47 protein-coding genes and 2 pseudogenes (1 of these 49 running past the window's edge) are annotated in these 57,671 nt (G+C 41.0%); 31 read left to right on the top strand and 18 right to left on the bottom strand.

Annotated elements, in window-relative coordinates:
• The 4 genes from ACKTT2_RS32590 to ACKTT2_RS32575 all read left to right on the top strand — a co-directional run.
• On the top strand, positions 1-1,437 hold the 3' portion of the coding sequence (locus ACKTT2_RS32590; RefSeq protein ID WP_407894565.1) for a hypothetical protein. 318 nt of this gene lie to the left of the window's left edge; only the last 1,437 of its 1,755 coding nucleotides appear in the window; the start codon falls outside the window, past its left edge; it ends in the stop codon at positions 1,435-1,437.
• 318 nt (positions 1,438-1,755) lie between these two features.
• On the top strand, positions 1,756-2,454 hold the full coding sequence (locus tag ACKTT2_RS32585) for a hypothetical protein (protein ID WP_407894640.1): 699 nt from the start codon (positions 1,756-1,758) through the stop codon (positions 2,452-2,454).
• Between the two features lie 54 nt (positions 2,455-2,508).
• A complete protein-coding gene (locus ACKTT2_RS32580; RefSeq protein WP_407894563.1) occupies positions 2,509-2,718 on the top strand; it encodes a hypothetical protein in 210 nt (69 codons plus the stop codon).
• Positions 2,719-2,843: 125 nt separating this feature from the next.
• A complete protein-coding gene (locus tag ACKTT2_RS32575) occupies positions 2,844-9,107 on the top strand; it encodes a hybrid sensor histidine kinase/response regulator (protein WP_407894561.1) in 6,264 nt (2,087 codons plus the stop codon).
• Positions 9,108-9,239: 132 nt separating this feature from the next.
• Here the strand turns inward: ACKTT2_RS32575 and ACKTT2_RS32570 are convergent, their stop codons facing one another.
• Positions 9,240-11,888: an AAA-like domain-containing protein gene (locus ACKTT2_RS32570; RefSeq protein ID WP_407894559.1), complete on the bottom strand. Its 2,649-nt coding sequence runs from the start codon at positions 11,886-11,888 to the stop codon at positions 9,240-9,242.
• A 7-nt stretch (positions 11,889-11,895) separates the two neighbouring features.
• On the bottom strand, positions 11,896-13,500 hold the full coding sequence (locus ACKTT2_RS32565; RefSeq protein ID WP_407894557.1) for an AAA-like domain-containing protein: 1,605 nt from the start codon (positions 13,498-13,500) through the stop codon (positions 11,896-11,898).
• Between the two features lie 175 nt (positions 13,501-13,675).
• Here ACKTT2_RS32565 and ACKTT2_RS32560 point away from each other — a divergent pair, with 175 nt between their 5' ends.
• Positions 13,676-14,002, top strand: a complete 327-nt coding sequence (locus ACKTT2_RS32560; protein WP_407894555.1) for a helix-turn-helix domain-containing protein — start codon at positions 13,676-13,678, stop codon at positions 14,000-14,002.
• A gap of 182 nt (positions 14,003-14,184) precedes the next feature.
• Positions 14,185-14,655, top strand: coding sequence for a GNAT family N-acetyltransferase (locus tag ACKTT2_RS32555; protein WP_407894553.1), 471 nt, complete (start codon positions 14,185-14,187; stop codon positions 14,653-14,655).
• Between the two features lie 34 nt (positions 14,656-14,689).
• Here ACKTT2_RS32555 and ACKTT2_RS32550 read toward each other — a convergent pair whose 3' ends face one another.
• Positions 14,690-15,181 (bottom strand): hypothetical protein, encoded by a 492-nt coding sequence (locus ACKTT2_RS32550; RefSeq protein WP_407894551.1) that lies wholly within the window; start codon positions 15,179-15,181, stop codon positions 14,690-14,692.
• A 126-nt stretch (positions 15,182-15,307) separates the two neighbouring features.
• On the opposite strand from ACKTT2_RS32550, the gene ACKTT2_RS32545 reads away from it, so the two are divergent.
• Together ACKTT2_RS32545 and ACKTT2_RS32540 are read left to right on the top strand one after the other, a co-directional pair.
• On the top strand, positions 15,308-15,880 hold the full coding sequence (locus ACKTT2_RS32545) for a hypothetical protein (RefSeq protein WP_407894549.1): 573 nt from the start codon (positions 15,308-15,310) through the stop codon (positions 15,878-15,880).
• 23 nt (positions 15,881-15,903) lie between these two features.
• A complete protein-coding gene (locus tag ACKTT2_RS32540; RefSeq protein WP_407894547.1) occupies positions 15,904-17,139 on the top strand; it encodes an ABC transporter substrate-binding protein in 1,236 nt (411 codons plus the stop codon).
• Positions 17,140-17,404: 265 nt separating this feature from the next.
• On the opposite strand, the gene ACKTT2_RS32535 is transcribed toward ACKTT2_RS32540, so the two are convergent.
• Positions 17,405-18,229 carry an alpha/beta fold hydrolase gene (locus ACKTT2_RS32535; protein ID WP_407894545.1) on the bottom strand — a complete coding sequence of 275 codons (825 nt, stop codon included), beginning with the start codon at positions 18,227-18,229 and terminating at the stop codon, positions 17,405-17,407.
• A 328-nt stretch (positions 18,230-18,557) separates the two neighbouring features.
• On the opposite strand from ACKTT2_RS32535, the gene ACKTT2_RS32530 reads away from it, so the two are divergent.
• From ACKTT2_RS32530 to ACKTT2_RS32520, 3 genes are all read left to right on the top strand, one after another.
• Positions 18,558-19,130 carry an MOSC domain-containing protein gene (locus tag ACKTT2_RS32530; RefSeq protein ID WP_407894543.1) on the top strand — a complete coding sequence of 191 codons (573 nt, stop codon included), beginning with the start codon at positions 18,558-18,560 and terminating at the stop codon, positions 19,128-19,130.
• Positions 19,131-19,428: 298 nt separating this feature from the next.
• Complete coding sequence (locus ACKTT2_RS32525) at positions 19,429-19,740, top strand: type II toxin-antitoxin system HicB family antitoxin (RefSeq protein ID WP_407894541.1); 312 nt, start codon at positions 19,429-19,431, stop codon at positions 19,738-19,740.
• Positions 19,737-20,174 (top strand): type II toxin-antitoxin system VapC family toxin, encoded by a 438-nt coding sequence (locus tag ACKTT2_RS32520; RefSeq protein ID WP_407894539.1) that lies wholly within the window; start codon positions 19,737-19,739, stop codon positions 20,172-20,174. Before ACKTT2_RS32525 ends, ACKTT2_RS32520 begins: the two co-directional genes overlap by 4 nt.
• A 152-nt stretch (positions 20,175-20,326) precedes the next feature.
• On the opposite strand, the pseudogene ACKTT2_RS32515 reads toward ACKTT2_RS32520, so the two are convergent.
• The 5 genes and pseudogenes from ACKTT2_RS32515 to ACKTT2_RS32495 all read right to left on the bottom strand — a co-directional run.
• Positions 20,327-20,621, bottom strand: a pseudogene (locus ACKTT2_RS32515) (IS4 family transposase); the annotation flags it as partial.
• 21 nt (positions 20,622-20,642) lie between these two features.
• Positions 20,643-21,581, bottom strand: coding sequence for a hypothetical protein (locus ACKTT2_RS32510; RefSeq protein ID WP_407894537.1), 939 nt, complete (start codon positions 21,579-21,581; stop codon positions 20,643-20,645).
• A gap of 123 nt (positions 21,582-21,704) precedes the next feature.
• Positions 21,705-23,039, bottom strand: coding sequence for a cytochrome P450 (locus ACKTT2_RS32505; RefSeq protein WP_407894535.1), 1,335 nt, complete (start codon positions 23,037-23,039; stop codon positions 21,705-21,707).
• A gap of 229 nt (positions 23,040-23,268) precedes the next feature.
• Positions 23,269-26,082 (bottom strand): DEAD/DEAH box helicase, encoded by a 2,814-nt coding sequence (locus ACKTT2_RS32500; RefSeq protein WP_407894533.1) that lies wholly within the window; start codon positions 26,080-26,082, stop codon positions 23,269-23,271.
• An 8-nt stretch (positions 26,083-26,090) separates the two neighbouring features.
• Positions 26,091-27,689, bottom strand: coding sequence for a hypothetical protein (locus ACKTT2_RS32495; RefSeq protein ID WP_407894531.1), 1,599 nt, complete (start codon positions 27,687-27,689; stop codon positions 26,091-26,093).
• A 989-nt stretch (positions 27,690-28,678) separates the two neighbouring features.
• On the opposite strand from ACKTT2_RS32495, the gene ACKTT2_RS32490 reads away from it, so the two are divergent.
• The 4 genes from ACKTT2_RS32490 to ACKTT2_RS32475 all read left to right on the top strand — a co-directional run bounded on the left by ACKTT2_RS32490 (position 28,679) and on the right by ACKTT2_RS32475 (position 31,860).
• A complete protein-coding gene (locus ACKTT2_RS32490) occupies positions 28,679-29,284 on the top strand; it encodes a hypothetical protein (protein ID WP_407894529.1) in 606 nt (201 codons plus the stop codon).
• A gap of 13 nt (positions 29,285-29,297) precedes the next feature.
• Positions 29,298-29,693, top strand: coding sequence for a hypothetical protein (locus ACKTT2_RS32485; RefSeq protein ID WP_407894527.1), 396 nt, complete (start codon positions 29,298-29,300; stop codon positions 29,691-29,693).
• A 31-nt stretch (positions 29,694-29,724) separates the two neighbouring features.
• Positions 29,725-30,261 (top strand): opioid growth factor receptor-related protein, encoded by a 537-nt coding sequence (locus ACKTT2_RS32480; protein WP_407894525.1) that lies wholly within the window; start codon positions 29,725-29,727, stop codon positions 30,259-30,261.
• Between the two features lie 444 nt (positions 30,262-30,705).
• On the top strand, positions 30,706-31,860 hold the full coding sequence (locus tag ACKTT2_RS32475) for a site-2 protease family protein (RefSeq protein WP_407894523.1): 1,155 nt from the start codon (positions 30,706-30,708) through the stop codon (positions 31,858-31,860).
• Positions 31,861-32,022: 162 nt separating this feature from the next.
• Here ACKTT2_RS32475 and ACKTT2_RS32470 read toward each other — a convergent pair whose 3' ends face one another.
• The gene (locus ACKTT2_RS32470; RefSeq protein ID WP_407894521.1) at positions 32,023-32,388 is read right to left on the bottom strand and encodes an aspartyl protease; all 366 of its coding nucleotides are present in this window, start codon (positions 32,386-32,388) and stop codon (positions 32,023-32,025) included.
• Positions 32,385-32,702 carry a hypothetical protein gene (locus tag ACKTT2_RS32465; RefSeq protein ID WP_407894519.1) on the bottom strand — a complete coding sequence of 106 codons (318 nt, stop codon included), beginning with the start codon at positions 32,700-32,702 and terminating at the stop codon, positions 32,385-32,387. Before ACKTT2_RS32465 ends, ACKTT2_RS32470 begins: the two co-directional genes overlap by 4 nt.
• Positions 32,703-33,311: 609 nt before the next feature.
• Here ACKTT2_RS32465 and ACKTT2_RS32460 point away from each other — a divergent pair.
• The 7 genes and pseudogenes from ACKTT2_RS32460 to ACKTT2_RS32430 all read left to right on the top strand — a co-directional run bounded on the left by ACKTT2_RS32460 (position 33,312) and on the right by ACKTT2_RS32430 (position 38,271).
• Entirely contained in the window at positions 33,312-34,466 is a 1,155-nt protein-coding gene (locus ACKTT2_RS32460; RefSeq protein WP_407894517.1) for a site-2 protease family protein, read from the top strand.
• A gap of 172 nt (positions 34,467-34,638) precedes the next feature.
• Positions 34,639-35,109, top strand: coding sequence for a GUN4 domain-containing protein (locus ACKTT2_RS32455; protein ID WP_407894515.1), 471 nt, complete (start codon positions 34,639-34,641; stop codon positions 35,107-35,109).
• Positions 35,110-35,478: 369 nt separating this feature from the next.
• Positions 35,479-35,856, top strand: a complete 378-nt coding sequence (locus ACKTT2_RS32450) for a hypothetical protein (RefSeq protein ID WP_407894513.1) — start codon at positions 35,479-35,481, stop codon at positions 35,854-35,856.
• A gap of 466 nt (positions 35,857-36,322) precedes the next feature.
• On the top strand, positions 36,323-36,574 hold the full coding sequence (locus ACKTT2_RS32445) for a hypothetical protein (RefSeq protein WP_407894511.1): 252 nt from the start codon (positions 36,323-36,325) through the stop codon (positions 36,572-36,574).
• A gap of 252 nt (positions 36,575-36,826) precedes the next feature.
• Positions 36,827-37,396 (top strand): manganese efflux pump MntP, encoded by a 570-nt coding sequence (locus ACKTT2_RS32440; RefSeq protein ID WP_407894510.1) that lies wholly within the window; start codon positions 36,827-36,829, stop codon positions 37,394-37,396.
• Positions 37,397-37,541: 145 nt separating this feature from the next.
• Positions 37,542-37,770, top strand: a pseudogene (locus ACKTT2_RS32435) (IS1634 family transposase); the annotation flags it as partial.
• A gap of 63 nt (positions 37,771-37,833) precedes the next feature.
• Complete coding sequence (locus tag ACKTT2_RS32430; RefSeq protein ID WP_407894506.1) at positions 37,834-38,271, top strand: carotenoid biosynthesis protein; 438 nt, start codon at positions 37,834-37,836, stop codon at positions 38,269-38,271.
• A gap of 54 nt (positions 38,272-38,325) precedes the next feature.
• Here the strand turns inward: ACKTT2_RS32430 and ACKTT2_RS32425 are convergent, their stop codons facing one another.
• Positions 38,326-39,921 (bottom strand): B12-binding domain-containing radical SAM protein, encoded by a 1,596-nt coding sequence (locus ACKTT2_RS32425; protein WP_407894504.1) that lies wholly within the window; start codon positions 39,919-39,921, stop codon positions 38,326-38,328.
• A gap of 595 nt (positions 39,922-40,516) precedes the next feature.
• Between ACKTT2_RS32425 and ACKTT2_RS32420 the strand changes: the two genes are divergently transcribed.
• Both ACKTT2_RS32420 and ACKTT2_RS32415 read left to right on the top strand, forming a co-directional pair.
• On the top strand, positions 40,517-40,759 hold the full coding sequence (locus ACKTT2_RS32420) for a hypothetical protein (protein WP_407894502.1): 243 nt from the start codon (positions 40,517-40,519) through the stop codon (positions 40,757-40,759).
• Between the two features lie 408 nt (positions 40,760-41,167).
• On the top strand, positions 41,168-41,995 hold the full coding sequence (locus ACKTT2_RS32415; RefSeq protein ID WP_407894500.1) for an acyl-CoA desaturase: 828 nt from the start codon (positions 41,168-41,170) through the stop codon (positions 41,993-41,995).
• 82 nt (positions 41,996-42,077) lie between these two features.
• Here ACKTT2_RS32415 and ACKTT2_RS32410 read toward each other — a convergent pair whose 3' ends face one another.
• The 3 genes from ACKTT2_RS32410 to ACKTT2_RS32400 all read right to left on the bottom strand — a co-directional run bounded on the left by ACKTT2_RS32410 (position 42,078) and on the right by ACKTT2_RS32400 (position 43,067).
• The gene (locus tag ACKTT2_RS32410; RefSeq protein ID WP_407894498.1) at positions 42,078-42,428 is read right to left on the bottom strand and encodes a hypothetical protein; all 351 of its coding nucleotides are present in this window, start codon (positions 42,426-42,428) and stop codon (positions 42,078-42,080) included.
• Positions 42,429-42,584: 156 nt separating this feature from the next.
• The gene (locus ACKTT2_RS32405; RefSeq protein ID WP_407894496.1) at positions 42,585-42,731 is read right to left on the bottom strand and encodes a hypothetical protein; all 147 of its coding nucleotides are present in this window, start codon (positions 42,729-42,731) and stop codon (positions 42,585-42,587) included.
• An 81-nt stretch (positions 42,732-42,812) separates the two neighbouring features.
• The gene (locus tag ACKTT2_RS32400) at positions 42,813-43,067 is read right to left on the bottom strand and encodes an RNA recognition motif domain-containing protein (protein ID WP_407894494.1); all 255 of its coding nucleotides are present in this window, start codon (positions 43,065-43,067) and stop codon (positions 42,813-42,815) included.
• Between the two features lie 424 nt (positions 43,068-43,491).
• On the opposite strand from ACKTT2_RS32400, the gene ACKTT2_RS32395 reads away from it, so the two are divergent.
• Complete coding sequence (locus tag ACKTT2_RS32395) at positions 43,492-43,713, top strand: DUF4070 domain-containing protein (RefSeq protein WP_407894492.1); 222 nt, start codon at positions 43,492-43,494, stop codon at positions 43,711-43,713.
• Positions 43,714-43,890: 177 nt separating this feature from the next.
• Here the strand turns inward: ACKTT2_RS32395 and ACKTT2_RS32390 are convergent, their stop codons facing one another.
• The 3 genes from ACKTT2_RS32390 to ACKTT2_RS32380 form a co-directional block, all read right to left on the bottom strand.
• On the bottom strand, positions 43,891-44,196 hold the full coding sequence (locus tag ACKTT2_RS32390) for a P-II family nitrogen regulator (protein ID WP_407894490.1): 306 nt from the start codon (positions 44,194-44,196) through the stop codon (positions 43,891-43,893).
• 600 nt (positions 44,197-44,796) lie between these two features.
• The gene (locus ACKTT2_RS32385) at positions 44,797-45,006 is read right to left on the bottom strand and encodes a hypothetical protein (protein ID WP_407894489.1); all 210 of its coding nucleotides are present in this window, start codon (positions 45,004-45,006) and stop codon (positions 44,797-44,799) included.
• A 113-nt stretch (positions 45,007-45,119) separates the two neighbouring features.
• Positions 45,120-49,703: an nSTAND1 domain-containing NTPase gene (locus tag ACKTT2_RS32380; protein WP_407894488.1), complete on the bottom strand. Its 4,584-nt coding sequence runs from the start codon at positions 49,701-49,703 to the stop codon at positions 45,120-45,122.
• A gap of 549 nt (positions 49,704-50,252) precedes the next feature.
• Between ACKTT2_RS32380 and ACKTT2_RS32375 the strand changes: the two genes are divergently transcribed.
• The 6 genes from ACKTT2_RS32375 to ACKTT2_RS32350 all read left to right on the top strand — a co-directional run bounded on the left by ACKTT2_RS32375 (position 50,253) and on the right by ACKTT2_RS32350 (position 57,590).
• The gene (locus ACKTT2_RS32375) at positions 50,253-51,326 is read left to right on the top strand and encodes a gluconate 2-dehydrogenase subunit 3 family protein (RefSeq protein WP_407894487.1); all 1,074 of its coding nucleotides are present in this window, start codon (positions 50,253-50,255) and stop codon (positions 51,324-51,326) included.
• 14 nt (positions 51,327-51,340) lie between these two features.
• Positions 51,341-53,173 carry a GMC family oxidoreductase gene (locus ACKTT2_RS32370; RefSeq protein ID WP_407894485.1) on the top strand — a complete coding sequence of 611 codons (1,833 nt, stop codon included), beginning with the start codon at positions 51,341-51,343 and terminating at the stop codon, positions 53,171-53,173.
• A 4-nt stretch (positions 53,174-53,177) separates the two neighbouring features.
• Positions 53,178-54,311 carry a cupin domain-containing protein gene (locus ACKTT2_RS32365; protein ID WP_407894483.1) on the top strand — a complete coding sequence of 378 codons (1,134 nt, stop codon included), beginning with the start codon at positions 53,178-53,180 and terminating at the stop codon, positions 54,309-54,311.
• An 18-nt stretch (positions 54,312-54,329) separates the two neighbouring features.
• Positions 54,330-55,643 carry a cupin domain-containing protein gene (locus ACKTT2_RS32360; RefSeq protein ID WP_407894481.1) on the top strand — a complete coding sequence of 438 codons (1,314 nt, stop codon included), beginning with the start codon at positions 54,330-54,332 and terminating at the stop codon, positions 55,641-55,643.
• 281 nt (positions 55,644-55,924) lie between these two features.
• Positions 55,925-56,530, top strand: coding sequence for a vWA domain-containing protein (locus ACKTT2_RS32355; protein WP_407894638.1), 606 nt, complete (start codon positions 55,925-55,927; stop codon positions 56,528-56,530).
• Positions 56,531-56,984: 454 nt separating this feature from the next.
• Positions 56,985-57,590 carry a vWA domain-containing protein gene (locus tag ACKTT2_RS32350; RefSeq protein WP_038077531.1) on the top strand — a complete coding sequence of 202 codons (606 nt, stop codon included), beginning with the start codon at positions 56,985-56,987 and terminating at the stop codon, positions 57,588-57,590.
• Positions 57,591-57,671: the final 81 nt, after the last annotated feature.

The raw sequence follows: 57,671 nt of genomic DNA, 5'->3' as shown, positions 1-57,671 counted from the left end.
ATAGTTGACTCAGTTATTGTTAAGCTGAGCAACAGACTTTCTGAGAGTGGCATTACGACTTCTTCAACTGGTGGAAACCCCTTTGCTGGTGGAAATAACCCCTTTGGTAGTACTAATGCCCCAGCTCTCGATTTCTTGAAGCAGGTATATGGTGTAAACTTTCCCATACCTGACTCAGCCTCAAATTTCTTGACATCAGTATACGGGCAAACCTTACCTGGTGGTTCTAGCAACCCATTTCCCACTACTGGTACTGGAACTTCCGGTACTGGTGGTAGCAATCCGATTGCTGGTACTGGAACTTCCGGTACTAGTACTAGCAATCCGATTGCTGGTGCTGGAACTTCCGGTACTAGTACTAGCAATCCATTTGCTGGTGCTGGAACTTCCGGTACTGGTGGTAGCATACCTCAACAGCCCTCTTTTGATATCACACAAGTTATTTTTGGTGAAAGCTTATCATCTGGAAGTAGTGGCAGATCCTCCTCTGAAACTCTCAGAATTGTCCAAGATGGTTTGTTAAACTTCACGAAAACAGTCAATTCTGCTGTAGGTAAAAAACTTTTTAGTGGTAACAACACGCCTCTAAAATCCCCTTCAGATTTATTGACGCTTTACAAGAATGACATCATCAGTGCCAATACCGGTATCAATACTGTCAATGACCTTGCTGGTGGTGGAGAAGATCCTTACCAAAACTTGGCTGGTGGTAGTGGTTCTCAGGCTGTTCAGCCACCTTCTGATATTTTGTACACCGTTCTTGGTGGTTTGTTACCCTTCAGTGGTACTGACAACATTTTCAATACTCCTGATGGCAGCATACCTATTGGTTACGGCAATAAGGACTTTGGAAGTGACAGCGCAGTTATCGGTAATGCCAACTGGAATTATGGGAAATCCAATGCAAGCATCGGTAATGCCAACTGGAATTGGGATTTTACCAAAGACAACGCGACTATTGGTAATGGTAACTGGTATTTAGACTCTAGCCAGAACAACAGAACTTTGGGTAATGGTAACTGGTACTGGGAGTCAACGGCTAACAACAATACCTTGGGTAACGGTAACTGGAACTTTGGAAATAACAATACCACCCTTGGAAACGGTAACTGGGACTTCGGTAGTAATAACACAATCATTGGTAATGGTAATAGGGTCTTCACCAGCAACAGCATTGTGATTGGTAATGGTAACTGGTCTGTTATTATTGACAAATCCTCTACTGATGGGGGCGATTTCCTTGGCAAGTTGGATAATCTAGTATTGTCATTGGGAATTAAGGACGGCGCTGATAATCTGGTAAATTCCTTAATTGGCAGATTCGGTGGTGCGTTTGAACCACTGACAGGTGAGTTAACTGAAGGCGGTCGCAAGACTTACGATAAGCTTTTCTACTCTGATAATAGTAGTGCGATCGCGGCTGCACCTAGCCCATAATTTATCATTCACCTTTTTAACAAATTCCTTTCGTAGTTTGTAGCAGTCACTTGGCATTCGTCCTGTGACTGCTTTTTGTGTTACCTCATCAACTTAGAAGCAGGCATTGTTATAGGTGATGCAGTATCAAGCAACAGTGTTTTCACGTCTTGATTGCCAAAGCCATAAGTTTTTTACTATACTTTAAGCTATTAAGTATTACTTTTGTCAATCCCTTACCAGAAAATAGCTCTAACTAGCTAAATTTTAACTGGTTAAGTTTTGAAAAAGTATTTTCAGCGCCTCTCAGGGCAAGGTATAAAGTTAAAAGGAGTTTGTTTGCAGGCAAAAGAGGTTAAGGAAAAACTAAAATTTCTCATAAGTGAGGCATCTTTAATAGACCCTAACTTAGCAAAAAGGTTAGATGAAATAAGGCGTTGGATTAAGGACACAAAAGATGGTTCTTTGAATACTAAAAAGTTAGTAATGGCTTTTTTGTTGGAGGCGATCGAAGATTCTGAAGTTTGGCTTCAACTTAAAGTACAAACTCCTGAAGTTTGTCAATTAGATTTAGCTAGAATGACTGCGCCAGTCAGATATTGGTACAGCTATTTATTTCCCAAATGGTTAAATGAAGCGGACTCAAAATTGTATATTTGGAAACAAAAAATGATGGCTGGTGAGTTTAACCAGGAAGATGTCGAATTATTAGCTAAGATAGTTAATGAAATTAAAAGTCGTCAAGGAACTGTTTTGCAGCGTTACGTAGCCGATCTTTCAATGGCTACAGATTTAATTGTTAGTAGTAGTCAGGAGAAACCCCTTTGTGTTCAACTTACTAGCCTTTCTGAAGAATTCACTGAGATTAAATATCAGGATTGGAAAAATACTTTACGTGAATGGGGTATAGAACGAGGATTATTTTTAAGTTTTCATCCTGGTGAACCGGAATTTATTAAACAGTTAGTGAATATTACCTTATACAACAGTAATAATCTTAAAATAGGGAGCTATCTAAAATTCAGTGTACCCTCGTAAGTTCCTTCTGTTTAAGTATATTTTTTTAACTCAACAGTTTTTTCATAAATTATTATGGTTACTGAAAGACAAAATTACAATCGAGATAAATTATCAAAAGTACTTCAGGCTGTGGAAAAAGCCCAAAAATTACAAGATGACCGAATTGAGTTCGGCTTAGATCATGTCAACCTCTATGTGGATGACGTGGAGGGCGATTGGTTGGAGACATGGGATGAGGATGAAGAAGCTGAAGTCACACCTACAGAAAGTTCAGACCACTAATTTTGGCACTATATCTTATACAGTTGCTCAAATGCTCGGATTGACGCCATAGTAAAATTTAGAGGTCAACGACTTCTCTTGGTGCGTAGACGACGGCAGTATAGTCTGAGCAATAGGAGCGTTTTATGTTTTCCCTAACGAATTTTGCCATTACAAGCAAAATTTACGAAAGTGCCAATTCTCTTGTATATAGAGGGGTCAGAAAACAAACGGAAGCAGCCGTCGTCCTTAAACTTCTCAAGCAAGACTATCCTACCCCGGCAGAACTTACTCGCTACAAACAGGAATATAAAATTATTCGTTCTCTCAATGCAGAAGGTATTATTCGGGCTTATGAATTACAGGAGTATCAAAGAACCTTCTTCATTGTGTTTGAAGACTTTGGTGGAGAATCCTTACAAAAACTCATGCAGGAGTCACCGCAAAAGTATTGCCCAATGTCTTTGAATGAATTCTTACGCCTTGCCATACAAATTACAGAAATTCTCGGCAAGATTCATACTGCTAATATTATTCACAAAGATATTAACCCTAGCAATATTGTTCTCAATCCAGATTCAGGGATTGTTAAAATTATAGACTTTGGCATTTCTACTCAGTTTAGTCGTACAGATCCAAGTTTTCAACATCCAAATGTTATAGAAGGCACTTTAGCATATATGTCGCCGGAACAAACGGGAAGGATGAACAGAATGTTGGATTATCGCACCGATTTTTACTCTCTCGGTGTGACTTTCTATGAATTGCTAACAGGACAATTGCCATTTGTCACTACTGATGTGCTGGAATTAGTACACTGTCATATTGCTAAACAGCCCATTCAGCCGCATGAGGTGAATAAAGATATTCCCTCAATGGTTTCAAGTATAGTTATGAAGTTGATGGCGAAGAATGCTGAAGAACGCTATCAAAGTACCTGGGGAATTAAAGCTGACTTAGAAGAATGTTTGGCACAATTACAAGCATCGGGAAATATTGTACAATTTGCCCCTGGTTGTCGAGATGTTTCTGACAAATTTTACATTCCGCAAAAACTGTATGGTAGGGAACAAGAAGTAGAAACTTTGCTGACAGCGTTTATGCGCGTAGCGTCTGGGGAGGAGCAACCCTCTCCATTACAAAATAAAATCGAAATGATGTTAGTCACGGGGAGTTCCGGTATTGGGAAATCAGCACTGGTACAAGAAATTTATAAACCGATTACCCAAAAGCGAGGTTACTTTATTTCTGGTAAATTTGACCAATTTCGGCGCAACATTCCCTACAGTGCGATAGTAGACGCCTTAGTTGGATTAGTGCGACAGCTACTGACTGAAGATGAAGCTTCTTTGCAACAATGGCGTTCAAAACTCTTAGCAGCTTTGGGTATGAATGCCCAAATTGTTATTGATGTTATCCCAGAAGTAGAATTGATTATTGGTAAACAACCAAAAGTGCCAGAATTAGGAGCAACGGAATCTCAAAATCGTTTTAATTTAGTCTTTCAAAACTTCATTAGAGTGTTTTGCTCTCAAGAGCATCCTTTAGTTATCTTTCTAGACGATCTACAATGGGTAGACTCGGCAACTCTGAAATTAATTGAGTTGATGGTAGCAGATAGAAATACACAGTATTTGTTTTTAATAGGAGCTTATCGAGACAAGGAAGTAGAGATAAGAGGGGGTACTTCTTTACATCCGTTAGCGATCGCTCTGGAAAATTGGCAAAGAGCAGGGGTTGGAATTCATTCTATAAATTTACAGCCTTTGCAAATCGATGCGATCGCACAACTTATAAGCGAAACTTTACATAGTGATGGAGAAGCCAGTTTATCTTTAGCAAAATTGGTCTTGCGAAAAACGGATGGAAATCCTTTCTTTGTCAACGAGTTTCTCAAGACATTATATACAGAAAACCTGATTACTCTCACCCTGCAGTTGTCACAAATTGCATCATCTCAGACTACTATTCAAAATCAAAAGCTTAAATGGAATTGGGATTTGACTCAAATTGAAGCTCAAGACATCACCGATAACGTGGTAGATTTGATGATTGGCAAAGTCAAAAAACTACCTCAATCTACACAACAAATTATAAGTTTAGCTGCTTGTATAGGTGCTGAATTTGATTTAAATACCCTCTCCATAATTTGTGAAAAATCTCCCGAAGACTTATCTTTCGCTCTAATAGCAGCATTGGAATCGGGTTTAATATTACATACATCAGAATTAGACGAACAATTAATAGTTCAAAATTATAAATTTTTACACGATCGCGTACAACAAGCTGCATACGCCTTAATAGATGAATCGCAAAAGCAAGCAGTTCATTTACAAATAGGTCGCAATTTATTAAAAAACTCACAACACAAACTTTCAGAAAAGCTATTTGAGATTGTAGATCATCTCAATCTTGGCTGTGTAAATACCCCACCCGCGCTACCGCGCACCCTCCCCTTGGTAAGGGGAGGGTTGGTAAATACCCCACCCGCGCTACCGCGCACCCTCCCCTTGGTAAGGGGAGGGTTAGGGAGGGGTGTATTATATGAGGAAAAAAATGAAATTGCGAAATTAAACTTAATGGCAGGTCAAAAAGCAAAAACAGCAACTGCTTATGTTGCTGCTGCTAAGTACTTAAGTAAAGGAATGGAATTGTTGGCAGAGGATAGTTGGCAAATAGACTATGACCTTACACTAGCTTTGTATGTCGAAGCCACAGAAGTTGCATTTCTTTGCGGAGATTTTAAACAGATGGAACAATTAGCCTCTGTTGTGTTGCAGCAAGCGAAGTTACTATTGGAGAAAGTAAAAGTTTATCAAATTAAGATCCAAGCTTGTGTTACCCAAGTCAAACTACAAGAAGCAGTTAAAATTGCCCTACCAGTTCTCAAGTTATTAGGGATAAGCTTTCTAAAGTTACCAAGCAAGTGGAATATTTGTTTGGGTTTGCTAAGGATTAAATTAGCTTTGGCTGGAAAACGTATTGAGCAATTAAGCGATTTGCCACCCATGACCGATCCTTACAAGCTAGCAGCTTTACGTATGCTATCGAGCATATTTTCTGCTATCTATTTTGCTGTTCCAGAAATGTTACCACTGGTTGTGTTTCAACAAGTCAGTTTATCAGTTAAATATGGCAATGCACCGGGTTCTGCTCATGCTTATGCCAATTACGGTTTAGTTTTATGTGGAATAGTTGGTGATGTTGAGTCGGGATATCAATTTGGTCAACTTGCTGTAAATCTCATGGAGAGATTTCATCTTAAAGAATTTAAAGCAAAAATATGGGGAGTCTTTAATACTTTTATCAGACATTGGAAGGAACATATGCGAGAATCTATTGTTCCCTTCTTAGAATGCTATCAAAGTGGGGTAGATACAGGAGATCTATTATATGCTTCTTTTGGCATACGTAATTATTTCGTGCATTCCTACTTTACAGGTAAAGAACTCAGCGTACTCAAACAGGAGACGATCGCTTATCGAGAAGCTGTCATACAACTCAAACAAAAAAATGCTTTAAAAATTTATGATTCTTATTTCCAAGTCATTTTGAAATTAATGGATTCACCAGAAAACCATTCTAACTTAACTGGCGAGACAAGCAGTCTAGACGAAATGTTGCATTTTTTTATTCAATCTAATGAAAGGTATGCAACATTGACTTTGTATATACATAAATTAGTTTTAGCTTATTTATTTGCTAATTATAAAGAAGCTGTTGAAATTGCAACAAATGCAGAAAATTATTTAAATGGTGCGACAGGAGCAATACTAGTTCCCATATTTCATTTCTATGATTCTTTAGCTAAACTTGCTGTCTATCCTTCCCTCCCTAAGTCAGAACAAAAGTGCTTTTTGAAAAATTTATGTAACAATCAGAAAAAAATGAAAAAATGGGCAGATTTCGCCCCCATGAACTACCTACATAAATTTTATCTAGTAGAAGCTGAGAAAGCGAGAGTTTTGGGTCAATTTCTCAAAGCAGAAATCTTTTACGAACGAGCCATTCAAGGTGCTAGGAACAACGAGTACATTCAAGAAGAAGCATTAGCTTATGAATTAGCAGCAAAATTTTATCTTGGGTGTGATAAAGAGAAATTTGCCCAAACTTATATGAAAGAGGCGCATTATTGCTATATGCGTTGGGGAGCGATCGCAAAATCTATAGATTTGGAAACGAGATATCCTCAATTGTTTACAAGTTCTCCCATAGCTCATTCAAATCGAACAAATAATCTGGAAAATTCTACTATCACAACTGGTAGTAGTTCTAAAGAAGCTTTAGACTTGGCTACAGTAATGAAAGCTTCCCAAGCAATTTCTGGTGAAATTGTGCTGGAGAAATTACTTGATTCTTTAATGAAGATATTAATTGAAAATGCGGGAGCACAAAAAGGTTTTCTCATTTTACATTCACAAGCAGAGATAGGAAGTGAGGGAGAATGGACAATTCAAGCATTGGGCGAGGTGAAGTCAGAAGCAGAGCAAAATGCCTGTATAACAACAATTTTGCCATCAATGCCTCTGGAAAATAACCTGCCCTTATCTATTGTTAATTATGTCATTCGGACTCAAGAAAGCGTTGTTTTGAATGATGCGATTTCTGAAGATAGTTTTACGACAGAACCTTACATTCAAGCACATCAAACGAAGTCAATTCTATGCGCTCCGCTCATTAATGCTGGGAAACTCATAGGGATTTTGTATTTAGAAAATAATTTAACTGTTGGCGCATTTACACAACAACGATTGGAAGTTTTGAACTTATTATCTTCACAAGCAGCGATTTCTATTGAAAACGCTAACCTCTACAATCAGTTAGAGGATTACAGCCGGATGCTAGAACAAAAAGTAGAACAACGTACCGCCGAACTTGCAGAAGCGACTCATAAAGCGCAAACAGCCAACCAAGCCAAAAGTGCCTTTTTAGCAAATATGAGTCACGAGTTGCGGACTCCTCTTAATGCGATTCTGGGTTTTTCCCAATTAATCGGTCGTTCGACTCAGATACTACCAGAACACCAAGAAAATCTGAAGATTATTACTCGAAGTGGAGAACACCTACTGACTCTTATTAACCAAGTTTTGGATTTGTCGAAGATTGAGGCGGGACGTATATCTCTCAATGAAACATCCTTTGATTTGTACCGACTTCTAGCCGATTTAAAAGATATGTTTCAACTCAAAGCGGAGAATCAGGGATTGCAGTTGTTGTTCGAGCGATCGCAAAATGTCCCCCAATATATCCAAACCGATGAGGTAAAATTACGTCAAGTCCTGATAAATCTCCTTTCTAATGCCATTAAGTTTACCAAAAAAGGAAGCGTGACAGTGAGAGTGAAAGAGGGATTGGGTACTGGGGAACTCGGGGCCCCCTCTGGGGATAAGGGGCAATGGGGACTGGGGACTGGAGAAGATAATTCCCAATCGCCAATCGCCAATCGCCAATCGCCAATCGCCAATCCCCGATCCCCAATTACCTTTGAAGTAGAAGATACGGGAATGGGTATTGCACCCGATGAATTAGATAAACTTTTTGAAGCATTCGTGCAAACAAGGACAGGCGAACAATCTCAGGAAGGAACGGGGTTAGGATTGGCTATAGCACGCTCCTTTGTGCAACTGATGGGGGGCGAAATGATAGTGAAATCCGAATTAGGACGTGGGAGTCGCTTCAAATTTTATATTCGAGCTTATTGGGTGAAACCTGCTGAAATTCAGGAAAAACAACCAAAGCGTCGCGTTATTGCACTGGAAGCTAACCAACCGCGCTATCGAATTTTAGTAGTCGATGACGGTTGGGAGAATCGCCAGTTGATGATGAAACTACTGTCACCTTTGGGTTTTGAGGTAGAACAGGCGAGTAATGGGTTGGATGCGATCGCGCTTTGGGAACAAACAAAGCCACACTTAATTTTTATGGATATACGAATGCCTATAATGGATGGAATGGAAGCAACCCAACGCATTCGAGGAAGCAATCAAAGCGAACAAACAGCAATTATTGCTTTGAGTGCAAGTGTGTTAGAGGACAGGCGCAACGCCATTCTAGCTGCTGGTTGTAACGATTTTATTTACAAACCCTTTGTAGAAGAAGACATTTTTGAAGCCATACACAAACATATGGGTGTACGCTTTGTATATGAAGAGATTACTGTAACTTCTCAGCCAGAGCAAACCGAAGCAAATGCTTTAACTACTGATAGTCTAGCTGAGTTACCTCTTAATTTAATTGCTCAGTTGCACTCCTGTATCCTAAATCTTGAAGTAGAATCCGTACAGCAATGCATTTCTCAGATCGAGCAATTAAATCGACCTCTAGCCCAAGCTTTAACAGTGCTAGTTAATAATTTTCAGTACGAGCAGTTGTTAGAACTCACACAACCTTGGGTTAATGAGGGTGAGTAATATCATCTCTCTATAATCAGACTATACTTTAAAAAAGGTTCGTAGCCAAGTATAGAAAATGGCCCAATGCTTATAAATTCGTAGAAATTCCTTGATAAATAAATCTTTACAAAAGCCTGTGACGCTTACATATTATAGTTTGCAAATCGTGACGCGAGAAAAGAAGGGAACAGCTCCCACGAGTATAGTCCCTTCTCCACCGAAATCAAACACCCCATCGGAATGAACTGAAGGTAGGTGTGATACATACCCCTTATTTTTTGTTATTTGAGGGGCATTATAACTCCATTCTAGCTCTGTATAATCACCCTCAACACCACGCTCAACACGCCACCCAATACGAGTGGCAAAGCGTTCATATGCCTTTTCAAGGCGATTCATTAATAGTTTATCCCGATCGTTAAAATCATTTTGAAGTAGGCGTAAGTCCTGGATTTTCTTGAAGTCCTGTGTTATTAGAGTTGTCAAGTCAAGACCTTCTTTTTTGATTTCTTCCCAAAAAATCTCCTTTTGCAAACTAAAACCAAAAATATTATCAGAATTTTTTAGCCATTTTTTGTTAATTTCTTTTAAGTCATGACAAGAAATTTTATTGATATTAGATATGTGTAAATTGCTTACTTCTTCATATTTTCCTTCAGCAATATAGGACATTAAATAATATGTTTTTTCATTGGCTTCACGCCAATTTTTATTTACCAGTAAATTGTCTAGTTCATCGTAAAGGTGTTGTTTGAAAGATTCAAATACACTTAAATAAGTTTTATCTTTAGTTTGTAGTAATTCCATAAATTCGAGATGTAAAGATACAACAATTTCTTTCGATAGAAGTTTTGGTTCAATATTGGGGTTAAATAGTGGGCTGATGACAGCATTATCTTTCTCTTTCACCTTGGTTTTAAGATTATTTAGAGTATCAAAAGCTTTTTGATAAACTTCAATAGCTTTTTTATTTTCTTTGTTTTGTTTGTATAAAATTCCTTCAGTTTTCAATCTAAGAATCTCGACTTGTAAACCTTCTTTTAAAAAATTGTCATCGATTAATTTTATTTTACTCAGATAAGTTTTGGCTTCTTTAAGATTAGTTTTAGCTTCTTCAAAATTTTTTTCTTTATTTAAATTATGTTCACTTAAATGTAAATTTGCATACGCTATACCAGCATAAAGAACTTGTAGCTGGCTATTATGATTTCGTATATTAACAGATTGACTAGCTTGTGAAAGCAGTTCTTTGGCTTCATCATTATAACCCTTATCTTTGAGTTTTCCTGCTAGTTGAGTCAGAGTTCCGACGTTTTTAAGATATTGTTGAGTTCTTGTAAGTTGCTTCGCGAAAGCGTATGCTAGAACTCCTAAAGTTCCTGCTACTGACAAAGTTATAGCTAAAACAACCCCACCGATACGTATCCGTTGTCGTGCTTTCTGATTCGCTTCACTTAGTACCAAATTCCTTTTCTCTACTGCTTCCTTATCCTTCCTCTCACGTTCTAATTGAGCTTCTTTTTCCAATGCCGCGATCGCTTCTTCTTTCTCCTTGGCTTGGCTTGCTGCTAAGAACTCCCTATCCTGATAATTTAAGCTTTTATCAGACGCCCATAATAGCGCATCATGTAACGCCTTCCCCCGCAATAAACGCGATTCATCCTTACCATCAGAAGCAACCCAAAAACGAAAATTTTCAGAGTAAGGGCGTAAATTCCTCAACTGAGTTTCAATCCAATCTCGGTCAAAGATTTCTCTATAAATAGGATTATAAACTTTTAACTTATTCTGTTGTCTAACAACCAATCCTGATAGCTGTAGTTCGCTTTGTTCTAATGTGTCATCTGCTATCACTTCAGCTTGTTCTTCTGAATGTCGAATTTGTTGATATAATTCCAATAAATATCCAGCACGTTGCTCGTCTCGCAAAATTCTGTCACGAATAGTCCTCAAATGCTCTGGTTCATCTTGTGACTCCCAATTTTCAATGATACGCGATCGCACGACTTGTTCGACGTTCCTTGGATTATCTTGAAAAGACTCCTCCACCATAAATTGACAAAGCTTTTGCGTTAGAAACGGTTGTCCGCCCGTCCAATGTAAGATATCCTTCATCACTCTATGAGAATCAGGATACCTTTTCTGCAACCCCTTTTCTAAAGGCTCAACTTCATGTAGTTGAAAACCCTTGATACTAATAGCTTTCCCAATATTAAATGGTGTGCGTTTTTTATCTTCTATCAAATTACTTGGCGATGCGACTCCTAACAAACAGAAGGTGAGGCGATTGTAATTAGGATTATCCACACGTTGATTGTAACAAGAACGAATAAAAGCAAAAAAATCATCAGTGGGAAAGTTGAGACTGAGGACGCTATCGATCTCATCTATGAAAATCACTATATTTTCTTGAATCTCAACAAGCAATATTTCTTCTAAAAACTTGCGAAATCGCGTCACCAGAGAATTTAATTGGTTCTGTCCCCACCAATCCCCAAAATCCACATCCAATCCAAAGCTATCAATCAGAGTATCAATCAAATCTGCATACCATTGTTCTGGTGGGACGTTTTGAATACCTCCAGCAGAAAGGTCAATAGCCGCGCACTCTACACCCAAATCTCTCAATCGGCGCATGGTTCTGACGCGCAAACTGGACTTTCCACTTTGTCTAGAATTGAGGACGTAACAAAACTTTCCTGCTGTTAGCCCTTCATACAATTCGCCATCGGCTTCTCTAGTGACGTAGGTTGTGGCTTCTTCGGGAAGACTTCCAGAAAATCGGTATTCGTCAAACATAGCTCACCTACCGCAAACGCTCAGAAAAGTACTGACGATATAAATCGTAACTGGGAACGCAATCATTGCCAGACAGTTTTACTAACCCCAAGCTATGCAGTTTAAACCCAACTTCTGCATCCAGTCGCACGGGTTCATTTGCCATCACCACTTTATGATATGCTTCTTCTAACTTCTGATTATGCTGTAAATTCCACAATTGCTGTCGTAAATGGTCGCTAAAAATTCCTTGTTCTGTTGGTGCAAGTTTCACTAGTTCCTCTAGGGTAACTTGCTGGCTTTTGAGGTTGGCTAAAGCCTGCTGTATAAAATAAGGATGTCCTCCAACCAAATCCATAAGTTGAGTTAACCCTTGTTCGTTAACTTCATATCCCTTAGCCAGAGTTTCTACCTGCTGTCTGCTAAATTCTGGTAAATCTATGGGTATGCCAACATTAAACGGTGAATGATTGGTGTCTAAAGTTGGATAAGCTTCTGTGGAATGAACTACCACCAACCGCAACTTCTTCCAAATATTCCCTATCTTATCTCCTTGTTTGGCATTTTCGTACCAACTCCGCAATAACAAGCAGAATTGAGGAAATATTTCGGGGTGTTCAAACAGTCGTTCAAAATTATCTATAGCAAAGACTAGGGGAGTTTCTATAACTGATAGTAAATATTTTTGGAAATAACGAGTACAATTTTTGTTTAATCCATAAACATCTTGCCAGTATTTCTCTAAATTAGCTTCCCAATCTAAACTATCGGAAACATCAACACACAGCCATTGGAGAAATGTTTTTAGATCGTTGAGGATGCAGTCATCAGCTAGCTTCAAATCTAATTTCGCTGTTTTATATCCCTGCTGTCTGGCATAATTCAGCAAGTTCTCTAATAGTAAAGTCTTGCCCATTCTTTGCGGTGCTTTAATCCGAATTAACTCCCCTGGCTGCACGATGGATTTATAGCATTTTTCCTCAATGGGCGATCGCTCGATATAGATTGCAGTTGGTTCTGTTGTAGAGTCACCAGAATTGTGAGGCATATCCGAATTCCAAAAAGCTTGTCTTTTCAAAACTGGTATCGACCCTTGTGACAGGTCTTCCATTTGAACGGCAACCAAACCTTCCTCATAAGCTCTTACAATACAACTACTATCGTATCCTAACCCATCATAAAACCCAATCGCAAAGACAATAGCTGCGCGATCGCCAATAGATTGATTCATACCAATCGCATAATTAATGTGTTGGCTAATTTCATGAGCGGATTTTTCTGAATAACAAGCATTGAGGACTACACAGTTTACATATTCTCTGTGCAACTTAAACAAAGCAGCTAGCCCTTGTGGTGTTATGGGTTTGTGGTTCCCAGAGTCATCTTCCAAGACTAAGCAACCATCTGACGTACCGTGACCGCAAAAATGGACGATGTGGGGTTGTTCTTCTGCCAATGCCCTACGGATATCTTGAGGACGTACAGCAGTTCTAATTCTAATCTCAAACTGCTCCCGCCGGATCGCCCTACGTATCGCGTCCTCAATCTCCCGAATTTCCTTATCCAAGCGTAAACCGTCTGGAATAGCAGTGAGAATTAGTATTTTGCGGCTAGTGGCAGTGTTACCATTCATCAATTTCTAGATGCTGAGGTTACTCTAATGTTTAATATTTTATAAGTACCAGTCAAGTTTAGTTATGCAGTCTCGCGATTGGGCTTTTGGCATTCATAGCGATTAACACCCCACAGACTGATATTGACCTGATTAAACAACGCTATAAAGACGCACTTACGCCAGAGGAACAACCATGACAGAACAAACCGTTTTTGAAGAAAGCAGTGGCAACGTCTTTGCTGACCTTGGTTTGGAGGAGGCAGAAGAGCTTTTCACGCGAGGAAAGATCGGAATTCAGGTTCTTCGCCTGTTAAAACAACGTAATTTGAAACAACGGGAAATTAGTAAATTGCTTGGCATTCCCCAGCCAGAAGTATCGTATTTGATGCGAGGAGAGTTTCAACGGTTTAGTGAAGGGAAACTTCTTACGTTCCTCAAACACCTCGATACCGAAATTACTTTGCATCTTCGCCCCCGTAATGCAGGAAACCAAACGGGTGAAACCGTTGTATCGCTATAGAGTAGGATAAATTTCTGTAGGCAGAATTGGGTGAATATTTCGGGATGTTCTTTATAGCGATTTCCATGTGTGTGAGGTACAGTAAGAAGGCGAGGAGCGGGACTCATCTACCAAGAAACTGGTCAAAAAAATACTTTTACAACTAATATATACGTGAAAATAGAGCATACACTGAAGTTTCGATGATCCGACCAACAAAACCCGAAGATGCAGAAGCGTTGATTGCCGTAGCAAACACAATCGGTTTCGAGCCGCATGAACTCGATAAACTCAGCAAAATGCTGACTGACTACTTCGCCAACAACGACAGCGATCGCTTCTGGATTGTTGATGACGATGACGAAGACGGAGTAGTAGGGGTCGCCTACTGCGAGCCTGAACCCATGACTGATGGGACGTGGAACTTACAATTGATTGCCATTCGCCCCGACCATCAGGGACAGGGACGCGGTGGAAAACTGCTGCACTATGTTGAAGAAACTTTGAAAGCACGCGGTGGACGCATGCTACTGGTGGAAACGTTAGCAAGCTTCGATCGCACGCAAAAGTTCTACGTGAAGTGCGGCTTTGAGGAGGAGGCTCGCATCCGGGACTTCTACACAGCAGGTGCTGATAAGGTTGTGTTTCGTAAAGTGTTGAATGCACCTAGTTGATAAAGATGTTATTAACAGTCGGTTCTTACCACTGCTAAAACCCGACTTCTGTGCAGTACCATTGGGCTAAAGTGGGCTTACCACAGATGAGCGAAAAACTGACATAGATAGAAATAGCCATAAGAATGTAAGTTGCAGCCAGCAAAATTAGAAGTTTTCGATTTGTCAGCCGTTGGAAAAATTTTAGTCCAAACGTACTACCTCCTATTGCACCAAAAATTCCACCAATTGGTGCGAGAATAATCATCATAAATAAAACTGGTAACGAGCCAAGACCCCCGCCTTTTCCCCATGATTGCACGAGTCCGGGTACGGAGTAGGTTGGCATCATACAGACAAGCATTGTTCCAAAGAAGCAACCAAAGATTGCAGGAGTCATTATTTGATTAATACAACGTTTAATTAACCCAACGATTAAACCAATAATAGAACCAATCGCCAATGAAATAATTACACCCAATATAGTACTAATAATCAAATTTGGCAGAATGTAATTAAAGATGAGAGTGAAATTCAATTTCAGCATAAAATTTCAAATATTAAGAATAGTAACTCTTTTTCAAAGTTTTGAGTAAATCGTCAAGATATCACAGATAAATGGCTAATTATATATCATGTTCTGACAGAATTCCTTTTCCAGAGGTCATTCAAGATGATAACTAATCGCAAGAATTGGCATAGACTATTATGGTTAACGAGTTTTTTAGTTGCTACAGGAGCGTGGGCTAACCTCGAAGGTTATGCTTTGGCTCAAAGTGGGGGAACGCTCACAGTGAACGCGGGAGCCTTGGTCACTAATCCTGACATAGTACCAAGAGCGATCGGTACTGGCTCTGATAATGTTGGCTCTATCTCCCTGGGATTTCCTAATTCTCTACCTATAACGAGTACTGGCTCTGATAACGTTGGCTCTATCTCCCTGGGATTTCCTAATTCTCTACCTGTAACGAGTGGTGGTAATATCAGCATTAATGCTGGCTCTATCTTCGTAACACCTGTTGATTCTGTACCTAGTACTAATGGTGGTAGTATCACTATTGATGCTGTTTCTATTTTGCTGACGCCTCCTAATTCTGGACTCGGAACGAGTGGTGGCAATATCATTATTAAGACAGACAATATCATTCTACGTCGCGTGCCTGAAAAATCTTCTTTATTAGGTTTGTTAGCTTTTGCAGTTGTTGGTGCAGCTTATATGTACAAGCGCAAACAAAAAGTTATGTGAATAAAACGCTCGCGCTCTGAAACATGAAAGCTCTAAGATTTTTAAGATTCAAACCTATAATCTTTTTATGTCAGGTATTTTTAATTACTATTTTTATAGTTTCTTGCTACAGTTCAAAGAAAACTAGCAATAACACAATTATAGGAGCTAATAGTAAACTGAACCTAGAATGTGTTAAAAAATATAGTGGAAAAACCGATTATTTTCCCAAAAAGGTCAGTGTTGATTATGCAAAAGGTTTTGTAGTGGAATACCATAAAAATTATAAAATTGTTACAGTAAAAAATTCATGGCAAAATGCAAATACTATATTTCAATACGTCCTTGTACAATGCGGTACTCCAGTTCCAAAAGGATTTAAAGAATCACAAATTATTCAAATCCCTATAAATACCATTGTTTCGCTTTCTACGACTCATTTACCTCATTTAGATAAGTTAGGAGTTGTAGATAAACTTCTTGGAGTCAGCGATACAAGTACAGTCAATACCACTAGCGTTATTGAAAAAATTAAAGCTAATAAATTAGTCAAATTAGGAATTGATAATAGTCTAAACATAGAAAAAATATTAGAATTAAACCCAGATTTAGTAACGACATATGGAGTCGGCAATCCAAGCATTGATAGTTATCCCAGACTTGTAGAAGCAGGTTTAAAGGTAGCTATTAACGCTGATTATATGGAATCATCTCCATTAGGACGAGCCGAATGGATAAAATTCACATCTCTATTTTTTAATCGTGAAGCTAAAGCAGAAGAAATTTTTGACGAAATTGCAAAACAATATCAAGCAATTTCAGCCAAAGCTAAAGCAGCAAAAAATCGTCCAACTGTATTTGTCGGATTTAACTCAAAAGGAACTTGGTATATGCCAGGAGGTAACAGTTATGTAGCACAATATTTTGCTGACGCTGGTGCAAATTATCTTTGGCAAGACAATAAATCATCAGGAACTTTACCATTATCCTTGGAACAAGTGTTTGAACGTGCTACCAATGCCGATTATTGGTTAAATGGGAGTTTATATTGGAAAACCAAAAAAGATTTACTTGCTGAAGACAACCGCTATGCAGATTTTAAAGCTATCAAAAATGGAAATCTCTACAATAATAATGCTCGTCTTAACTCGAGTGGTGGTAACGATTATTGGGAAAGTGGAATCAGCAATCCCCATATAGTCCTATCCGATATCATTAAAATTCTACATCCAGAAGTTTTAAGCGATCGCAAGTTAGTCTACTATCGCAAGCTTTTCTAATGTTTTCAGAGCCCCGACTTCTCAAAGAAGTCGGGGCTCTAACACATTCTTCCGTGGTTTAGTCGTTGACGACTCCAATATCAATCAGACGAAGATTTTGTTGATTAAGCTCTTTCCATTTTCACACATAGCATGACTTTTCGCTTTTAAAGGATGTTTGTAAAGTTTCAATTCGTACTTGCCTTGGCGAATAGAATTCGCACGGCAAGTGCTAGCAGTGCAACGCACTACCTCAGCTATACAGGAATCGGATTTTTAATCAATATCAGCTTAAGAGAAAATTTAAGAGCAAACTATTAACTTTCTCAGGCTGGTCAAGCTGCATCCAGTGGCTCGCGCCCTCTATTCGTTCGTAATTCCACGCTCCAGAAACATGTTGAGCCGATAGAAGCATCTGTGCTTCGGTTAAATACGCATCTCTGCTGCTCCAAACTCCCAGCACTGAGGCTTGGACATTTGGGAGTAACCCTTTCTCTTGAAGCCATTGCTCAGGAGCAACATTTGCTCGATACCAGTTCAAAGCTGCTGTTAACGCTCCCGGTCGTTGGAGATCTTTGAGCCACTTAGATATCTCTGGATGATGATTAAACAAGTCACGAAAGAGCTTCCAATCCTCACGAGTCAGTAACTCTTCAGCGATTTCGCGAAACTGAAACAGCAACATATACCATGACTTTTCTCGCTGCTCCATCCCTGTTTTGAAGAAAGTCGCCGGATGTCCTACGGAAAGAGCAACTAGGCGATCGACCCGCTCTGGATAAAGGGCGGCGAGCGTCCAACTCACTGCACTACCCCAGTCATGACCCACAACATGAGTGCGCTCAATACCTAATTGGTCAAGTATTCCAATTACATCTTCAACAATGAGTTGCAATTTGTAAGACTCTGGCTCTGCTGGCTTGTCAGACTCACCAAACCCACGTAAATCTGGAGCGATGACATGCATCCCCTCTTTAGCAAGAGCTGGAATCTGATGTCGCCAGAGGTATGAAGAATCTGGAAATCCGTGCAGAAGCAAAACTGGTAATCCGTTTCCCTCTTCTAGAACGTGGAAGTTCAAATGTCCCATCTGAATTTGCTTAGATGGCATAGCTAGCAATCTCCTCAAATTGTGTTCCTACTGATTTAACTACAATTGCCCTACTCATAAAACCACAACTACTGAAAGTTCAAAGCTATATCATTCTGCAATTCTGCAATTACACTACTATATTACTTATGACTGACGGGATTCCTTGCGATTCCAAAACCGGAGTTGCTTACCCAAACTTCCAAAAAACCTTTGTGGCACAATGATGGACAACTTTACCCGAACGGGCAGAGCGATACGGCTGTATAGCCGTTAGCTTTGCGATCGCACCAAAAAACAGATCCTTGGCTTAAACTTTGAATTCGATCTCGAAACCAACATAGTTTCTTTGCGAGTACAGGAAACAGATTGCGTAAATGTATTTCATGTCGAAAAAGAGCGTGAAGCAGTTGAGTGTTGGCTGGATGAATTCTTTGGTTTTCCAGTAGAAGTGAAGCAAAATCTCGAAACGGGATTTCCAGATGATACTGTGTCTCCCGGTCCAACCATCATTAGCACAGCAACACTAGAAGCAATTGCCTCATGGTATCCCGGACTCGATGTTGAAGAAGTTCGTTCGCGTTTTCGCTCCAATATTGAAATTTCAGGTGTCCCTGCTTTTTGGGAAGATCGGCTTTTTACAGAAGCAGAGGGGACGGTTAATTTCCAGATTGGGGATGTACAGTTTATGGGTATTAACCCTTGTCAGCGCTGTGTTGTAATTACTCGTGATTCCAAAACTGGAGTTGCTTACCCAAACTTCCAAAAAACCTTTGTGGCACAACGACGGACAAGTTTACCCGCATGGGCAGAGCGAACGCGATTCAACCACTTCTACCGCTTGGCAATCAATACGCGGCTACCTGTTACCGAAGAAGGAAAAACAATTTGCATTGGTGATGAACTCAGAATTGACTCATAGCTGCAAGTGAGGCAAGCTGTAAAAAGTACGAAGTAGGTGGGGTAGTTCATAGTGCAAATGTGTTTATCGTATATCTATAGCAATCCTAGATCGTATGTGAGAAAATACTACTTCCCTATTCAGTATCAATATCATCTAAGTAATAATCGTCTTTATGGCTATAATACTTGAAAAAAGGTAAAATAGAAGCGTTAAATATTTAACATTATATTTTGGAAATGAATTCAGTACTTTCTCATAAATCATTTAGGATTGCTATAAAATCAAAAAGAACTTTTATAATTTAGAGAAACTAGCTATGCAATATCAAGTTTTTATTGAAAGTCATCCAGAAAAAAAATTCATCGCTTCCGTTGTCGGTATCCCCAACACTACAGTCGAAGGTAGCACAAAGGAAGAAGCCATAGCGCTTGCCAAAGCTTCTTTAGAAACCAAACTGGCGTCAGGTGAGTTAGTGACAATTGAGGTAGATCAAAAGCGCGAGCACCAAGAAACAGATCCTTGGCTCAAACATATGGGTATTTTTGCCTCAGACCCAACATTTGACGATTTTTTGGCAGAAGTTGCGTCTTATCGTCAGCAAGTAGATGAGAAAGAATTTTCTGAATGACTTGCTACATAATGGATACAGATCATCTCAGTCTCTACGAACGCGCTCATCCTCAAGTCTGTGCTCGCATTCTTCAGACGCGACAGCATTCTTCAGATATGCTGTTTACAACAGTGGTGAGCCTTGAAGAACAATATGCTGGACGGATAGCTCAGATTCGCAAAGCTACGACATCTCAAGCATTGGTTGGGGCATATGAGAAATTAAAGCAAACCTTTGTTCTTTTTTCGGAATTAGAGATTTTGGAGTACGACCTCACTGCAGATCGATATTTTCGAGAATTTAGAAAAGCAGGGATTCGGATTGGTACTTTAGATTTACGAATTGCTGCAATTACCCTTGCTTCAGGCGGTATTTTGTTAAGTAGAAATTTGCAAGACTTTGAGAAAGTACCAGGGTTAATTATTCAAGATTGGTCAGTGCCGCTAAATTAACGTGAGTTCGACGAACAAAAAAGCTTAGAAAGCTTGCTTTTATTGTATGACAAACGACAAGTAGTGTCTTCCGTAATTCGTCAGAGTTTTTTTACAAATCTTTACAATCGGGATTTTGGGGACAGTTAATTTTTAGATTGAAGATGTACGGTTTATGGGGTGCAAGGCTGTAAGGTAATTGTCAAGAGACTTTGAGAAGATGCTTGAAAGAAAAACTGATTTGAGCCTCGTTGCTTTTCAGGAAAGGCAGCAACAATTAGCTTAATGTTAGATTTTCGTTGTCGTTTAACAATACCTAAATCTTGATTTTCACCGAGCAGCAAAATACTTAACTGGGTTTGTTGCTTTACCTTTTTGATGAGCAACGTAAAAATGATAAAGACCACGATAAATTATCTCTAAAGAAATGGAGTCAAAGGGTAACGACAGCTCATCAGCAGGCGATTCTTGGCGTACATCTAATTAACTTTAAGTATTAATACTCTCAGGACTGGTTTTCAAAAAATTTTTAATCATTTTAGCGATTTGATACTTACTTGCAGAACCAGAACTATAAACATAAGTTAAAGGTAAAATTTCAACCGAATTTAATACAAAAACAACTCGATAGACAATACTTTCTTCGCTATCAGTATTTTCCACATTCACATCAACAATTTCATCTAATTCATACTGAATAACTAGGTTCCCAAAAATTCCAAACCATCTGCTACGAATTAAAGTCATAAGATTGGCTTCTTTATCGAAAGAGCAGATTATAGACGGACTACTAGTTATAATTAATAAAGATAGCACCCCCAAAAAAAGACTTATTCCCACACCAAAGTAACCAATATCTCTATCATCCTCTTGAAATACCAGGGATGTTTGTAACGATTCAGCTAGAAAAGTTTCTATTGTAGAGATGACAGATTGATATTTTTCAGATTCACCTTTACTGTAGTCAACAGTTCGAAAAGTAATATTATCTGTGTTATTTATTAGGATAACTTGATATTTATAAGATACTTTACCCTCTTTATCAGTCTCTGTTTTCCTTTCTAATTTAACTCCTTGTAAATCAGCTATTATTTTTTTCAGTTTTTCATAACCAAACCAGTTAAATTCAACTACTTCACAAACAGGATGTGGAATGTTATTATTTATAAAAGGTTTATTTAGGATTGAACGGGTACAATTAAGTTGTACAATAGGTGTGTACCACCAGGAAAAAACTAAAAAAAAGCTTGCAAGTCCTACAAAAAATATCCCTATCAATTGAGATAGTGTTGGCGGAACTTTTAAAATGAGTTTAGTTAAAGTTTGCTCAGAAGAGTTTGAAGTTTGACGATGAATACAACAAAATATTACTCCAAAAATTATTAAGAATAAAATTGTGAGTAACAAAAACTTAAAATCAATTTGCATAGATAAAAAGTATCACCTTGTCATTTTTGTTAAAGTTTAAGCTAAAAAATCTGTCTTAGCCAGTGCCGCGCCAGTGTGTTGCCTAGCATTGGCTCCCAAAACCCTTGCCAATACTTCTAAAATTTAACGCCGACTGAACTTTACCTTTAGCCCATCGCGAGGACGAGAGAACGGGAGCACAACTCGCTCTAGATTTTGCCCTGGAAGTAACTCCCATGTATAATCGCGAACTAACAAAGCAGCAAACAACTTCATTTCTAATCTGGCAAACTCTTTACCCAAACATTCTCGTATACCGCCACCAAATGGAATGTGACTGAAGACTTTTTGTTTATCTTCCGATCGCTCTGATGAAAAACGCTCTGGGTCAAATCGCTCTGGGTGCGTGTAAATCTGACGATCTTGATGTGTCTCAGGAATCTGATAATACACATCCCAACCCTGTGGAATTAAATAACCACCGAACTCACAAGACTCCAAAACTTTCCGCGAGCCGCTCCGAACCACAGGCGGTACAATTCGTAACACCTCTTTCAGCACTTGCTCCAGGTAAGTCATTTGCTTCAAGGTTGCTTGAGTCAATTGAGTTGGAAATCCAAGTTGCGCTTGTTCTGCACGCACGGTTTCGAGTACTTTTGGATGTTGCGCCAGTAATAGACACAACGAAGTTAATGCTGATGTCAGTGTTTCGTGTCCCGCAATCAACATTCCCAAAACATTGTCTTTGATGTCTGCTCGGCTGAGTGCATTGCCTTCTTCGTCTTTTGCCACTAATAAAATACTCAAAACATCTTGCTGGTTTGAAGGATGCTGTTGGCGTCCATCGATTAAGCGATCGAAGCGCTCGAGCAATTCTTCCCGCGCTCGAACTGCTCGAGCGAACTTGCTAAGCGGAAACCTAACTGGAATCGTCAAAAGCCCTTCACTCCAATCTTCGTAAACTTTTTCTAACGACTCGTTCGCCGCAGTACTTACCCCCACAAACAAACGACAAGCAATATCGAGGGTATATTTTTTCAACTCTTCATACCAAGTCAGCGTTCCCATTTGTTCCCACTTTTGCAAGTACCGATGGGTCATTTCTTCCATTGTGACTGCATAGTTTTCTAAAGCTCTTGGCTGGAAAGCTTGAAACAGTTGACGGCGCAGTACTTGATGAGCGATTCCTGTCTGCACGCCAATTGATTTTGCACCCAGTAGAATCTCAAAATTTGGCGTATTCGTCATTTCCAATTTCTGCCCGTCATTAGAGAAAAGAAACCGCGCCGCATCGGCTCCTATCAAGGCAATAGTTGGACGACCAAAAAGATGGGTTTTGAAGATGTTACCATGCTGCTGTTGTCGTTTAGCAATAAAGCCTTCTGGATCGCGTAGGTAAGCGATGGATTCACCGATCGCAGGTAAACCTAATCGACCAGGGGGTAGTGAGAACTTTGGCTGATTTGAAACACTGGTCATGCTTTTCTCGTAATTGAGCGAGATTTTCGATGCGAAGGGCGCAAGGCATTGCGCCCCTACATCTTTTTCGGAGAGGTCTAATAGCTCTCTCACTTCTTACCTATGCGTACTCTGCGTCTGGTGTGGTTAAATAAATGACTTTTGAACCGCAGAGTACGCTCCAGAGCGCAGAGGAGAAAGATGAGGAATTGCCACCTAAATCAAAATTTTATAAGTCACCTTGCCAGGGCTAGCTAATTGCATCTAGCAAAAACAATCCAACATCTTTATGCAATCCTACATTATGCTGGGGACAACTAGAGGAGTGCAAGCATCGCGGACAACCAGATTCACAACCGCACTCCGCAGCCAGCGCATACGCCTTCGCTGCAAATTTGGGTAATTGATGAAATATAGCTTCCGTTGCACCGTTCCCACCATCACAAGTGTCAAAAAAGTAAGCAACCGTACCCGTAGCTTGAGGAGTCACGACACCATCAACATCCAGACTCGAAGACAAAACCACTAGCGGTACAGCTTTTATTATCTGATGCTGAATGCTGTGGAGTGCTGTAAACTCAGGGGCGCAAGTCCATAATTCCCGATATTGCTCTGGAATACCGTTTCCATGCGTGTCGGCGATCTTTTTCTTCTCGTTTGCGATCTGTGCAGCGAGTGCCTTTTGCAAAGGTTGATTCACTTCTACAAGTACGCTGGGTGCTTGATACTGGGTTGTATAGGGCTGCTCAAATGCGACTTCTGATATGAGGTTGGTTATTTCAGCTGAACGCAAACGACTTTTGCAGCAAGAGCAAACTGTACCTTCCAATGGTTTGCGGTAGTTAGCACATCTTGCAGAAACACAAGTCATTCCATAGGTACGCTTCATCTGTCGGTAGCCAGTGACGAGTGTTGTAATTTCTCCCCAAACTAATGTCAGTCGCAACTTACCTTCTGGAATTGATGTCTGAATGATTTTTGGTTCTGCTAACTTTGAAAGTGGTTTGATATGCAGATCGGATTCGGCTTCGGTTAATAAGTCCCTATCTTTCTCCACTCGTTCTAATATTGCTTCTCCCCGTTCTTCGTCTAAACTTTTTGAGCGATAAGCAACTAATTCTCCACTTTCGTCTTGTAAGGTGTAGATAGCTTGGGGAAAAACTTCTCGGTGCGCCAGAGAAAGAGACATTGTTTCTAAAATTTCTCTGGTGTAAGAGTCGATTAACGAGATGGATTTTTGGGAACTGCTTCTGAGGTTAATGTCTTTATGAGGATAACCCTGTCCCCAAAGCCTACCGTTGCTACTGAGAAAAAGTTTGTTTTGTTGCATTAAGGAATCAGCAATTGCACCAGAGGCTTTACCAAAGCGATCGCTCAATTCTTGTAAAGCAATGCTACTTTCTATACAACCGCATTCCAAGTGCTTACCTAAAATTGTTGGGTAATCTGGATTAAAAGCAGCACTTTCCACTTCTCCCAATAGCAATTGCTCGCAATGCTTTGCGTAAAAGACATCAATGGGATTTTGAGCAAGTGGCAGAAAAATGACAAGCCCGTGTTGCTTGCGTCCCGCTCTTCCCACACGTTGCCAAAAAGACATTAAGCTACCCGGAAAACCACGGATGAGGCAACAATCAAGTTCGGGAATGTCGATTCCCGCTTCCAAAGCTGAGGTAGAAATAATAACTTTGATTTGCCCCTTTTGTAATTTCTGAATTATATTTTGTCTGCGATCGCCTGTCAAAGAACTGTGAAAGACTGCTACCTTAGTTGCCAGATAACTTAAACCTTGACGTTGAGTTTCCCGTTGAATGAGTCCTAACAAACTTTTGACAGAGGCTCTAGAATTGCAGAAGACAATTCCGCTCAAATCGTGTTGCAACCAAGAAATGATGATTTTACACGCATCGGGATTGGCAGCACTGCTCGGAGCAAGACATAATAAAGTACGTCCGGCGCGATCGGCACCACTACGTTCAATTAAGTGCAGTCTTTGGGGTTGATGAGTTCTTCCGCTAAATCTTAGCGCCATTTCAGTGGGATTGCCAATGGTAGCACTAGAACAGATAAACTGAATCTTGCTGGAGTTACCGCCAACAGCATCTACAGCCAGTCGCAAGCGTCTTATGAGATTGGCAAAGTGAGCGCCAAATGCACCAATATAGGTGTGAGACTCATCTATAACTACCCAGCGTAACTGTCGCAAGAACTGACGCCAAGGTTCTCCTTCATCTCGCCGTCGCGTGTTGTAAAGATAGTGGTGCAACAGATCGGGGCTAACAGCTAGGATGTTAGGAGGATTGGGAATGAATAAGCGCTGTCTCTCTTCTTTGGGCGTATCTCCCGTCATCAATCCAATTTTGACACTGCTTGGCATTGACTTCACTAACTGATGTAGCTTTCGCATTTGGTCTAATGCCAATGCCTTAAGTGGGAAAATATACAGTGCTGTCGTTTTAGGTTGCTTTAGGCAAGATTCTAAGATAGCTAGGTTGTAGCACAGCGTTTTTCCAGATGCTGTGGGAGTTACGAGGCTCAGGTCAAACCCCGATCGCAATTTGACAAGTGCTTCTAACTGATGGGAGTATAGATAGGTGATGCCGTTGTTGTGAAGAGCTTGGCGTAAAGACAGGGGTAGATCCTTTGGGATGGGGTGGAGAAGACCTGGTGAACCTGGTGTGATATCTGCTGTTACTAAAGCAAGAGATAATTCTTGAGCGATCGCACGAAATGCCAATTGTGGAATTTGTTGGATTTGCTCGTTAATAACTGCTAGATCGCTGCCATTGGCTTCTTCATGAGATGATGTAGAAGAAGCCAACGTTGTATGACTTGGTTGGATGATACCTTTGGCTAGTGCATCCTCCCAATCAGCAAACTGAGTTGGGTTGACTTCCTCCAGAAATTTGACAATCAACCGCTTACCTAACACAGCCATCACTTCCCCCACCCCATACTCTGGAGAGTAAATATGCTTACTTGGAGCAAGCCACTCAGGTGGTTCCGGTACTGCTCGAGCAGCGCGGAGTATAGCAGCGTAATCAGTCGGGCGATCGTGCGTCATAAACTACTTTAAAGAGCTAACACCGAGTCCTGAGTTTCCATTCCTCGAAGGATATCTGGCTGTTCCTCAACCATTGTAGTGCGATCGCAAACAACATCGTTGGCTTCCAAGTTAGGTAGTTCTTCTATTAATTCACCATGCTCTCGGAACCAACTGATTTGCCAAGGAGAAATCGATTTATTTTGGAAGAGCAAGCGAACTGCTAGTTGCGATCCAGCCCAACCTCCCCGCACTGATAGTTTGAAAATTTTATGGTCTTTTAACTCTAAAACCCGCTTTCCACCTTCCTTTGGAGTGTAACAAACCACTTCTGCATAACTTGTATCTTCATCAGCCCATTGCCATTCCAGGGCTTCACCATCCAAAGTAGACTGACTAACAAGCATTCGTTTATTGCTCAAGAGGAGATGACTTGTAAGAGCAGGACGCTCCAACCAGTGTCCTTCATTAAGGGTTAAAATTCTTCGTCCGGGAAGAAAATGCACGTTGAGTAAATCAAAGGCGTGTTCGTTAGCCCATTCTTTAAAGGAGATACTTTCTCGACCCAACCACCGGATTAGTTCTTGCTTGTTGTTGTACAAATCGCACAACCCAAACTCACTCAGCGCCGAGATTAACTCTAGTCGGGATTGAGCTGTGTTTTCGTCCATTCCTCTTGTCATCCAGTCATAAAAGACAGCAAAGTGTGGCTCATTTAAGTAACGTACTTCTGTAGGGATTGTTGCTAGTATCTTGTGAAAATGCTCTTGCAGTTTATGCAAGAACTCCTCAAAAGCCATCGAACCACTTTTTTCTCCGTCCGCTTCTTCTAAGATAGTTCTTGCTTCATCATGGCTGTATCCTAGCTCTAACAAATAAGGAAACAGTTTTTCAACATCAATTAGCCCACGCTCATCAAGTTCAACAGATTGAAAGTGTTTTGCGAGAAACTTTCGGCTGTTAGCGTTTTGCTTAAGAACTTCAGATAATTCCCGTGCAATATCCTTTCCTGTCAGATGAGTTGGTCCCATTAAGACATAGGGTGGATTGTTGTTGACCTTTCCAATTATCCACTTGTAAAGCCCTTCACTAATGACTCTCGGGTCTATCCACGGTAAAGCTCTATTATTCAAAGGTAGCGATAGAGTCCGACGGTACTTTAATTCTTTTCTCTGAATGAGGAGATCGGAAAACAGAGGTGCATGACGTAGTACCAAAGTTTCTGCTTCTTGAGAACGCACGGAAGTTTCTGCGATCGCTAAGAGCTTACCCAGTCTACTCTCTTCAGGACAAGCCGGAGCTACCCATGCTAAGCGATGAATCTCCGTTTCTCTGGTAAATTTCAAAAAAGAGTGAGTGAGCTGTTTAACTTGAGATAAGTCTGCTGGTGCGATCAACATAACAGCAGCTTCACAATTTTGAAATACTTCTCTAACCGCTTCTAAAGAAGTTGAGTTATCCGGTGTCAATTCAACTTCTTCTGAAGTTGTAGGAACACTCAGCACATCAGACGGTTTCAAAACGTGTATTTGAAACGATCCTGATGATTTTCCTAACAAATGGATAAATTGCTTGGCCGGTGCATATTCTGACTCTGATACAAAAACGACTATTTTTTTTAACGACATATACGCTCCCCGTTTTTTATTTGGTAAATGCATATTTTAAATACTGACTTATCATAGGGTAAAAAGTATTTTATGACAAGATTTTACAATTTTTCATTATGAGTATTTTGAAAGTCCTAAAAGTAGGAAATGTTAGTTCTCTTATTTTGAATTTTAGATTTTAGATTGAGAAAACCTTACTGAAGCAGATAGCATTAGCTTCTACCACAAGATAGAAAAATAGTGAAAAATATATAAAACCTACTTTACCTACAAAACCTACTTTACACACTTTTTCTTTAAGCCCTTACATATGCGTATTGTCAAAAAAAGTGAAGTGTTATCAGACATGGGAGTTGTGTCAGAATAAGTTAAAGATTACATGAAGAATATTCACATAATCTTTAAAAAACTTCTTCGCTATTTGTTCGTAATTGGGAAGTTGTGCTTCAGTCATTTTTAACAGGTCTGTTACTGGTTAGATAGTTTTTAGGTTACAACACTTGTCAAAAGACAATTTGTCAAACTTACAGGATTTGAAAATACTATTGCAATCCGTTCGATTTCAGTAATTTTACAGTTACACTTATTGTGATTTCAATGACAAAATATTGAGACAAGCACTTGATAGGATAATAAAGTAATAAAAGACACTCATAAAAGTGTCCAAAAAAATGCCGTAGGGTGGGCAGTGCCCACCGAAAGCTTCATTAGGTAGGGCTAAAGCCCACCGTTCCCATATTGAGAAGGTGCAAGATGTCAGAAAAGACACTTATAAAAGTGTCCAAAAAAATGCCGTAGGGTGGGCAATGCCCACCGAAAGCCTCAGTGGTGGGCATTGCCTACTTGTATTTTATCAATTAAGTAGGATTGCTATAACACTTGATAGGATAATAAAGCCATGGGGACAATTATAAAAGTGTCCAAAAAAGCGGGAGGAATTCAGGAATTTAGTAACGATTGATGTTTTTGATTATCAAGTGCGTGCTACTAAATCACTTGAAACAACCATGACCACCCCGAAAGAATCATCTGCTCGCTTCCGTTCCGCTACAGAATTTCCCAAAACTGTCGAAAGCTTACCTCACTCTGAAGCAAATAAATTGTACGAAGAGATGCGTGATTGTTTGATTTTCACAAATCGCAGCCGAGCGCAACTTATCAGAAGAAACGAAGAATACAAACAGTCCGCTATTCGGGTAAAAACAGATTTAGAACGCCTACAAAGCATGATTAGTCAACTCAAACAGGAGAAAGAACAGCTTGCTGAGAACAACCGACAGATTGTATCAGAGTTGGAACGCGAACTCTCCTCAATGGTAGGACAGATGGATCGACTTTCAGAAGCTTTTGATTCTGTTTCGGATGTTGAAAATGCAGAGCAAGTGTATTGGGGTACTCTAGCCTCTCCTAGCCGTTTTATGAAATTTTTAAAAGCAATCAAAACAATAGTCATATGGTGGCGCGAGGACAAAGGAGTGGACGAAAAGGTAAACAAACTGTCCTTAACTTCTTCATCTCGCTTTGCCAATAATGTCGATCCTAACGAGCAAAGGGAAAAACCGCAAATGTACACAGATCCCGCTTCGATTGGACGAAATCTTTTAGATAAATAGGTAGGGAAAACTCATGGGAAAAAAACGAATCGCTCAACTTGTAGAGCAACTGAAAGATAACCAACAAGTGGAATTACAGAATGCAGCTGCCATATATACAGTTGCAACTGTTGCTGTTAACGAACTTTGGCAGCAGGAGTCTCAAGTCACTGAATCGGCTGTCGCAACTTTACCTAGCGTACAACAAAAAATTGATAAGGCGCAGTTGCTCGAACAATATGGTTCTTACAATGCTTGTCGTAAAGCAGCTAAAAAACGAGGAATTAAATTTTCTCGCACTCCTGGTTGGAAGCAACTAGCAGCTGCATTTAACTACGCGCAAACATTTCAACAAATTATTACAGCTTATGTAGAAGCACATCCAGAGCCAGGACTTAAAGGAACTACATTTGAGATAAGTATGAAATAATCTACCATTCAAAAAACTACACTTACCAACCATGAAAAATGAAGAACGACTCACTGCTACAATCGTGCCTTTTTATCTTGCAGAACAGCCAGATATAGCAGGGCGAATGATTCATGAAATATGGGGTTGGGATTTTGATGAATTGGAATACAATCACGATTATATCCAATGGTTATTCCCCATAAATGAGAAAAGCGCTTTTAATCCCTACGCGCCTGTTCTTAATAATGAAGTTATTCAAAGATTTCAGACTGACTCTCGCCTTCAGCAAAACTTGTTACAGTCTTTCAATATTATGTTGAAGTTTTACGGGTTAGAAGGCAATATGGAGAGCGATCGCTATATTGTGACGAAAGCACAAAACTACAAAATTCGCGCCAAAGAGTGGATAAACTTTGGAAACCATAACTATCTTCGCATCACTCGCATTCTTAAGTGCTTAATGACATTAGGATGTGAAAGTTATGCACGAGCATTTTACCAATGTTTACAACAAATTTATAAAGAGGAAACTCAAGCGATCGCTCATAAGACTTTTCAGTTTTGGACGGATGCCGCTTGTTCTTAAAAAAGAAGATTATAGCAATTTTTTTTCTTAGTTTACCTAATTCTTGTGGGGTGGGCGTCCTCGCCCGCCCTCTTTCATGTACGGGCGTCCCCGCCCGTACCACAAGAGTATGGGTTGGCAAGCTAGACTTTGCGATTGAAAGATTTGTTATCAAAAGGGTTATTGTTACAACCTGTAATAAAAATCAATATTTGTAGACTTAGAATCAGTAGTGTGGGCATTGCCTACCAAAAGACTTGGTGGTGGGCAATGCCCACACTACAAGTATACTACAAGCATACACGCGAGAATATCTGGCGTGTCGGTTTCCTAGTGTAATAACCGCACCTTAACGAACGGACACCACGACAGTTAAAAAGATGAGAAGTGCTTAACATTTCGTTACCCTAGAAACATCAAGAGGGGTAAAGCAAAACCTCCATATCAAAATCAAAGGTGAACGACATGAATGGCACAATTCGCGTTGGCAACCTCTTCGGGATTCCCTTCTACATCCATCCATCTTGGTTTTTTGTTCTGGGCTTAGTTACTTTAAGCTACAGCAGTGGATTAGCAGCACAATTCCCGCAGTTGGGTGCAGCCTTAGCTGTCATACTGGGATTGCTGACAGCACTGTTATTATTTAGCTCTGTTGTAGCTCATGAATTGGGACATAGCTTTGTCGCTCTTCGCCAAGGAATAGATGTCAAATCAATTACACTCTTTATATTTGGCGGATTGGCAAGCTTAGAAAAAGAGTCGGAAACTCCTGCAGAGGCTTTTTGGGTTGCAATTGCAGGTCCTCTGGTGAGCTTACTGGTATTCGGTATACTGACAGGTGTTGGGATTGCGATAAGCTGGGTACAGCTTGCGCCAAGGGCGATCGCACCTTCTGGACCACTCGCTGCAATACTTGGCGTTCTCGCTTCTGTAAACTTAGCATTAGCACTCTTTAACCTAATACCGGGCTTACCTCTAGATGGTGGAAATATATTAAAAGCTCTTGTGTGGAAGATTACGGGAAATCCTTATCAGGGTGTTGTTTTTGCCAGTCGAGTTGGTCAAATCTTTGGTTGGATTGCTATAGCTTCCGGTCTACTCCCACTCTTGTTATCTGGTAGCTTTGCAAACTTCTGGAACTTGCTAGTCGGTTTCTTCTTACTGCAAAATGCAGGTAATGCCGCTCAATTTGCTAGAGTACAAGAGAAACTCACAGGTCTAACGGCTGCGGATGCAGTCACCACTGACAGTCCAATTGTCTGTGCTCATCTTACATTACGAGAGTTTGCTGACGAACGTATCTTGGGCTGGCAAAAATGGAATCGTTTCTTAGTGACAGATGACAACGGACAGCTTGTAGGAGCAGTATCTATCGATAATTTGAGAGCCATCCCAACAGCACTGTGGTCAGAAACTCGAATCGAAGAAGTTATGCGACCAATCGAACAGTTGGTAACGGTGAAATCTGACCAATCATTAATGGATGCAGTACAACTGCTAGAACAAAGAAAGTTATCTACACTTGCTGTTATCCGCGACAATGGCGTGCTTGTGGGACTTTTAGAAAAAGCTTCAGTTCTTAACTTACTTTACAAAAAAGCCCAAGCGAACGCTGCATAATCAGTTTGGATAATTCAACGGTAAAAGCCTAGTTTTCTAGAAAAGCTAGGCTTTTGCTTTCTTATACTATGGCGTTGAACGATGGCTAACTAAGAATTTTTTTGAGCAAAATATGCAGCTAATTTCTCTGGTGCTAAAGCTAATTGAGCCACACCTTCATAATTATCCCAATGTTAGTAATTGCTGCGGCATATCAACTAACAATCGTCGAGTTGTCAACCATTGTCGCCCAAGTAAAACTTCAGATAAACCTTTGCCAACGTGAACGGGAATATCGTATGCAGTACCATCAAGTTTAATCTTACCTGCGTAAATATCAAATCTAGAATTCCCCCGTGCAGTTTGCATCCTTTGTCGGTCAACATAAATCCAACCAAATCCATCTATATCTTGCTTGTCCACCGCCAACCAGTACGAGAAACCGGTGTCAAATAAAGCTTCAATTTGTAGCTCTAATCCCTGGCTATCAATAAGTGCTATCTCAAAAAATAACGCATCCTCATCACCAAATCTACCTGAAAGTGTCATATCGTACCGCAAACCCCTGTTTCATTAATTCGGAAAGTGTGGTGTATCTTGCCTGGGTGCTTTTCATGACACTTATGCCAAGCAGCTTCCAAATCTTTATCAATAAAATAATCACCACTATCGGGTTCAACTGTAACATACCAGTTGTAATGACTTTCTATAAATTCTGCTTTGACTTTATCAAAAATGGGTTTACAACGTTGATAAAATTCCTCACCCTCCGCTTCCCACTCAGCAAATTGTTCTTCTGTCCATTGGATTTCAGGGAAAATGCGTCCTCGACGCACGGTACGAGTCGTTTTAGTTTCAGTCATGGTTGGTCACACTCATTCGTAACACTTATATTTTCACCTATTTACACCAATTACTGCTCAAATAAAACACGAGTGTTTTTTATTACAATATAGTGATTGAGGTTAGATATCCCGTTCAAAGGCGGGGCAACAATTGTATCCGTATCAAAGCAACATTTCAAGTAAAACGAACGTTCGGAATTATACGACCCGGTGCAGCAGTTTTGATATCACAATGGAATAAAAGTAAAATCACACAAAACAGCTGGATATTAAACGGATAATTACTGGCACGTTGTGTTGGTAGAGAAAAATCGTAAATCGAATGGTGACTTTTAGTCTATAAATATAGCGTAAAGTCATACATATATCAAACAGACAAAATTAGCCAAAACTCTTGTCTTGAAGTCTTTCTATAAAATTATCTATTTCGCTTTTAGAATCTAATATTTCCCTTCCATCCTCTGCCTTTCTTCTTGTCAGTAATTCAACGGTGGTGTGTAATAACCGCACCTTAACGAACGGACACCACGACAGTTGAAAAGATGAGAAGTGCTTAACATTTCGTTACCATAGAAGCATCAAGAGGGGTAAAGCAAAACCTCCATATCAAAATCAAAGGTGAACGACATGAATGGCACAATTCGCGTTGGCAACCTCTTCGGGATTCCCTTCTACATCCATCCATCTTGGTTTTTTGTCCTGGGCTTAGTTACTTTAAGCTACAGCAGTGGATTAGCAGCGCAGTTCCCGCAGTTGGGTGCAGCATTAGCTGTTGTACTTGGGTTGCTGACAGCACTGTTATTATTTAGCTCTGTTGTAGCTCATGAATTGGGACATAGCTTTGTCGCTCTTCGCCAAGGAATAGATGTCAAATCAATTACACTCTTTATATTTGGCGGATTGGCAAGCTTAGAAAAAGAGTCGGAAACTCCTGCAGAGGCTTTTTGGGTTGCAATTGCAGGTCCTCTGGTGAGCTTACTGGTATTCGGTATACTGACAGGTGTTGGGATTGCGATAAGCTGGGTACAGCTTGCGCCAAGGGCGATCGCACCTTCTGGACCACTCGCTGCAATACTTGGCGTTCTCGCTTCTGTAAACTTAGCATTAGCACTCTTTAACCTAATACCGGGCTTACCTCTAGATGGTGGAAATATATTAAAAGCTCTTGTGTGGAAGATTACAGGAAATCCTTATCAGGGTGTTGTTTTTGCCAGTCGAGTTGGTCAAATCTTTGGTTGGATTGCTATAGCTTCCGGTCTACTCCCATTCTTGTTATCTGGTAGCTTTGCAAACTTCTGGAACTTGCTAGTCGGTTTCTTCTTACTACAAAATGCAGGTAATGCGGCTCAATTTGCTAAAGTACAAGAGAAACTCACAGGTCTAACGGCTGCGGATGCAGTTACCACAGACAGTCCAATTGTCTGTGCTCATCTCACATTACGAGAGTTTGCTGACGAACGTATTTTGGGCTGGCAAAAATGGAATCGTTTCTTAGTGACAGATGACAACGGACAGCTTGTAGGAGCAGTATCTGTCGATAATTTGAGAGCTATTCCAACAGCACTGTGGTCAGAAACTCGAATCGAAGAAGTCATGCGACCAATAGAACAGTTGGTAACGGTGAAATCTGACCAATCATTAATGGATGCAGTACAACTGCTAGAACAAAGAAAGTTATCTACACTTGCTGTCATCCGTGAGAATGGCGTGCTTGTCGGACTTTTAGAGAAAGCTTCAATTATTAACTTACTTTACACAAAAGCTCAAGCAAACGCTGCATAATCAATCTAGATAATATTAACAGTAAAAGCCTAGTTTTTTAGAAAAGCTAGGCTTTTGCTTTCGTATGCTATGGCGGTTTTCACTGGGTGCAATATATAAAAGGTTATGGAACCGCAGCCTGTAGCTGATGCACGCTGATGGAACTGTACTTCATTTGGTATTGGTCTTATAAATGTCAGAACAATTTACTTCAGCACATAGTATCGATTATACTCAATTGCGAGACTTTCTAGAAGCTAAGCAATGGAAAGAGGCTGACGAAGAAACTGGAAAAGTCATGCGAGAAATAACCAACCGTGTTACAGCTGGTTGGATAAGAGAAGAAGATTTTGCTCAATTTCCGTGTTTGGCTCTAAAAATTATTAACGATTTGTGGACTAGATATAGCAAAGGGCGTTTTGGATTTTCTGTACAAAGCCGCATTTGGGAAAGTGTAGAAGATGACTATCTTAGGTTTGGAGACTTGGTGGGATGGAGAGTACACTACATTTGGCAAGCGTATTCCGAACTTCAATTTAGTTTAGATGATGCCTCTGTCGGACATCTACCCGCCGCGCCATTTTATAAGTCTGATGGTGCGGCTATTGGATGGGCTGCAACTCTCACACCCAAATTAGAAGATTGTTATGCGGATGATTTTTGAATACCCTTTGCTATAAACACGTACACGGGTAATGAATTTTCAAGAGTACTATAAGCAAGGGGTACAAAAGCTCGGACAAGGCGACTTCAGGGGTGCAATTGTAAATTTTAATAATGAATATACAGCAAAATATTTGGCAAGTCAACGTTGATGAGAAATTGATTGAATTTTAGTTGAAATTTGAAGTAAGAATTTTCTTATTTTTAGATGTTTTATAATAATTCTCTTATTTTGAAGGCTGAGATTTAGGAGATAGAAACTTTCTTATGATGAGTATTGTCAAACTAGTTATTCTAGGAAAAAATTCACTTGACCTTTGGATAGTGAATCGAATAACCTGAGCGGTCATACACCTTCTCAAGAAAACCTATGAACAGAAAACTTGTACTGAATTTGCTTTCCAGTTCTACAATTTTTACGTCGCTAATGTCTACGCTGGCAATCATCAATCCTGCCCATGCTGCTACTACGACCCAGCGATTAATACACACTAACGATAGTCGTACCTGCATCGATCATCCTCACGGTCACTACACTCTTGTTTGCATTAAAGATTCAGAAAGAAAGCCGGGTGCTTCCCCTGTACGTTCAACAACTATTACCACAGGAAAATCAGACCAGAATGTCGCCATGCTGAACTTTACTGAGGAGGAAAGCAACGCTGCTATTCAATTATTTGGTTGTGACTGTCCGTATTGTCTAAATTCCTTACGTCAGTTGCGCGGCAGTGGAAACTTAGTGTACTAGTTGTTTTGTAGCTTGCTGAAAATCAGGGGCATCAATAGCTGATCTGAAGTTTCATCTTGATTTCATCCTAATCTTCTATGATATTGAAGAAGGTTTAATAAGTTTACTCCTCAACTACCACACTCCCGTCAGGCTTATAGTTATACCACAACGGTATAACTACCTAGTTTTTTGAGTAATGCGCTAGCAATGGCAGAACAATCACTACTATGTAAAAATTTCATCTTAATTTCATTTTGATTCTGTAAATTAGACATCTCCAGAAATTAATTATGCATTACCCGAAAGTCCTGGTAGGGGCGCAAGGCATTGCGCCCTTACATCTTTTCCGGAGATGTCTATTAGTAATTAGAAACTCACATTTACAATTTGATTCATTTTTGTCTCAGGCTCTTTGGTTGTGCCACTAGGGTACGACTGTCAACCTGATTTACTACCAAATACTCATTGTTTGAGGATTTTGGCTATGAAGGCACTTATTATTCTCACTGCGTTCATCCTAACGATTCCCTTAGGCATAGCTTTGTTTCAGGTATCTGTAAGTTCTTTTGCATATGCAAAAGAAGTCAATCAGTCAAATACATTAGCTTGTGAATCCATTCCTCCAGCAAGACCTACTGGCGGAGCTAGTTCAACAAGACTCCAAACCTCCAGATCGAGTACAGTTTTTACTGTTGCATTAATCGCTGCTAGAGGAGTACGCAACTCACGTGAATGATATAAAATTTACTATGAAGGGGAGTAGCTCTGCTGACTGAAGTCAGCACACCTGAGTCAACATACTGGTGATGAGCCTGGTTCAGGTGACAAATCTCTGGTTTCAGTACAGTACTGTACTGTACTGAAACCAGAGATTTGTAAGCGAGACTTTCACTAAATTCACATCTGATGTGAGTTTGGTGAGGTCTTCTTAGTCCTTCCAAGCTCTCTCAGACTGCTAACACATTCTCAAGGGGAGCTTGAAAAGAGTATGGACATCATTACCACTGTTTTTATAGCATTAGGACTTGCAGCCGATGCTTTTGCTGCTTCCATCACCACTGGCATAAAAATCAAACATCTTAGAATCAAATATGCTTTGACGATCGCAACTTTTTTCGGGTTCTTTCAGACTGTTATGCCATTGCTCGGTTGGCTATTAGGTCAAGGCTTGAAAGGTTTTATCTCACAAGTAGACCATTGGATAGCTTTTGGACTTCTAACTTTTGTAGGGGGTAGAATGATTTATGAATCTATGCATTCAGAGACGACAACACAACCTGAGCTTGACCCCTTAAATGTTTCTGTTTTACTAACTCTATCTTTTGCTACCAGCATTGATGCTTTAGTTGTTGGGATAAGCTTTGCTTTTCTCAGAGATTACATTGCTACTTTAGTGGTAGTCATTGGAATCATTACTTTCCTTATGGCTTTTAGCGGTGTTTTTATCGGCAATAAGTTTGGTAATTGGTTTAATAATAAAATTGAAATCCTTGGTGGACTTATATTGATTGGTATTGGCACAAAAATACTCTTTGAACATTTATCTCAGTCTCCATAGGACTTCCTACAAAGCTTGAGCGACATTACCCCAGACATAAACGCAAACGCACTATTACTGATGTGATTCAACTTTGATTAGCTTTGAGGACTACACCTTTTAATCCCCAGAGCTAAACTCAAGTAATGTGGATGCGATCGCACTACTTGCTGGTCTTTATGTTGGCAATCCGAAGCGAGAAACTGCACGAAAAGAGCGCAGAAATAATTCTGGCTGCATTTAAAGAGATTACACTGCTCTTGATTGAGGTGAAAACCGAAATTTACGCTCATTTGACCCCGCTTTCACCTTTACAGAAGCGTATTCTTGCTTTACTGGGCTTTCCCATCAGTATTTACACTCAACTTGATGGTCAATCTTTTACTCCTGAGTAGTCTTTCTTCTAACTCCCAAAAAAATGGGCGAACTGGGAGTTATAAATTAAGCCTTGGGACTTGGTGTTAGACCCTGCCATGAGCCAGACCCCTTACCCCTTCTGGGAATTTCAAGATCTGGGACAGTTCTTTGGTATGCCCTACCGCAACTTGCTCGGCTGGTTAGGAACCGGAGCGCTTTTCATGTCCGTAGCAACGCTTTTCTGGCGTGACACTTTGACCAGACTGAGCCGTACCCAACTGTGGGTTCCGCTCTCGATCTACCTGGTTAACTTTGCCTTCGGAGCCATCATCACAATTAGTCAACTCGACAGCCAGTTCTGGATTCCCACAATAATGAGTGTTTTGTTGGGTGTGGTTCCCGCTGTTGCGCTATGGTGGGCTGCCGAGCCTACTGTTCCCCTATCCTCCTCACCCACTGTTGGTGTCCGAGCGGAGGTTTGGCGAAGAGATGCTGGTCTTATCTCTACAAGATTAAACCAGCATGACAGTTTACGGTAACTAGCAAACGCCATCTGATTAGGAGCCATCCAAGCCTGAGATGTTTTGCTGTCCTCAACACCTACTGTTCCTGACAAGCATTGGTTCAAGCTCTCTTAGTACAGAGACGGATAGTGGATCGTAGCCTAGCTGTTGAGCCATCCGTTCCCTGGCTAAAATTCGGTACTCCCAAAAATGCTCTCCCGCAATACATAGCGCCAAATACATATTGAGAACTTGGGGCTTTCTCAGCAGAAGCGTCCATAGTTGTCGCCAAAACTGCCCTCGAATGTCAGGTCGTCGTAAGCCCTGATGCCAGACTAACTGGGCAATAAGCCGCAACTCCTTACCCAAGGGTAGTTGCATGGTTTGTGCTCGCCTTGCCGGAGGAACAATATTGAGGCACTGCTGAAAACATCGCCTCAAATAGTTTGCGGGTTCATACAATGTCCAGAAGCCTTCGACATACTCTCTAGCAATTTCGGCAATGGGGCGGGTGGGAACAAAATTCATGAGGGTATTCTGGTCTCCCGTAGCCGTGACGCCGACGCCCTCAATTAAACGCTGTTCTGTTTGGAGTCGGTTCCAGAGGGCAGTGTTGGGCAAGGCTTGGAGGATACCTAGCATGGGTTGAGGAATACTAGTTTGTTCAACAAAGGCTTGAATCCGTTCACCCGCACCGGAGCGTTCTCCATCAAAGCCGAGGATAAACCCTGCATAAATTAGCAGTCCCGCTTCGTTTATCTTGTGGCAGGCTTCTACTAGCGGGTTACGTGTATTTTGCATTTTGCGCGTCACGACGAGACTGTCTTGGTCGGGAGTTTCAATGCCGAGAAAGACAGCATAGAATCCTGCTTCTACCATCAGCTCTAGCAGTTCATCATCTTCTGCTAAATTCACAGAGGCTTCGGTCATGAAGGTGAAAGGATAGTTGTGTTGTTTCATCCAAGGAATCAATTCTCGTAAGAGGCGTTTGACATTGCGCTGATTCCCAATAAAGTTGTCATCGACAATGAAGAGTGACCCCCGCCAGCCTAAATCGTATAGGGTTTGCAACTCTGCTAAGGTTTGAAGAGGTTCTTTAGTGCGCGGTTTGCGACCGTAGAGGGAAATGATGTCACAAAATTCGCAATTGAAGGGACAACCGCGAGAAAACTGAATTGCCATCATAAAGTAGGCATCGCGCTCAAGCAGGTCAAAGCGGGGCATGGGGCTAGTCGTGACATCTGGTTTCTGGGTGGAGCGGAAGATTCCTTGGGCATGCCCAAGAGCGATCGCTTCAAGGAACTGCGGAACCGTTATCTCTCCTTCATCCAGGATCAGGTAATGCGCCCCAGAGTCAAGAGCATCTTGCGGCACAGACGTGGGGTAAGGTCCACCTACTGCCACCTTCTTGCCTAACCGCACTGCTTTTTGAATTAGGGCGTGGAAATCCGGTTTCTGCACAAGCATAGCAGAGAGAATAACCAGGTCGCACCACTCCCAATCTGCGTCTGTCTCTAGGCTGACATTGCGGTCATAAAATCTGATTTCCCAATCTTCTCTTAGGAGTGCTGCAACGGTAATAATGCCCAAGGGCGGAATGACTGCTTTGAGTCCTGCCATTTCCATCGCGCGATCGTAAGACCAAAAGGACTGAGGAAATTGGGGGTAGAGCAACAGTGTTTTCATACGCTCCTTCTTTTTAAGATTCTAAGTGCAGTTTTGGTCGATTGTGGCACAAGCGGATACGTAAAACTTTTTACACAAGTTGGATTATGCGACGCAAAAATCGACCATTCAAATCCAAAACCAGCATTTACGAAAGATGTCTTATGACCGAACTAACGAGGTTGTATAGTAACTCTCTATACATCTCAATCAAATCATTATGAAATTTTAATAAATTTGTCTTATCGTGTAACTCAAGAATTATGAGTTGTTCATAAGTTAATTCCTCAAAACAGTAACCATTTTCTATTTCCTTCAACATCTACTTAAAGAATGAATTCAGAGAAATTTTTTGTAGAACTATGGCTAAATTTTAAGACTGAATATTTCAGCTACTCCCTCCCCGCCAGAAGATTACCTACAATTATTTCTCCCTCTTGAGTTAGTGAAAACAACAGAAAAATCGGGCTATAGTTGAATGATATCTACTGTATGTAGTACGTTACTGCTGTCCCAGTTAAAGCTAACTTTTTTCCGCTCGCACTTCTACCCCCCGAACAGTTAGGTTATTTAAGACAGCGTTTTGCAACTAAAGCGAAGAAAGTTTCAGGCGACAATGAATAAACCAATCCTTGAAAAAATAGGCACTCTTTCTGAGTTTGGGACTCATACACCGTGGTATGTGGCGGTGCATCCCCATCCTCTACTTAAAAAAAAATACTCCTACGCGATCGCTATTCATTACGTATTAGAACGCAACCCAGTCCCCATTGCCGACTTTGACTCGTGCCTGTTCGGTTGCTACAGTACACCAGACCAAGCGCTGAATGCCGGAGTAGAGCAAGCCCAAAGTGAGTAAATTCTGTGCTATGATAGTAGATGAGAAAAAAATTCGGTGGCAGCGTTTGTTTTTAGTATTGACAGGCTTTTACCTTTTGGTCAAGACAAGTTTCTCTCCGAAACGGCTTATCTCAACACATATGTGATTTCGGATACAATCTATGTCAATTTATCTAAATAATCTATCCTACAAGGTTTCACAACAGATCTAACATATTTTGTTAGTACAACAGTCTACTGTAAATCAGCTTAATCGCAATACGCAAAGAGCATTGATGCCTGTGTCCAAGTACTACAACTGAAGGCTTTTCTTGTATTCGTGAATACAGACTTGCTAAAAATCAAGTTCTCCCATTTAGTAAAGGTGGCTTGAATATAGTGGCATCTATGCTGAAGAGAATGGCAAATCAAATTTAAGGAATGATTTATGACAATACAATCAACTGTCTCTGAGAGTAAGGATCGCCTTGCTATCAGTTGGACAACTGTTGCCTTTTTTGGTGCAATTCACGCCGTTGCTCTATTGGCTCCCTGGTTTTTTTCTTGGTCAGCTTTGGGAGTCATGATATTTCTGCATTGGTTACTAGGCAGCATTGGTATCTGTTTGGGGTATCACCGACTTTTAACTCATCGGAGTTTTCAAGTGCCGAAGTGGTTGGAATATATTATTGCTACTATTGGTGCGCTTGCCCTTCAAGGAGGACCTATTTTTTGGGTAGCAACACACCGTTTGCATCACGCCTATACTGAAGATGAAGAGAAAGACCCTTATTCGGCAGCACGGGGTTTTTGGTGGAGCCATATGCTGTGGCTTTTGTACCCACGCTCCGAGTTCTTCAACTACTCAAGTTATAAAAAATTTGCACCAGACCTTGAGCGCGATCTCTATTACCGTTGGTTAAATCGCAACTTCTTGCTCCTTCAAATCCCCCTAGGGCTGCTGTTGTATGTTTTGGGTGGATGGAATTTTGTGCTCTATGGCATATTTGTCAGGTCGGTATTGCTTTGGCATAGTACTTGGTTGATTAACTCAGCAACTCACTGCTTTGGATATCGTAATTTCTCTATTGATGATGGCTCCCGTAACCTTTGGTGGGCAGCGCTTTTAACTTATGGAGAAGGTTGGCATAACAATCACCACGCTCACCCAAATGTGGCTTCTTCGGGAGTGCATTGGTGGGAAATTGATGTCACTTGGTGGGCGATTCAAGCTTTAAATACTATGGGTTTAGCTAAAAAAGTTGTGCTTAGGTAGAACTGCGGCCCAATCGTTACTTGAACTGTCGCGGCTACAAGAGTCGGCGTTGCGGCAGTTTGGGCTTGCTCTACTCTGGCATTCAGTGCTTAGTTTCCCAGCACTTTGCCCAGATCCCCCAAAAAAAATCGCACGTTTGTCTCTTGAGAACTGTGCCTAAATTGGCAAACAGACAGACGCTTCCTAGCCCTAATAAAATATACGTGGGAGCCATAACTACTCCCATCATAAACCAAGCAAATACATGCAGTATCATCAATAAAGCAAAGATACTGGCAATGAGAGCAGTTTGCCAGATATGAATAGCCGGACGACCCAACAGTGTAAAAATTATTGTTGATGAGGTAGCAAGCAGGTTCACTGGAATTAAAAAGGCACAAATGCCAATACAGTAAGTGCTTGAGAATTCAGTTAAGGTGTTAAAGTCAAGCATTAGTTTTCTGGCTCAGTTACCAAATTTCATATGGATCTTTGTCTTGAAACTCATGCAGAGGAGCAGAACTAGCTCCGCTAGTTCTGCACTTAGATATGTCCCAAACTGGCATTGTTTGATAACAATGGCTACAACGCCAGTAAATATCACCATGACTTATATGACGGAGTAAACCGTATGAACAGCAAGGGCAACTATGATGACTCCACGTAGATTGCAGGTATATATAGTTGTATTTTCTTGGCTGATATCAGTGATAGTATGAGTTAGTAATTCGCTCGATTTATTTAAGAATTCTGGCATTTTTTATCTCCTTTGTATTGTGGTTCGACACAGATTTTACAAAAGACAGTGGGACTCACTTGTCGTTAAATTTACACGAATTTATGAAATACTGTACTCAGTTTTAGCTCTATTAACCTTGAGGTAGCGTCCCATCCACTGAGTACCTCTTAGCTCCCGAATTGCTGCTGCTTCTTCAGCACCCGTTTCCATTTCAACAACGACAAATCCTTTCTTTTCGCTAGTTTTCTGGTTTATATATACCTGAATTTTCTTAACAAAACCATGTTCGGAAAATATCTGCCTGAGGTCATTTTCTTCAAAATCAGAAGCTAGATTACTCACATAAATTGACATAAAAAATCTCCCGAATCAAAGGATATAGAAATTCCGATTCGGAGAGGAGTTTATTAGTAAGTCCAATCACATAGCCGAAAAGAATTTCTGATAACTTAATTATAGTCTAATTCCCAAATACTTGTTGTAAAAATATCTCCTGGGGAAAATGGGTCAGCACATTAAGCAATCGGAAGAAAGGCTGACTAAGTTAGAGGCAAAACAGGAGGAGTTATTAGAGGGGATTTATAAAGGAGCACCGCTCATGTGAAGTCGTTCGTCTCCACTCAAACTTGGGGAGGCTATTTTTTATTTGTCTACCAAAAGTAGGAGGCAGGCGAATGTAGGAATCATCACACTTAAAAATTAACATTTTCTTTTAAAGATTTTCACTAAATTTATCAGGACTCAAACAAACTCTAGAAGAAGGAGAGAGTCATGCAGAATGATTTGGAGTTTAACCCGTTGGCAATTCTGGCGCAATCTTTGGAATATGTATCGCTACAATCGGTGCGGTTTAAGTAGCTATCTGGCAGTTTGTGCCCAAATCGAGCATTTTGTGGAGTATCGCCAAATTGTCAAAAGGGAGATTAATGAACACTTAGCGCAGTTTCTGGCAGAGTCAGCGAGCAAGACAGAGGTAGAAGCAGAGGCTGTAGTTGCTTAGAAGAGGGATTGCTTTAGCCTTATGTTGGGCTTCAATTACTAATGAATAGTTACACCAGATCAAACCTCTCAAAATTAAAAGGTCGTCAACAATTGCGTCCTCCAACACCGCTGCCTTTTTTCTTGGCACTTGCTCAAGCAACAGATTTGTCAAAACTGCCCGAATCAGAAAGGTTAATTAATAGAAAGCTTCTACATTGTGTCGGAAAGCGATTAAGGCATGCTTACCCTGCTCCTCTTTCAGTGCCGAAAGGATAGCATCAGATACTTCTAATGAAACAATGGTCTTGATTTCAATATTAGTGTTGTAGCCAGATAAGTCTGACAAGCGTCTTCCGTGTCCGCCCTCACCCTGAACTTGACTAATAGTGTAGCCGCTTACACTATGGTTTTTCAGTAGCTTGACAATACGGTCTTTCAGCACCGTTTCCCCAATGATGCTGATTAAGACGGCGGGTTCGAGAGGAGAGACTAAGTTTGACATGGAGAACTCCAGAGAATAGGTTTTAGCTTTTAAAGCTTAAGTTTTTCAGAAAACAAGCGCTACAACTTGTACCCCTAAGATGTAGATTCGTCTTCTGAGTCGGCTAACGGTCAACTCCCATGTTGACAACAACCCTACTGCATGGCAGCGATTGGGTAGTCACACTAACCGCCAATAATGTTGATAAAGTAGCCACTGTCAACGCTGTAAAAAGTGTTCGCAACGTTCAAACCTAATGTCATAAACGTCGCTGTTGATAGATTTTAATTATACTTCACAATTCTCGTGTTTTCCCAAATTACAAATAAGAAATCACAAATAGGGAAAATACAATTGAACTATAAGATAGTCAAATTTAAAGCTAGCGCTTATTTTCTGTTACAGAATTCCATCTGTATAAATCTAGATCCGCTCGATGTTAAGATGAGTGCATAGCATAGGTATAGATTTTCACGGCTTTCAGCTAACTCCACCTAGAATGCACTATGTCAGCTTTAAAGGGCTTGGAAGTATAATTGATATTCACACCAAAATAAAGGGCTTAATGGGCATCGTAGAAAGGCAATTTCTCAATAATAAATTTTATTGATAATCAGTTGGCTATTGCCGCCACACTGCATCTTGAAACTGTTGTCCACAACAGATATTAATAAACCAAGTACCAAAATTTGGAAAAAGTTCATGGGTAGAATTGTCCCGTAAAGAATTTGCCTCCTGCAATTGAGCAACCAAATTTTCGATTTTTTGTAGCTTTGCTTCTCCACTTGTTTGTGGTTCTAAATGATTCAGCAGGGTGCTGGCAATGCCCACCCTACTGTATCTTATAAATCAAATAGGATTGCTATAGTTTCAAAATTCATTTGTTTAAGTCTTGAACAAGTAAACTACTAAAATTAACTAAAGCAACAGCTTGTTTGAGTGGTTTAACTCCCAATCCCATCGCAAAGGTGCTTGTCTCTTTTACTACTATTTTTAAGGTAGTCTTTCACTTGAGAACAACCTTTCTTTAACCAGTCATCCAAATCCGAAATTTGTGTTTCCATTTTGTTAAGATTCCAAAATTTAACAGTTGTATCGTTACTAGCCGAAGCAAGTCTTCGCCCATCCGAGCTAAAATCTACGCTCCAAACCCAATCGTTATGTCCTTGAAAAGTACGCACTAAATTACCATTTAAAGCCCAGAGTTTGACAGTTTTATCAAAACTGGCAGAGGCAATTTGCTTGCCATTAGGGCTAAATTTGACATTAATGACCCTTTCTTGATGACCAGTAAGGGTTTTATCGGTATTAAGAGTTTTATTTGATGTTTGGCATAAAGTATTATCCAGTTTCCAAAGTTTAACAGTTTTGTCGTCACTAGCAGTCGCAATTGTCTTACCATCTGGACTAAAATCAAGACCATTCACTTCATCTTGGTGTCCTATTAGGGTTGCACACAACGTACCATCCAGCTTCCAGATTTTAGCAGTATGGTCATCACTGGCAGTCGCAATCATTTTGCCATCTGGACTAAAACTGACATCCACCACTCGCTCGCCATGACCCATGAAAGTTTTCATGTTCTTACCATTCCAATTCCAAAGTTTTGCAGTTTTATCAGCACTGGCAGTCGCGATCGTTTTGCCATTTGGACTAAAACTGGCAAAGAAAACCTCATCGCCATGCCCTTTGAGAGTTGCAATCTGTTTACCTTCTGTGTTCCATAATTGAGTTGTCCTATCAGCACTAGCAGTAGCAATTATCTTGCCATCCGGGCTAAAACTTACGCCGTTAACTCCAAAAGAGTGTTTAAGAGTTTTTAGTGGATGCCCATTTTGTTTCCAAAGTTTGGTAGTTCCATCTTCGCTTGCAGTAGCAATCATGTCGAATTTTGGGTTAAAACTGACACTACGAACTGCTTTACTATGTGCCTGAATTGGCAGCTGGTTGTTATCAATTTTCCAAAGTTTAACGGTGTTGTCAGTGCTACCAGAAGCAATAATGTTACCTTGCGGACTAAAACTCACGTTATTAACCCGATCTCCATGCTTAATAGTTATACGTAAAGTGCCATCTCGGTTCCAAAGTTTAACTGTTCTATCCCAACTAGCAGTGGCAATTGTGTTACCATCTGGGCTGAAACTTACATCAAAAACTCTGTCGGTATGTCCGGTGAGAGTTGCACGCCAAGTTCCATCGAGATTCCAAAGCTTAGCTGTTTTGTCCCAACTTGCAGTGGCAATTGTGTTACCATCTGGGCTGAAGATTATATCGTAAATCTTGTCTTTATGAGCACTTAAATTTTGAATTTCCTGACCATTTAAGTTCAAAAGTCTTACTATGTGGTCATTATCACTAGCAGTAGCAATTATCTTACCATTCGGGCTAAAACTGACACTATTAACTGAATTACCATTCTCTTTTAGAATTATAGGCTTTTCTCGATCCACATTCCAAAGTAAAACCTGCTTTCCACTAGCAGTAACAAGTGTTTTACAGTCCCGCGCAAAACTTACTTTCAGAACACCATAATTGTGTTTCAGGGTTTTATACAAAGTACCATCTTTATTCCAGAGGTTGACAGTTTTATCCTCACTGGCAGTGGCGAACATCCTTCTTTGGTAACAAAAACTAATGTCATAGACCTTTTCCTTGTGGTTCAAAAGTTTACTAAGCAAACGACCATCTAGATTCCAGAGTCTGATAGTTTTATCTAAGCTAGCAGAGGCGATCGCGTTACCATCAGGACTAAAACTGAGACCATAAACCCAGTTGGTATGTCCTTCTAGGCGGTTAAGTTCTTTCATGCTATCAACTGCTTGTTGCAGTGTTCCTACAACTTCTTTCTGGTCTAATTTAGGGTTTGCCCGTACTGCCTGCTTGAGTTTTTTCCCCGCTTTTAAAGCAAGTATCAACGCATCAAAATTTTGATTGACTTGTAAAAGATTTTCTGAAGAAACTCGAAGAGCGTTAATCTCATTTTTTTCTGCTTCTTGTCTTTGGTTTTCTGTCTGCACCCATCCAAATCCCAAAGCCCCTGCCAGAAGTAAAGTCCCTCCCATGCTACCAGCTAGAATACGCCTCTTTATCCGCTCTCGCTTCTTTTGCTCCTTATATTGCAGTGCCAAACTAGCTTGTATATATTCTTGCTCTAGAGTCAGCTCCTTCGGACGCTTTTGCACCCATTCTCCAGCATCAACCAAAGCTTTACCTCTTAACAACGCATCTTTATCCCGCTCGCTTTTTTCCCAGTGCTGTCTTGCCGATCGCAGTTCTTGCAGCCAGGTACGAAAATCGCGGTCTAGTTCGAGCCACTGGCGCAAGTGTCCCCACTTTTGAATTAACGCTTCATGGACAATTTCCACAGTTTCATTGCCCGTTGCCTCATCGTATCCTGTAACTACCAAACGCTCGGAAGCAAGGCGCGTTACTAAATCCCAGTTCTCTTCCCCTACCTCTTTGCGAGTCGCCAGACGTCGAGTATCGCTCGTTTCTTCTCCAAGATGTACCAACTGAGTGAAAATCCGTCTTGCTTGTTCTTTTTCCTTTGGATTCAGTTTGTCGTATACTCGGTCAGCATAATCAGCGACAGCAGCTTCGACGCCGTGAATTTCATTGTAAGCTGCATTTTGCAAGAGAGTTTCGGTTCGTTTTTCCCACAGTTGGGTCAGAGCGAATTCCAGTAAGGGTAAATTTCCTGCTTGGGTTGCGATCGCCCTTTCGGGCGCGGCGAAGCCGAACGCACTCAGAATTCGTTCGGCAAGTCCCGGCTCTAACGTCACTCCAAGTAGCGCTGCTGGTTGTTTTATCGCTGCAAGTAGTTCTTCAGCATTCATGGGACCCAGCTTCAGATCGCTGTGCTGTAAGGCATCGGCAAAGGGACGGTAGGAAAGAGCTTGTGCTAAAAAATCTGCTCTTAAGGTGATAACAAGAGTTAAATTTGATGGGTAGGCGATCGCTTCCAAGAGCTTATCTAAAAAAATCTGACACTCTTGTATGTCTTGAGATAAAGCGTAAAGTTCTTCAAACTGGTCTGCAACTAACAGTAGCTTGCATCTGGGATTTCTTCTAACAATATCACCTGCAACGTCTCGTAAAGAATTTGCCGCCTGCAATTGGGCAGCCAAATTTTCGATTTTTTGTAGCTTTGCTTCTCCACTTGTTTGTGGTTCTAAATGATTCAGCAGGGTGCTGGCTAGAGCGTGAAAGGGTCTAGAGCTTGGTCGAAAAGACGCTACAATATAGTTCCCAGCACGACGCAGCTCGGGAATAAGTCCAGCAAATACGACAGAGGACTTACCGCTACCACTTGAACCGATAATTGCAACTAAGGGTTGATTTTGAACGGCTGCCAACAGCCTACTGATAAAAGCGTCACGTCCGAAGAAAAATGGTGCATCCTCCTCTCGGAAGGCGAACAAACCGCGATATGGACATTTGTCAGTAGGACGACGCCCTAATTCTTGCCAAGAAAGTGGTGCAGTGGCAGGATTTTGAAAAATCACTGGCAACCAACTAGCACTGGGATATTCATTCTCCAGTCCATGCAGCTTTAACCGTGCTTCCCTTTGAGCCAAATAGAAAGACTTACCACTAGCAAACGCCGGGAGGAAATAAGTTAAAAACTGCTGTGCCACAACATCCAGCACTGGTTCCCGCATAACAATAATTTGGGGAATATGCAGCTGTTGTAGCTCAAAGGCTAATCCCATACCATCGCAGGAGTTGAATATTGCCAGCTGCAACCCTTTGTCAACAGCGTTTCTCAAAGCATACCTGAGTTCTGCAATGGTTAAGCTTTCCGTTTTATTGATGTAAATGCGACCACGATCGCCCTCTGTCAAACTATGACCGGCAAAAAATAGGATGTCCCACTGTTGCTCCCAAAGAGATTCGTTGATCTCCCGACGTTGCGGTTCTGCAAGGAAGTTTGTTTCAGCATTTGGCAGATTTTCTAGCAAATTCCGGTCTTTTTGGATATTTATACCAATACTATTGCCTAAAATTGCTAAAATTCTGACACGTTCTTGCAATGCGGGCGTTTTTTCTGAGATTCTTGGTTGAGAATCTGGCAAACACAAAGCCACTTCAGCTAGTGGGTAATTCTCAACCAAATCCCACAAATGCCAAGGAAGTTTCAACAGAGACTTATTTGAAGTGCGAACTAGCACTTGCACTTCGTTGGGCGCGACGAATTGTTGGAGGCATTTGTCGCGGATAGGGCGAAAGGACTCTGACAGAAGCCATTGATTGAGTTGCTTACGCAAATCACTGTCAGATTTTTGGACTTCTTCGATCCACTGGGTAATGCGATCGCCGTAAGTAACTTTACCAGATTTTATGCGGGTAGATTCTCCTAAACTGCAATATATAGACCGCCACTGGTCAATTACTGCTGCGAGATATGGATTTGAGGGCAAGTTTCCAACGATCTCCGTAATAGGGCGATTATCTTCTTCTATTGTTAGCGTCACCTTTACAGAGTATTCTAGGTCACCATCTAGCTTCAGAACAAGTAACTTCTTCACTGTTATTATCCAAAAAGATTATCGTTTTTCCTCCCGCACGCACAGCATTAATGCAGCAGACCTTAAATGCGATTCTAGAAAATCAGGCTACTCTATTCTTTATTCAATACTAAGCGTAAAATTGATGCAAACAGTCGTTAAATACACGAGTTTTGACCGCTCGAGATAGCTGTGCAGGGCTGGTATTGTTACATTATTTTACACGTTGTTTTATTGTGCAGCTATTTCAGCATGACCCCTCCAACAGCGTAATTCCTGTACTAATTTGCTGCGCTCGCTCGCTCGACATATGAGTGACGGGCGAGGACGCCCGTACCACAAGAAATTAAGATTTATTTTAAAATCAACCCTTCAACCCCAACTGCATAAGCTGATTGTACTGACATCCATATATAAATAATGATGTAAAAAACGTAGGCAAGGCGTAAATCTTTGTACTATAGTTCTGTGCATCACATAAAACACATATTGTGAGAGTACCAGAAATTCCAAAATGGTTCTTTGACAATGTTAAACAAAGATAAAATTTAATTAGGGATTTATCAAGTCATGTCTGTTCAAATCTTAGAACTAGATGACCAGTACGTACTCAACCATTGCACTAAGTTTTTAGCTCGGACAAATACAGACCCCCGCCATAATTTCGGTCAGTTTCAGGATGACGATTTGCGTTCGCGTATCGGTGAGTCCTGGCGATTTCCCATCATTGACGCCTATAGCGATGGGATAGATGCCACGAAATACTATGACCGGAACCGAGTGACATTTGTTTACCAACAACAGGGAGCAACATCTCCAAATCAAGTTGCCGTCATAGGAACCTTTGCAAATCTTTACGAACACATTTCTTTAAAAAATATTAAGTTTTTAGGAGAACCGACAAGCTATTATGCAGTATCAGTTCTCATCCCAAAAGGTGAAGTTCATACATATAAATTCATAATTGACGGTCGAGCAATTCCAGATCCAATTAATCCTCAACGGAAGATTCTCGACAACGGTCAAGAATGGTCTCGCTTTTTCACCGATTTTTGCACTCAACCGCTCAATTTTGATGATTGGGAATACGATCTTTTAGAACGGCTAGTCGAACATATTTTGCCCTTCCGTACAGAAGAAGGACAAAACTTTGTCAACCGTTATTACAATTCTTTAGACCGTCAAGAGGCTGAAACCCAAGTACCCTACGCCTATAAATTAGACGAATCTGTTGGGGCGACAAATTTCATCGACAACATATTGGCACGAGAAGAAAACCACCATCTCATTGATTACAAAATTTGCCTCGAACAAATTGACCGAGTTCTCCGACAGCGCAATCCTTTCGTAGACCCCAATGAAATGCCTCGCGAGATGTACGTTGAACTATACAAAGAGATGTCAACGGACAACGTAAATGGCTGGGACAAAAATAAATATGGCAGTCCCCTCCACTTCCTCAGATTGTTACGCCGTCACACCTACACGGGTGCTTTTGCTCATCCCAAGTACGGCGGTAACGTTGGTGCTGCTGGTTGGGCATATCTGGCGGAAAGATTGCGCGATGAAAATGGAAAAACCCTGTTTGACTGGCGCAGGTCAATTGAAAAACCCCTCGGTGTCAATAGCGATTATCACGGTTAAGAAGGTATTGGTTTATGCAAACACAATTTGATGTTGTCATTATCGGAAGCGGTGCGGGTGGTGCGCCTATCGCTCACACATTAGTCAAAGCTGGAAAGTCTGTACTCATTCTTGAAAAAGGTCCACTGTTAAAACCTCAGTATCAAAATCCTGACGGATTGAGTGATTTCAAACGCGATGAACTGTTTGCTGACGGACCAGCAAAACGCATTAAGCATAATGTTGTTAATAAGGGTGAGGCATTTTATTCGAGTCATATAGAGCCTGATATCAATGACGAACCTCATATTTATGAAGACAAGGGGAACCAATTTGCCAGTATTGAAGGATACACGGCTCAAGTGGTGGGTGGTGGAACTCAACTCTATGGTGCTGTCTCTTTGAGATTTACCCCTCTCGATTTGCGCTTGCAAAGTTTTAACGCCGGACGTACCGATTTGAAGAACGATCCTAACGGCGATGTCCAAACGGAAGCGCGAGATTGGGCAATTAGTTATGAGGATTTGGAACCATACTACGCTAAAGCCGAACATTTGGTGGGGATCAACGGAACTCGACAAAACCAACTCAAACCTTTCAGCAGTGACAACTATCAACAACCTCTAGAACCAAACCCCATTAGCAATTCTGCAAAAATAGGTATGGAATGGCTGGGCAAAACTACGGGAAACAAAGAACCAGTCCTACCTTACCGCACCCCATTAGCGGTGATTACCCGCGACCACGAACCTAGCGGTCGTAAAGTTCCTAGCGCTCCGGAGACGATTAAAACGAGCTACGTCAACCGTTATGGATGTCCTTTGGGGCTGAAATCCAATACTTGGGTATCTCTGTTAAGCCCTATCGCCAACTCTCCCAACTTTGAAATCCGACCGAACTGTTTTGTTGCTCGCTTAGAGTGTCAAGGTGAGAAAGTCAATCGCGTAGTGTATGTCGATCCGAGTGGGAAAGAGCGTTTTGTAGAAGGTAAGTTGGTTATTGTAGCGTGTTCGGCAATTGAATCAGTCCGATTATTACAAATCTCTGCATTGCATGACCCTCATGAGTTTGGTCGTCGCATTCACCAAAATGACCTCCTCGGTAAATACTTCCTCACTCACTGTTTCGGCGGTGCAAGTGCGATCGTACCAAAACGCAGTGATAAATCAATTGCTCTTGATGCTGACTGGGCAATAGACTGCTGTGCGACAGAAGAGTTTATCAAAAGTCGAGGACTCTGGGCTGGGGCTGCCATCTACAATAATACTTCAGACAGAGCTTTACCTGTCTCCCTTGCTAGAACTCACCGCAGTACAGACCTCGATACTCTGTGGAAAGGTTTTATTGAAGATACAGCTTTAGTTGGCGACCAATTGGCGAAGTTTCTGGACAACACGGTGGGGAAAGGATTATCTGTCAGTTTCATGGCAAACCAATTGCCTTTGAAGACCAATCGAATTGAACTTCATCCTTCTATTAAAGATAAATGGGGTCTTCCCGTTGCGTTTATTAGAAAGATTTGGCATCCTCACGACCAATTCTTAATGAATGAATTAGCATTCTGTTGTCGCCAAGTGCTGGAAAATGGGGCTGACCTTAATGGTGAGAAGTTACAAGTCGAAGGACATGGCGGAGTGTATCAAGCACCAAATGGTATTGCACGTATTGCCAATCATATTTTAGGTGGAGCGCGTTTCGGAACTGACCGCAACGACTCGGTTTTAGACCCAAATTGCCGTGCTTGGGACTTTGACAATCTCTATGTAACTGATGGTTCTTTCATGCCAACATCAGGGAGCGCTAACCCAACCCTGACTATCCAAGCAAATTCTTTCCGCGTAGCTGACGAATTACTGAAGAGGCTTTAGTCTTATGGACCCAAAATTTAACGAGATTTTCACTAGCCCTTGGAACGAAATTTTTAAGGTTGTCTCTTTCCCGGATCGCATTTACCACGCTCAATATCTAAATGCAACTCGTTGCTCGCGGTATCGTTACAACGTGCAAGAAGTTCGCTCTTATTTAGATATCATCGTTTTGAAGGGTGAAGTTTACTTGGATGGGCTGTTTTTGTGCAACTTCTTACGAATTGAGTACAAAAGCAGTCGTTTGGTAGAACAATCGCGAGAGAAAAAGCGGCTTATTGAGGATGAATTGATTGCTTGGATTAAGGTAATACCTGAAAATTTGCAGAACGTTGCTGAAGCCACAGTGAAGCTGCACTACTGTCATTGGACTGATGCTTACCAAGTGGAGATTTGGGAAACTCTCGAACCACCCGGTAACACGAGTCATGACTACCGAGTTCTCGACCAAATGGGTTACTACCGACCAATTACAAGGGTGCGGGAGTTTAATCCGGCTTTACAAGATATCAAAGCCATTAAAAAGGTAGAGTTAGCTTTTCGTGAAAGCGATCGCCACTTGCCTATGGGTTATCCTATTGGTGATAATGCTGCTTGGGACAACGGCTACATGAGCACGCATCAAGAACCCCGTAGTCCTGAACCGAATGCTCCAGAAAATACTGTTTCAGATAAAAATTACCTCCTCAATTTCCAACGCGGTTGGTTCTTACAAACTCAAGACATCGCACCCGTGCGCTACCGCGATCTTATGATGAACCACTTCGATCCGGCAAGTACAAACATTACTGAAACGCGCTGGTTAGTGCAGCGAGAACTGGGCGGTTCAATGGTGTCTTTTCATGAAGATATCGTTCCTCCTGGAGCAGAACAGGGTACTCACCAACACATCGGTTCTGAAGAACTTTATTACATTACTGAAGGTGAAGGAATTGCCTACCTCCGTGTTGGAGACGATCCTGCAACAGATAAATACCCAACAGTGGAACGAGATGTTATGGGGTTGGGTAAAAAAGATTTCAAAGAAATCCCTGTAAAATCCGGTAGTGTTGTTTTCACGAAAAGTGGTGGAATGCATGGTATTCGTAACTCTGGCACTCAACCACTGAAGTTTGTTGCTTTTCTCTACCACACTGTATAAAATCTATCTTAAATCCCCATGTTTATCGTTAACACGGATACTGTCGTTAAAGTCGATCCCAATAATCCACCTAGCTACCATCAGGGTAACCCACTTCAGAAATTGCTGAACTTGATGGAACAGGCACAGCTTGCAGTTGAGCGGGAATTTTACTTAATGGAACACGCTCAATATTTGTTTCCTTTTGAATGGCTTAGTATATACGGACCCTCTGGAAATCAAGCAGACATAGTTGAACCTGTCCGACAGGATAACAAAGAAGATTTTCAAAAACAGAACATCAAAGATTTCCGCAGTACAGACACCTTCTTGGTTCGCGGTTTGGTGAGAGTGGGAGACTCTGTATTCCCGTTTTTGCGAGTGTCTTATCGAGGCGGTCCCGATTCCAAACTCTCCGTTGCAAGCGATAGCGAAGCGCTGCGGCGAAGCGCCGAACGCAATCTTGGTGAAAAAATTAAACTTTGGATTAAGGTAGGAGATGTCGCGACTCCTTCGTTGATAAGTGTACCTTATAACCCAGCTAGCGATCGCTATGAAGTAGAATTATGGGGTTATCCTGGTAGTGACTTATTCAATCGATTAGATACCAAAGGACGCAAAGCCATTGAGCGTCTAGAACTCCAAGTCCGTACCGACTTAGTGCATGGCGATATGTCAGCATTCGTGCGTCGTAGCGAATTAAACGGGCGACACGTGGAGGATATTGACCCCAAAAACACCATGCATCCAATCTTACCCCTGCACATAGAACTTGGTTGGACAGACTTTGACGAAAAAGTATGGGATTCTCAAAACGGGACAAACTACCACTACGAATTCAACATGATTTTTCGTGGATGGGACAACTACTTGGAAACTGGTGTCAGTGCAAGTCCCCACAGCGGTCCCGGCTTCTTGGAGTATCGCAACCTCTTATCTAACTATGGTAGAAAATCCCAGAAATTAGGCGACATTGATGGCAATGGTAACAGAATTAACGAACTCGGTCGCTTGTTGAATCCGTGGAGTTTCAACGCCTTCGATTCTAAAAATCACGGGAGTGATTCGGAACCATTCTTCGCAGTCAATTACGTTGACCTTAATATTCTGAAGTCGGGATGCGGTATTGGCTTACATCGCCATAGAGATAACCAAGAAATCTTTTTCCTAGTGAGCGGTCAAGGTTTTATGGTCATGGGTGACTGGTGTAAAATGCCTCAAAGAGAGAGGTGTTTTGAAATTCGCACGTTTCGTCCCGGATACATAACCCTGCTCAAACCAGGGAATCTTCACGGGTTGATGAATTCCACAGATCGAGATATGACTCTATTTTCCTTTGGAGGATACGATTAAGGAACTTTTAAAAAATAAATTATCTATCTTGTGGTAGTTGTTTATAGTTGTGGTACGGGCGTCCCCGCCCGTACATTCCTCAGAGGACGGGCGAGGACGCCCGTACCACAAGAAAAAATTTGGAGACCACAAGAAAAAATTTGGAGACCACAAGAAAAAATTTGGAGACCACAAGAAAAAATTTGGAGACTACAAGAAAAAATTTGGAGATTGTTTAATTCGGAAGTTCCCAAGCAATAATGACTACACTAGAACAATGGAAAAACAATCAAAGGGCAATTATGATGAGCGATCGCGATTACACCCTAATCTTAGATAAAAGTGGCAGTATGTCTACGCCCGACCAAGCAGGTGGTAGAAGCAGATGGGATATAGCCCAAGAGTCTACACTAGCATTAGCCAGAAAATGCGAGCAATTCGATCCCGATGGCATCACCGTTTACGTGTTTTCCGGAAAATTCAAACGCTATGAAGAAGTCACTTCAGCCAAAGTGGCTCAGGTATTTATGGAAAATGACCCAGCTGGTACAACCAATCTAGCAGGTGTTTTGCTGCATGCCACTCAAAATTACTTTCAACGCAAAGCTGCGGGTAAAGCAAAGCCAAATGGAGAAACCATTTTGGTTGTCACCGATGGAGAACCAGACGATCGCAAAGCTGTTTTTGAAGTTATCATCGATGCAACGCGCAAGATGGATCGCGATGAAGAATTAGGAATTTCTATTATTCAAGTAGGTTCCGATCCCCAAGCAACTAAGTTTTTGAAAGCTTTGGATGACCAGTTACAAGGCGTTGGTGCGAAGTTTGATATTTGTGATACTGTCACTCTAGATGATTTAGAAGATATGAGCCTTGCAGATGTCTTGATGAATGCGATTACTGATTAGTTATTGGGGAACTCGGGGTCCCCTCTGGGGATAAGGGGCAATGGGGATTGGCGATTGGCGATTGGGCAGTAAAAAAATGACCAATTCTTACGAAGATTACGCTTTACTAACTCAATATGTAATTAAGTTTAAATTGTATAGCAAACAAGAGATCTATAGCAATCCTAAATCATTTATAAACAATTTTCTGTCATGTAGGATAGGCATTGCCCACCAAAAACTTATGTGGTGGGCAATGCCTATCCTACGTGTTTACAAATCAAATAGGATTGCTATATCGTAATTTCTAGAAGAAAAGTAAATTCTCTGAATGTGCGCTCGTAACCAGGAACCGACTATCGAGTCACATCTGTTTTGCGTCGGGGAGACAAGCTTGAAGTCGTCAAGCGCAGTAAAAAGAAAATATAATAACTATATAACTAAATAAATAAAAAATATTATGGAAAGTCACGAAATGTTACAAAATAGAGACTACACCTTGATTATCGATAAAAGTGGTAGTATGGCAACCCCAGACCAAAAAGGGGGAAAAAGTCGATGGGCGACAGCAGAAGAATCTACCTTTGCTTTAGCAACTAAATGCGAACAATTTGACCCTGACGGTATTACTGTTTATCTGTTTTCTGGAAAATTTAAGCGTTATGAAAATGTGACAGCCAGCAAGGTGACACAAATTTTCCAAGAAAACGATCCCGCTGGGAGTACGGACTTAGCAGGCGTATTGCAACACGCCCTTGATAATTACTTCCAACGCAAGAGTGCCAATCAAACAAAGGAAAATGGAGAGACAATTTTAGTCGTTACAGATGGCGAACCGGACGATCGCAAAGCGGTTATGAAGGTCATTATTGAAGCTTCTCGTCGTATGGATCGGGATGAAGAATTAGCAATTTCTTTTATTCAAGTGGGTAAAGATGCCCAAGCAACTCGTTTTTTAAAAGTACTAGATGACGAACTGCAAGGAGCGGGTGCAAAGTTTGACATTTGCGACACCATTACCATGGATGATATGGAAGATATGAGTTTATCTGAAGTATTACTTAATGCGATAAATGATTGACACCTGACCAGTGACCAGTGACCAGTGTTATGTATGGATTCAATTGATAAATTATTAGCTGAATTAAAAGAGCATTACGAA

It is taken from the genome of Scytonema hankhaensis NUACC26 (assembly GCF_045865695.1).
In the GTDB taxonomy this organism is placed as follows: Bacteria; Cyanobacteriota; Cyanobacteriia; order Cyanobacteriales; family Nostocaceae; genus Scytonema.
The sequence above is the reverse complement of the archived record's forward strand: the minus strand, read 5'-3'. Positions and strand labels throughout refer to the sequence as shown.

Excerpts from the sequence above, each read along its gene's own strand:
- ACKTT2_RS32580 (WP_407894563.1), top strand. The coding sequence starts at position 2,509 with ATGGTTACTGAAAGACAAAATTACAATCGAGATAAATTATCAAAAGTA.
- ACKTT2_RS32575 (WP_407894561.1), top strand. The coding sequence starts at position 2,844 with ATGTTTTCCCTAACGAATTTTGCCATTACAAGCAAAATTTACGAAAGT.
- ACKTT2_RS32570 (WP_407894559.1), bottom strand. The coding sequence starts at position 11,888 with ATGTTTGACGAATACCGATTTTCTGGAAGTCTTCCCGAAGAAGCCACA.
- ACKTT2_RS32565 (WP_407894557.1), bottom strand. The coding sequence starts at position 13,500 with ATGAATGGTAACACTGCCACTAGCCGCAAAATACTAATTCTCACTGCT.
- ACKTT2_RS32560 (WP_407894555.1), top strand. The coding sequence starts at position 13,676 with ATGACAGAACAAACCGTTTTTGAAGAAAGCAGTGGCAACGTCTTTGCT.
- ACKTT2_RS32555 (WP_407894553.1), top strand. The coding sequence starts at position 14,185 with ATGATCCGACCAACAAAACCCGAAGATGCAGAAGCGTTGATTGCCGTA.
- ACKTT2_RS32550 (WP_407894551.1), bottom strand. The coding sequence starts at position 15,181 with ATGCTGAAATTGAATTTCACTCTCATCTTTAATTACATTCTGCCAAAT.
- ACKTT2_RS32545 (WP_407894549.1), top strand. The coding sequence starts at position 15,308 with ATGATAACTAATCGCAAGAATTGGCATAGACTATTATGGTTAACGAGT.
- ACKTT2_RS32540 (WP_407894547.1), top strand. The coding sequence starts at position 15,904 with ATGAAAGCTCTAAGATTTTTAAGATTCAAACCTATAATCTTTTTATGT.
- ACKTT2_RS32535 (WP_407894545.1), bottom strand. The coding sequence starts at position 18,229 with ATGCCATCTAAGCAAATTCAGATGGGACATTTGAACTTCCACGTTCTA.
- ACKTT2_RS32525 (WP_407894541.1), top strand. The coding sequence starts at position 19,429 with ATGCAATATCAAGTTTTTATTGAAAGTCATCCAGAAAAAAAATTCATC.
- ACKTT2_RS32520 (WP_407894539.1), top strand. The coding sequence starts at position 19,737 with ATGACTTGCTACATAATGGATACAGATCATCTCAGTCTCTACGAACGC.
- ACKTT2_RS32510 (WP_407894537.1), bottom strand. The coding sequence starts at position 21,581 with ATGCAAATTGATTTTAAGTTTTTGTTACTCACAATTTTATTCTTAATA.
- ACKTT2_RS32505 (WP_407894535.1), bottom strand. The coding sequence starts at position 23,039 with ATGACCAGTGTTTCAAATCAGCCAAAGTTCTCACTACCCCCTGGTCGA.
- ACKTT2_RS32500 (WP_407894533.1), bottom strand. The coding sequence starts at position 26,082 with ATGACGCACGATCGCCCGACTGATTACGCTGCTATACTCCGCGCTGCT.
- ACKTT2_RS32495 (WP_407894531.1), bottom strand. The coding sequence starts at position 27,689 with ATGTCGTTAAAAAAAATAGTCGTTTTTGTATCAGAGTCAGAATATGCA.
- ACKTT2_RS32490 (WP_407894529.1), top strand. The coding sequence starts at position 28,679 with ATGACCACCCCGAAAGAATCATCTGCTCGCTTCCGTTCCGCTACAGAA.
- ACKTT2_RS32485 (WP_407894527.1), top strand. The coding sequence starts at position 29,298 with ATGGGAAAAAAACGAATCGCTCAACTTGTAGAGCAACTGAAAGATAAC.
- ACKTT2_RS32480 (WP_407894525.1), top strand. The coding sequence starts at position 29,725 with ATGAAAAATGAAGAACGACTCACTGCTACAATCGTGCCTTTTTATCTT.
- ACKTT2_RS32475 (WP_407894523.1), top strand. The coding sequence starts at position 30,706 with ATGAATGGCACAATTCGCGTTGGCAACCTCTTCGGGATTCCCTTCTAC.
- ACKTT2_RS32470 (WP_407894521.1), bottom strand. The coding sequence starts at position 32,388 with ATGACACTTTCAGGTAGATTTGGTGATGAGGATGCGTTATTTTTTGAG.
- ACKTT2_RS32465 (WP_407894519.1), bottom strand. The coding sequence starts at position 32,702 with ATGACTGAAACTAAAACGACTCGTACCGTGCGTCGAGGACGCATTTTC.
- ACKTT2_RS32460 (WP_407894517.1), top strand. The coding sequence starts at position 33,312 with ATGAATGGCACAATTCGCGTTGGCAACCTCTTCGGGATTCCCTTCTAC.
- ACKTT2_RS32455 (WP_407894515.1), top strand. The coding sequence starts at position 34,639 with ATGTCAGAACAATTTACTTCAGCACATAGTATCGATTATACTCAATTG.
- ACKTT2_RS32450 (WP_407894513.1), top strand. The coding sequence starts at position 35,479 with ATGAACAGAAAACTTGTACTGAATTTGCTTTCCAGTTCTACAATTTTT.
- ACKTT2_RS32445 (WP_407894511.1), top strand. The coding sequence starts at position 36,323 with ATGAAGGCACTTATTATTCTCACTGCGTTCATCCTAACGATTCCCTTA.
- ACKTT2_RS32440 (WP_407894510.1), top strand. The coding sequence starts at position 36,827 with ATGGACATCATTACCACTGTTTTTATAGCATTAGGACTTGCAGCCGAT.
- ACKTT2_RS32425 (WP_407894504.1), bottom strand. The coding sequence starts at position 39,921 with ATGAAAACACTGTTGCTCTACCCCCAATTTCCTCAGTCCTTTTGGTCT.
- ACKTT2_RS32420 (WP_407894502.1), top strand. The coding sequence starts at position 40,517 with ATGAATAAACCAATCCTTGAAAAAATAGGCACTCTTTCTGAGTTTGGG.
- ACKTT2_RS32415 (WP_407894500.1), top strand. The coding sequence starts at position 41,168 with ATGACAATACAATCAACTGTCTCTGAGAGTAAGGATCGCCTTGCTATC.
- ACKTT2_RS32410 (WP_407894498.1), bottom strand. The coding sequence starts at position 42,428 with ATGCTTGACTTTAACACCTTAACTGAATTCTCAAGCACTTACTGTATT.
- ACKTT2_RS32405 (WP_407894496.1), bottom strand. The coding sequence starts at position 42,731 with ATGCCAGAATTCTTAAATAAATCGAGCGAATTACTAACTCATACTATC.
- ACKTT2_RS32400 (WP_407894494.1), bottom strand. The coding sequence starts at position 43,067 with ATGTCAATTTATGTGAGTAATCTAGCTTCTGATTTTGAAGAAAATGAC.
- ACKTT2_RS32395 (WP_407894492.1), top strand. The coding sequence starts at position 43,492 with ATGATTTGGAGTTTAACCCGTTGGCAATTCTGGCGCAATCTTTGGAAT.
- ACKTT2_RS32390 (WP_407894490.1), bottom strand. The coding sequence starts at position 44,196 with ATGTCAAACTTAGTCTCTCCTCTCGAACCCGCCGTCTTAATCAGCATC.
- ACKTT2_RS32375 (WP_407894487.1), top strand. The coding sequence starts at position 50,253 with ATGTCTGTTCAAATCTTAGAACTAGATGACCAGTACGTACTCAACCAT.
- ACKTT2_RS32370 (WP_407894485.1), top strand. The coding sequence starts at position 51,341 with ATGCAAACACAATTTGATGTTGTCATTATCGGAAGCGGTGCGGGTGGT.
- ACKTT2_RS32365 (WP_407894483.1), top strand. The coding sequence starts at position 53,178 with ATGGACCCAAAATTTAACGAGATTTTCACTAGCCCTTGGAACGAAATT.
- ACKTT2_RS32360 (WP_407894481.1), top strand. The coding sequence starts at position 54,330 with ATGTTTATCGTTAACACGGATACTGTCGTTAAAGTCGATCCCAATAAT.
- ACKTT2_RS32355 (WP_407894638.1), top strand. The coding sequence starts at position 55,925 with ATGATGAGCGATCGCGATTACACCCTAATCTTAGATAAAAGTGGCAGT.
- ACKTT2_RS32350 (WP_038077531.1), top strand. The coding sequence starts at position 56,985 with ATGTTACAAAATAGAGACTACACCTTGATTATCGATAAAAGTGGTAGT.